Raw genomic sequence first — 56,128 nt, 5'->3', positions numbered from 1 at the left:
ACCTCGTGCCCGGGCGCGGACACATGGGCGCCGACAAGTTCCTGCACTACCTCGCATCCTCGGGGTTCGAGGGCGACATCGTCCTGGAGATCAGCACCCGCAAGGCCGGCCGGCTCGCCGACCTGCGCGAGTCGCTCGAGTTCGCGCGGGAGCACTTCCGGGCGTGACACACTCTGTCGACAGACTTGGGGAGTCATGACTGATCCAGAAGTTCGCTATCGCTCATTGGTGAGCGCGGACTCCGGGAGCATCGGCGGGATTGTCAGTGGTTCGAAGCGTGATCATCGTCCTGGGGCTGATCCTGGGCCTGGGTGGGTGTGGAGATTCCGGCTCTACGGTTGAGGCGAGTTGGCCGGCCGTGGGGGAGGCGGCTCCCATTGATGGCCTCGTCTGGGCTGACGGATCGACCGTGCATCTTCCGGACGGGTCAGACATCGCCACGGAGGATCCGATCAGTGCCTACGCCGTCGTCGGCGGTGGCGTGGTGTTCCAGACCCCTGGTGACGATGAGCTCTACTGGGCCGATGGTTCTGGCACCCGGGGTCTCGGCGTGAAGGCCCATACGACGGTGTCGTTGATCGAGGCGTCACCGGACGGCCGCTACCTGGCCTACGCCGATGTCACCGAGGATCCCGACACGATCGAAGCGGTGGTCGTCGACTTCACCACCGGCGAGGAGATCGTCCGAAGCGATGAGGGATTCACGACCTCGGGGGATCAGGCCGATGCGTACGAGGAGATCGAGCCCGGCCTGATCGCGGTCGACGACGAGACGGCGTGGTTTCGGACGCTGGACGGCGATGTCGCCTATTCGCTGGCCACGGGTGCGCGGAGCGAGGTGCCCGAGGGGGAGAAGCCGTGGCAGCCGCATGGCGGCGATGCGTACGGGGTCTGGAACCCCAGCCACACCTGGGAGGCTGTCGGGGAGAAGGGCGAGGCTGGACGGCTGGTCGGTCCGGATGGCGCCGAGCTGGTTCCGCCGGACGGTGGCAGCGTGATCATGATCGGAGACTCCGAGTGGGGCGGTCTCTGGTTCGACGACAACACCCGGCTCGGGCGGCTGAAGAGTGGCTCGGGGATCTCGTTGTTGGCCTGCAGGGTGGACCACGTGGAGTGTGTGGCGGTGCCCGGCACCGAGTCTCCTCAGGGCCGGCCGGTGACGTCGCGGGTCGCTGACGATGACCAGGATCCGATCGTGCTGCCGCAGAGCCACCACTACGACTGATCGCGGGTCACGATCGCGGACCACGTCAAGGAGATCAGGGCGAGGACGAGGACGGCGGTGACGACACCCCACCAGCCGACGACGTACGCATAGCCGAGCAGCCACCCGAACAGGCTCGAGCCGCCGTAGTAGAAGAGGTTGTAGAGGGCGCTGGCCTGGGCCTTCCCGACCTTCGCGCGGGCGCCGACCCAGCCGGAGGCGACGCCGTGGGCGCCGAAGAAGCCGGTGGTGAGGACGAAGAGGCCGGTCAGGACGATCGCGAGGTTGTCGGGCAGGGTCATCACGACCCCGACGATCGTGATGACGACGCAGGTCAGCATGACCTTTCGCCGCCCGTAGGTGGTGGCCAGGCGGCCGGCGACCGAGGACGACACGGTGCCGCCGAGGTAGGCGAAGAAGATCTGGCTGGAGATCGCGACGGGCAGCCCGAAGGGCTCGCGCTCGAGGCGGAACCCCAGATAGTTGTACGTCGCCACGAACCCGCCCATCAGCAGCGCTGCCTGCCCGTAGAGGACGAGCATGCCGGGGTCACGGAGGTTGGCGATCACCCCTTCACGTACGGAGGTGGTCGGCTTTCCGGTCGGACGGACCCAGCCCTGCGCGCGGGGGATCAGGGTGATCGCGATGACCGCCGCGATCGCGGAGAGGACGCCGCCGGCGGCGACGCCCAAGCGCCAGCCACCGAGGTCGGCGAACGGACCCGTGATGACCCGGCCCAGGAGGCCGCCGACGGTGGTGCCGGAGATGTAGATGGCGGCCGCGAGGCTGACGTGGCGGGGGTGGATCTCCTCGGCCAGGTAGGCGACCGCGAGCGCGGGGACGCCGCCGAGCGCGAGACCTTCGAGGCTGCGCAGCACGAGGAGCGTCGTGAAGCCGGGGGCGAGCGGGGTGAGCAGGCCGAGGACCAGGGAGATCGAGAGCGCGATCTTCATCGCCGGGGCCCGGCCGATCCGGTCGGCGAGCCAGGACCAGCCGAGGACGCTGGTGGCCAGGCCGAGGGTGGCGGTCGAGACGGTGAGCGCCGCGCCCGCCTCGCTGACCTCCATCGCGTGGGCGAGCGTGGGGAGGATGCCCTGGGTGGAGTACATCTGCCCGAAGGCGGCGATCCCGGCGGCGAACAGGCCGATCAGGATCCGCCGGTAGCCGCTGCTGCCGGCATCGTGGCCTACCCATGCGCGGGTCGGGGAGGCATCCAAGGACATCGTTCCCACGGTAAAGGAGGGTCGGTACGTGGGTGAAGCCACCGAGTGCGTGACATATCTCTACTCTTGGGTCGATGTCCGCGCTCACCGATCGACTCTCGACGCGCCTCGTCGGTGTCGACGTGGCGCGGTGCCTGGCGTTGCTGGGGATGATGGCGACGCATGTGCTGGAGCCGATCGACGCCTCGGGTGAGCTGACCAGGATCCAGTCCATCGCCGGTGGCCGGTCGGCGGCACTCTTCGCGGTGCTCGCCGGAGTCAGCCTGGCGCTGATGACGGGTCGTCAGGAACCGGTGCGGGGCCAGGTGCTCGTGTCACGGTCGCTCGGACTGGCTGCCCGTGCGGTGCTGATCGCCCTGCTCGGGCTGGTGCTCGGGTCGCTCGGCACCAACATCGCGATCATCCTGACCTACTACGGCGTGCTGTTCCTGGGCGCGATCCCGTTCCTCGGCCTGCGGGCACGGTGGCTGTGGCTGCTCGGCGCGGTCTGGGTCGTCCTCGGGCCGGTCGTGTCGCAGGTCGTGCGGCCGATGCTGCCGCTGCGGCAGTTCGAGAGCCCGGAGCCGTCCCAGCTCGTGGAACCCGCCCGGTTGCTCGCCGAGCTGCTCTTCACCGGCTACTACCCGGCCGTCCCGTGGCTGGCCTACGTGCTGATCGGGATGGCCATCGGCCGCATCGATCTGCGCAACCGGACCGTGGTCTCGATGCTCTGGTCCGGTGGCCTGGTCCTCTCCCTCTCGGCCACCTGGCTGTCCGGGCGGCTGACCCGGCTGCCGTCGGTGGCCGGCGAGCTGCTGCGTACTTATCCGGGGGTGGACATCGACGCGGCGCTGACCGCGATGAGCCACGGCCTCTACGGGCAGACACCCGTCGACGGGGGCTGGCAGTGGCTGCTGGTCGTCGCACCGCACGCGACCACACCGTTCGACCTGGCGCAGACGATCGGCAGCTCGATGTTCGTCATCGGGGCCTGCCAGATGATCGCGCTGTGGCTGCCGGAGCGGTGGCGCGTCGGGATGGCGGTGCTGTTCGGTGCCGGCACGATGACGCTCACGCTCTACACCCTGCACGTGGTGATGATGACCGGCGCCGTCTGGCCGCCGGAGACCCCCGAGACGTACGTCGTCCATGTGCTCGTCGTGCTGTCCATCGGCGCGCTCGTCACGGCCTGGGGGCGCCCCGGTCCGCTCGAATGGCTCGTCGGGCGGCCCGCGGCGTGGCTGCGACGGACGGAACCCGACCGTCGTCCCGCGTCGGGTTAGCGTGGTCGCGTGAGCGAGCGGCAGCGAGTGAACCGAGAGGACCTGAGCACGACGGCACCGCGGCGGGGACGCAGGCCCGGTTCGCCGAACACGCGGGCGGCGATCCTGGCGGTGGCTCGGCAGCGCTTCGCGCAGCAGGGGTACGCCGCGACCTCCGTCCGTGGGATCGCGGCCGCAGCCGGGGTGGACTCGGCCCTGGTGCACCACTACTTCGGGACCAAGGAGGACCTCTTCGTCGCCTCGCTGGAGCTCCGGGTCGACCCGCGGGTGATCGCTCCGACGATCACCGCGGAGGGGCCCGACCGGGCGGGGGAGAGCCTCGTACGGCTGCTGCTGAGCGTCTGGGACGACGAGGAGTCGCGGCTCCCGCTGATGGCGCTGGTGCGCAGCATCTTCGAGCCGGAGGGGAAGGCGCTGGTCCCGGAGGCCTTCGGCCGGCTGATCCTGGGACCGGTCAGCGAGGCGCTCGGGCTCGACGAGCCGGAGCGGCGGATGGCCCTGGTGGGCTCGCAGCTGGTCGGGATCGTCGTGCTGCGCTACGTCGCCCGGATCGAGCCGCTCGCCTCGGCGCCCGCGGAGACGCTGGTGGCGACGTACGCTCCGGTGGTCCAGGGGTATCTGGCCGGGCCTTTGCCGTAGCCCCCTTGCGCCGCCGGGTCTGTCGTGCCACATTTCATCATGTGATGAATAACGTGGTGGAGGCCTCCGGTCTCCGAGTCGTACGTGGGAAGCGCGAGGTCCTTCACGACCTCGACTTCTCCCTCCGGGCGGGCGAGGTGACGGGGCTGCTCGGGCCGTCGGGCTGCGGCAAGACGACGCTGATGCGTGCGCTGGTGGGTGTGCAGGCGAAGGTGACCGGGACGCTGACTGTGCATGGTGAGCCCGCCGGCTCGGCGTCGTTGCGCTCGCGCATCGGCTACGTCACGCAGGCCTCCAGCGTCTACGACGACCTGACCGTCACCGAGAACCTCCGCTTCTTCGCCAAGGTGCTCGGCGCACCCGCCTCGTCGGTCACGGCGGCGATCGAGACGGTCGATCTGGCATCTCACGCCGACCAGGTCGTACGCGACCTCTCCGGCGGCCAGCGTTCCCGGGTCTCGCTCGCGGCGGCGCTGCTCGGGTCGCCCTCGCTGTTGGTGCTCGACGAACCGACGGTGGGTCTCGACCCGGTGCTGCGCGAGCAGCTGTGGGGGACGTTCCGGGACCTGGCTGCTGCGGGTGCGGCGGTGATCGTGTCCAGCCACGTCATGGACGAGGCCGAGCGCTGCGACCGGCTGCTGCTGATGCGCGAAGGCGCGATCCTCGCCGACGGCAGTCCGTCCGAGATCAAGCAGAAGGCCGGCGCGGACGACGTCGAGCAGGCCTTCCTGGCGCTGGTGAGAGGGGCGGCCCGATGAGCCTTCGACGAACCCTGGCCGTGGCCGGACGGGTCCTCGCTCAGATCCGTCGCGACCACCGCACCCTGGCCATGCTGGTGGTGCTGCCGACGCTGCTGATGACGCTGCTGTGGTGGATGTACGAGGACTCCCCGACGCCGATCTTCGACCAGATCGGCCCGGCGCTGCTGGCGATCTTCCCGTTCATCGTGATGTTCCTGGTGACCTCGGTGACCACGCTGCGGGAGCGCTCCTCCGGAACCCTCGAGCGGCTGCTGGCGATGCCGCTGGGCAAGGGCGACTTCCTGCTGGGCTACGCGCTGGCGTTCGGACTGTTGGCTGCCATCCAGTCCGGTGTCGCCGTCGCGGTCAGCGTCGGTCTTCTCGGGTTGGAGATCAGCGGCCCGGTGTGGCTGCTGGTGGTCGTCGCCATCGTCGACGCCGTCCTCGGCACCGCGCTCGGGCTGCTCGTATCCGCCTTCGCCGCCACCGAGTTCCAGGCCGTGCAGTTCATGCCCGCCATCGTCGTACCGCAGATCCTGCTCTGCGGACTCCTGGTCCCGCGCGAGTCGCTCCCGGCGGTCCTCGAGGCCATCTCGTCCGTGCTCCCGCTCTCCTACGCCGTCGACGCGATGACCCTCCTCGTCACCTCCACCGACACCGGGGAGGTCTGGGCCGACCTCGCCGTCGTCGCCGGCTTCGTCGTCGCCGGCCTCGCCCTCGGCTCGGCGACCCTCCGCCGGCGTACTCCCTGATCGTCGAGCCGTCACCCCGGTCGGCCGAGGCGTCGCTCCCGCCGTTCGAGTTGGCATCCCGCTGCCCACTCGGCCGACGTACCTGACGCTTCGGCCGGCGGGGGTGACGCCTCGGCAGGCGGGGTTGTGAGGTGGTGAGAGGAAGTTGACGGAAGGGGTACGGAGAGCCGATCGGTGCGAAACGTTGACACCGGAAGGTAGAGGTCGCCAGTCCCCGACCCGAAACGGTGTGAGTACGCGTGACCGACACCCACTGTCCTTACTGCAGCTTGCAGTGCGGGATGACCCTTTCACGCAAAGGGCCCCGGCTGGAGGTCAGTGAGCGCTCGTTCCCGGTGAACGAGGGGGCACTCTGCCGCAAGGGGTGGACGGCGACCGGACTGCGCGGGAGCCGGGAGCGGCTGACGACGCCGATGGTGCGCGACCGGTCGACGGGGGAGTGGAGCGCGGCGACGTGGGACGAGGCGCTCGACCTGGTCGCCGCGAGGCTCGCCGACCTGCGGGACGAACACGGTGCCGACGCGAACGCCGTCTTCGGCGGTGGCGGGCTGACCAACGAAAAGGCCTACCAGCTCGGGAAGTTCGCTCGGGTCGCGCTCGGCACTTCTCAGATCGACTACAACGGCCGCTGGTGCATGTCATCGGCTGCCTCGGCCGGCAACCAGGCCTTCGGCGTCGACCGTGGGCTGCCGTTCCCGCTCGCCGACATCGAGCAGACCGACGTCTGTGTGCTCGTCGGCTCCAACCTGGCCGAGACCATGCCGCCGGCGGCCCGGCACCTCGACCGGCTGCGTGAGAACGGCGGCAAGGTCGTCGTCATCGATCCGCGGCTGACCCCGACCGGTGAGCGGGCCGACCTCTTCCTGCAGCCCGTCCCCGGCACCGACCTGCCGCTCGCGCTCGGCGTCCTGCACCTGCTCGACGCGGCCGGTGCGGTCGACGAGGGCTACATCGCCGAGCGGACCACGGGCTTCGAGGACGTACGCCGCTCCGTGGCCGCCTGGTGGCCGGAGCTGGTCGAGCGGGTCAGCGGCGTCGAGGCGAGCCAGGTGCGCGAGCTCGCCTCTCTGCTGGCGAACGCGGAGAAGGTGATGGTCCTGACCGCCCGCGGCGCCGAGCAGCACGCCCAGGGCACCGCCACCGTCCTGGCCTGGCTCAACGTCGCGCTCGCGCTGGGCATGCCCGGGAAGACGTACGCCGGCTACGGCTGCCTCACCGGACAGGGCAACGGGCAGGGTGGCCGCGAGCACGGCCAGAAGGCCGACCAGCTTCCCGGTTACCGGATGATCGACGACCCCGCGGCCCGCGCGCACGTCGCCGCGGTCTGGGGCGTCGACCCGGAGACGATCCCCGGCAAGGGCCGCTCCGCCTACGAGCTCCTGGACGCGCTCGGCACCCCTGAAGGCCCCAAGAGCCTGCTCGTCTTCGGCTCCAACATCGTCGTCTCTGCCCCGAACGCCACCCACATCACGTCGCGCCTGACCGACCTCGACCTGCTGGTCGTCGCCGACATGGTGATGAGCGAGACCGCGTCCCTGGCCGACGTGGTGCTTCCGGTGACCCAGTGGGCCGAGGAGACCGGCACCATGACCAACCTCGAGGGCCGGGTCGTCCTGCGCAACCAGGCGATCAGTGCCCCCGACGGGGTCAAGAACGACCTCGACGTCATCACCGGTCTCGCCACCCGCCTCGGTGCCGCCTCGACCTGGTCGACCGACCCCGAGGAGATCTTCACCGAGCTCCGAGCCGCCTCGAAGGGCGGCAAGGCCGACTACAGCGGCATCACCTACGACCGCATCCGCGACGAGGACGGCGTCTTCTGGCCCTGCGCCGAGGACACCGCAGGCACCCCGCGCCTCTTCGCCGACTCTTTCTTCCACGCCGACGGCCGGGCTCGTTTCATCGATGTCGCCCACCGCGGCCCGGCCGAGCAGCCGACCGCCGACTACCCGCTCCACCTCACCACCGGCCGCGTCCTCGCGCAGTACCAGTCCGGCGCCCAGACCCGGCGGATCAAGGACCTTCCCGACGAGGGTGTCTTCGTCGAGATCCACCCGCTGCTGGCAGACCGCGTCGGTGCCCACGACGGCGACCCGGTCGTCGTACGCACCGCTCGGGGGGAGCTGAAGGCGCCGGCGCGCATCGTGACCACGATCCGCCCCGACACGGTCTTCGTACCGTTCCACTGGGTCGGCGCCAACAAGCTCACCAACGACGCCCTCGACCCGTCCAGCCGGATGCCGGAGTTCAAGGTCTGTGCCGCGGCGGTGAGTGCATGAGCGGGGGACCGGTCACGTGTAACACGTCGTTCGTCGCACTATCCGGTCGTTCAGATAGGGCGAGTAGTGCTACGAACGACGTGTTACACGAGCCCACGCCGCAGCCGAACCGGATCGTCGTCGTCGGCGGCGGCATGGCCGCGGCGCGGCTGGTCGAGGGACTGGTCGAGCGTGGCCTCGGCCCGCAGGTCACTGTGCTCGCGGAGGAGCAGCACGCTCCGTACAACCGGATCCTGCTCTCCGCGGTGCTCGAGGGCACCCATCGTCCGGGGGCGCTCGCGCTGCGCGAGAAGCAGTGGTACGCCGACAGGGGAGTCGACCTCCGGCTGAACAGCCTCGTCGTGGACGTCCACCGCGACACCAAGACGGTCGAGCTCGCCGACCGGACGACGGTCTCCTACGACCAGCTCGTCCTCGCCACCGGGGCGATCCCGACCCTGCCGCCGATCCGCGGCGTGGTGCGGATGGACGGCTCCATGGATCCGCGGGTGCAGGCGTTCCGCAGCCTCGACGACTGCGCGCGGCTGCTGGCTCTCCTCGACCGGAAGAGCGACCACCCGCGCAGCGCGGTGATCGTCGGCGGGGGACTGCTCGGCCTCCAGGTCTCCCGCGCCCTGGCGGTCCGCGGAATCGAGACCGAGATCGTCGAGGGCCGCGACCACCTGCTCAGCAGCCAGGTCGATGCCTCGGCCGGCAAGGTGCTGAAGCGGTCGATGGCCAAGCTCGGCACCCAGGTCTACCTCGGCGCCCGCGCGACCCGGCTGACCGACGAGGGCCTCAGGCTCGACAACGGCTACATCCTCGAGACCGACCTGGTGGTGCTCACCGCCGGCGGCCGTCCCCGCGCCAACCTCGCCCGAAGAGCCGAGCTCACCGTCGACCGCGGCATCGTCGTCGACGACCAGCTCCGCAGCGTCGACGACCCCGATGTGTACGCGATCGGCGACTGCGCCGAGCACAACGCGACCACCACCGGCTTCGTCAGCCCGGCGTGGGAGCAGGCCGGGGTCCTGGCCGACGTCCTGGCCGGCAACGACGCGGCCTACGAGGGACACCGGATCGTCGCCCGCCTGCGCGCCACCGACCTCGAGGTCTGCGTCCTCGGCGAGCCCGAGAACGAGGCCGGTGAGGTCGTCGAGATCGCCAACCCGATCAAGGGCACCCACCGCAAGCTGGTCGTACGCGACGGCCGCATCGTCGCCGGTGCTCTCGTCGGCGACCTGAGCCGGGTCGGCCTGATCACCCAGGCCTTCGACCGGCAGACCGTGCTCGGCGAGCACGAGGCCGGGCAGTTGCTGCTGCCCGAGCCGTCCTCGTCCGGCTCCGGGATCGCCGACCTGCCCGACGACGCGGAGGTCTGCGCCTGCGCCGGTGTCAGGGCCGGCCGGATCCGGGCGTGCCGGTCCCTCGAGGACGTACGCGACACCACCCGCGCCACCACCGGCTGCGGCGGCTGCGCGCCGACCGTACGTCTGCTTCTCGCCTCCAGCCCCAGCAAGCGCTCCGTGGAAGGAATCCCATCATGAGCCCTCACCTCCGCAAGAAGGTCGTCGTCGTCGGCCACGGCATGGTCGGCCACCGCTTCGTGACCGCCGCGATCGAGCGTGGGCTCACCGAGACCCACGACATCGTGGTGCTCGGTGAGGAACCGCGTCCGGCCTACGACCGGGTAGCCCTCACCAGCTTCTTCGAGGTCGGTGCCGAGGCGCTCTCCTTCCTGCCGTCCGGCGTCTACGAAGACCCGCGGGTCACCCTGCGCACCAGCACGAGCGTCATCGAGATCGACCCTGCTGCTCAGACGGTGATGCTCGCGGACGGCGAGGAGATGGCGTACGACGAGCTGGTGCTCGCCACCGGAGCGGCGCCTTTCGTGCCGCCGGTGCCGGGTGCGGAGCTGGGCAACGTCTTCGTCTACCGCACCATCGAGGACCTCGAGGCGATCCGCGAGGCCGCGAAGACCGCTCGCGCTGGTGCGGTGATCGGGGGTGGTCTGCTCGGGCTGGAGGCGGCCAACGCGCTGCACCAGCTCGGCGTCGAGACCCACGTCGTCGAACTCGCGCCGCGGCTGATGGCCGTCCAGGTCGACGACGCCGGCGGCAACACGCTCAAGCGCCACATCGAGAAGCTCGGTCTCACCGTGCACACCGGCGTGATGACGGAGTCGGCGCTCCCGTCCGTCGTGGACGAGGACGAGAGCGGCGTACGCGACGGCCGGGTGAGTGCACTCAAGTTCAAGGATGTCGAGGAGCCGCTGCCGGTCGACATGATCGTCTTCTCGGCAGGCATCCGACCCCGTGATGCGCTCGCCCGCGCGGCCGGACTGGACCTGGCCGAGCGTGGCGGCGTGCTCGTCGACGAGCAGTGCCGCTCCTCCGACCCGCACGTGTGGGCGGTCGGCGAGTGTGCCGCGCCCGGCGGGAAGATGTACGGCCTGGTGGCCCCCGGCTACGACATGGCCGAGGTCGTCGCCGACGCCCTGCTGGGCGGCAAAGGCACCTTCACCGGTGCCGACATGTCGACCAAGCTCAAGCTGCTCGGCGTCGATGTCGCGAGCTTCGGCGACGCGCACGGCACCACCGACGAGTGCCTCGAGCTGACCTACTCCGACGCCGTCGCGGGCGTCTACAAGAAGCTGGTGATCAGCGAGGACGGCACCCGCCTGCTCGGCGGTGTGCTGGTCGGCGACGCCTCGGCGTACGGCCTGCTCCGGCCGATGGTCGCCTCCGGGATCCCGCTCCCGGACAACCCCGAGGAGCTCATTCTGCCTGCGTCCTCCGGCGGGGGAGCCAGTGTCCAGCTCCCGCCGGAGGCGCAGGTCTGCTCGTGCAACAACGTCACCCGCGGTGACATCGAGGCGGCCGTCGACAACGGCTGCGAGAGCGCGGCGGAGGTCACCAAGACCACCAAGGCGGGAAGCACCTGCGGCTCCTGCAAGGTGCAGGTGAAGAAGATCGTCGAGGACTACTTCACCGCCCAGGGTCGCACGGTCGACCTGTCCCTCTGCGAGCACTTCACGATGACCCGCGCCGAGCTCTTCGACGTCGTCCTGATCCACGGCTACACGACCTTCGACCAGATCATCGAGGCCCACGGCACCGGCCGCGGCTGCGACATCTGCAAGCCCGCGGTGGCGTCGATCCTGGCCAGCCAGCTCAACGGCCACGTGCTCGCCAAGGAGAACCGCAAGCTCCAGGACACCAACGACGCCTACCTGGCCAACCTCCAGAAGAACGGCTCCTACTCCGTCGTCCCGCGCATCCCCGGCGGCGAGATCACCCCGGAGGGCCTGATCGTGATCGGTGAGGTGGCACGCGAGTTCGGCCTCTACACCAAGATCACCGGTGGCCAGCGCATCGACATGTTCGGTGCCCGGATGGAGGACCTGCCGGCGATCTGGAAGCGGCTGGTCGACGCCGGGTTCGAGTCCGGCCACGCCTACGGGAAGTCGCTCAGAACCGTGAAGTCCTGCGTCGGCTCCACCTGGTGCCGCTACGGCGTCCAGGACTCGGTCGGTCTCGCGATCATGCTGGAGACCCGCTACCGGGGGCTGCGCTCGCCGCACAAGCTCAAGGGCGGTGTCTCCGGGTGTGCCCGCGAGTGCGCGGAGGCCCGCGGCAAGGACTTCGGCGTCATCGCCACGGAGAAGGGCTGGAACCTGTACGTCGGGGGCAACGGTGGCGCCGTCCCGGCCCACGCCCAGATGCTCGCCGGTGACCTGAGCACCGAGGAGCTGGTCCGCTACCTCGACCGCTTCCTGATGTACTACGTACGCACCGCCGACCGACTCCAGCGCACCTCGACCTGGATCGACTCCCTCGACGGCGGCCTGGACCGGGTCCGCGAGGTCGTCGTCGACGACGTCCTCGGTCTCGGCACCGAGCTCGAGGCCGCGATGACCGCGCACGTCGACGGCTACTTCGACGAGTGGAAGGCGACGCTCGAGGACCCCGAGAAGCTGCGCCGGTTCGTCTCCTTCGTCAACGCCCCCGAGATCCCGGACCCCAACATCTCTTTCGGGTCCACCCGTGGCCAGATCGTCCCCGAGGCCGGCGGCACGGAGCCGGTCTCGCTCGGCGCCTCGATCCCCGTCGGCAGGCACGCTTTCAACGAGCAGAGCTTGGAGGAGTCGCGATGACCGACACCCAGACCGTCACGTACATCGCCGTCTGTCGCCTCGACGACATCGACCCCGAGACCGGCATCGCGGCCCTGGTCAGGGGAGAGGCGGTGGCCGTCTTCCGCACGCTCGACGACCGGGTCTTCGCGCTGTCCAACTACGACCCGTACGGTCGCGCCTCCGTGCTCGCCCGAGGGATCGTCGGCACGCGGGGTGACGTACCGTTCGTGGCCTCTCCGCTGCTCAAGCAGCCGTTCTCGCTCGAGAGCGGCCGGTGCCTCGACGATCCCTCGGTGTCGGTCGCGACCTACGAGGTCGACGTCGTGGACGGGGAGGTACGCGTCGGGGCACGGCGCTAGCGGCGCGCCACTAGGGTGGCGTCATGAGCGATCCTGTTCTCGGGGCCACGGTCTCCGCTATGCCATGGCCGACGCGTCGCTGGGTCAGCGTGGTCGCGTCCCTGGTGCTGACCCCGCTCGGCCTCGCGCTGGTGATGACCGGCGGATACCGCCACGCCCTCGACGCCGCCAGGCTCGGCACCTCCGTCGTCGGTATCGTCCTGATGCTGCTCGGGGTGCTGCTTCTCTTCGTGGTGGCGGCCACCGGAAGGCTTGCCGGGATCGGCCCGGTCGTGGCCGGCGTGGCGTACGGGGGATTCGGGCTGATCTCGCTCTTCTCCCAGGAGATGCTGTGGAACGTGACGAACCTGATCGGCATCAAGTCCATCCAGTACGGCGTGTTCAGCTACTACAGCGTCCTGCTGCCGACCGTCGGAGCGCTTCTGATCGGTGCCGGTCTGTCCGGTCGATGGAGCCGCGACACGGCTGACGACTCGATCAGCCCGACCGGGCCCATCGTCGAGCTGTAGGGCCGTGAGGCCGTGAGGCCGTGAGGGAAAGTTAGCGTCGGCGATCCGAACTGCCTGCGTACGGCGAAATGCGATCGACGCAGGGTGGATCCATGGCGGTGGAGAAGGCGCAGGAGATCTACGATTCGGATGTGGACACCGGCGCGCTGAGCGGCTTCCGCGTCGGGGTGACCGCGGCGCGGAAGGCCGAGGAGCAGATCAACCTGCTCGAGCGGCGCGGGGCTCGCGTGGTGTGGGCGCCCGCGCTCTCCGTCGACCCCAACCGGGTCGACGCCGGTGCGCTGCGCGCGGTGACCGAACAGATCATCGGTCAGAAGATCGACATGTTCCTGGCGACGACCGGCATCGGCACCCGCACCTGGTTCGACGCCGCTGAGGAGTGGGGCCTGCTCGACCGGCTGCTGGAGACGCTCGGCGGTGCCGAGATCCTGGCGCGCGGACCGAAGTCGGTCGGGGCGCTGCGGCGGCGTGGGCTGCGCGAGCTGTGGGCCCCGGAGTCGGAGGAATTCGACGACGTCCTGGAGCACCTGCGCGGTCGAGACCTGACCGGCAAGCGGATCGTGGTGCAGGAGCACGGGCAGTCGCTGTCGATGGTCGCACACGCGCTGACCCGGCAGGGCGCCGAGGTCATCAACGTGGTCGTCTACCGGGTCGAGTCCGCCTCGGACCCGGAGCCGATGTTCCGGCTGGTCGAGACGCTGGCCGACGGCGAGCTGGACGCGGTCACGTTCACCTCCGCTCCCGCCGTGGCCGCGTTCATGCAGGCGGCCGGCTCGGTCGGGCTGCGTGACGAGGTCGTGGCCGCGTTCCAGGCAGACGTGGTCGCCGCGTGCGTCGGCCCGGTGACCGCCGCAGCCTTCGAGATGTGGGGCGTACCGACGATGTTCCCCGAACGCTCCCGCACCGCGGCCATGGTCAAGATGCTCGAGACCGAGCTGCCGCTGCGCCGCTCGGGCCTGCTGATCGAGCTCGCCGGCGGTCACCAGCTGCTGCTCCACGACGACGCGGTGATCCTCGACGGTGCCGAGGTCAAGCTCTCCCCGGCTCCTGCCGCTGTCCTGGGCGCGCTCGTCGCCAACCCGGGCAACGTCGTCTCCCGTCCGGCTCTGCTCGCCATGCTTCCCTCGGGAACCGCAGGCTCTGAGCACGCGGTCGAGATGGCGGTCGCGCGGTTGCGGTCGGCGCTCGGCACCAAGGCGATCCAGACCGTGGTGAAGCGCGGCTACCGGCTGGCGGTGGCCTCATGAGGCTCGTGGTCGCAGCGCACGGCACCCGGCAGCTGCTCGGCAACGCGGTCGCCTCGATCATCGCCAAGCGCGCCGGTCGCGCGCTCGGGATGGAGTCGAAGGCGGCGTACGTCGAGCTCTGCGAGCCGCTGCTGACCGACGTCCTGGCCGACGGTCAGGCCTCGGTCGTGGTCCCGCTGCTGCTCTCGACCGGCTACCACATCAACGTCGACCTGCCGCGGGCCGCCGAAGGACTCCCGGTGACCATGGGCCGCGCCCTCGGGCCCGACCCGCTGCTCGCGTCCGCACAGGCATCCCGGCTGGTCGCGGCGGGGGTCTCGCCGGGCCGCCCGGTGGTCCTGGTCGCCGCAGGTTCCAACGACCCCGGGGCCCGCGCCGACATCGCGGCCGCCGGCCTCATGCTGGAGGACGCGTGGGGCGGTCCGGTCCGAGTCGCCACCGTCTCCGGCTCCGGCGCTCCACCCGTCACCGAGGTCGTACGCCCCGGCGACGCCGTCTCGCCCTACCTCCTCGCCCCCGGCTTCTTCTCCGACCTGGTCCGGGCCCGCGCCGAGGCCGCCGGTGCCGAGACCGTCGCCGACGTCATCGGCCCTCATCCGGACGTGGTCGAGCTGGTCGTACGCCGCGCCTCAGCCCTTCTCGGCGATGCCGGCGGTGGGGCGGCGCGGGTCGGGTAGTCGGGGGTGGCGCGGGGGATGTTGACCGAGTTACCTCGGTGAGCATTCGCCCGTGTGCCTGCCCAGGTGCCCGCGGGTGTGTGTCCACCGAGGTACGTCGGTGAGCGTCCACCTCCTTCGCGGAGTTCCGCGCGGGGAGTGAGTGTTCGCCGAGTTACCTCGGTGAGCATCTGCGCGTGTGTCTGCGCACGGTCCCGGGGGTGCATGTCCGCCGAGGTACGTCGGTGAGCGGTCGCCTTGTTCGTGGAGTTCCGCGCGGGGAGTGAGTGTTCGCCGAGTTACCTCGGTCAACATCCACCCACCCCCGCCGAGACCCCTCAGGTCGTGTAGTCGGCGTTGATGCGGATGTAACCGTCGGTGAGGTCGCAGCCGTAGACCGTGAACCCACCCGAGGCGATACCGAGGTCGACCTCGATCGAGACCTCGTCGCCGGACAGATAAGTCGACAAATCCGCCAATAGATTTGCAGAGATCTGAGCAGGGTAGGTCTCGGTGCCGCCGAAGGCGATGCGTACGCGCTCGGGGGAGATGTCGGTCTCCTCACGGAGCTTGCCGATGGCCATCGCGACGCGACCCCAGTTGGGGTCGGCGCCGTGGACGGCGGTCTTGACCAGCGGTGAGTTGACGATGGCCTTGCCGACCCGCTTGGCCTGGGCGTCGTCGCGGGCGCCGGTGACCGAGACCGTGATCAGCTTGGAGGCACCCTCGCCGTCGGAGGCGATCTTCTTCACCAGCGCGAGCGCGGCGTCGTAGAGCGCCGCCTCGAACTCGCCGAGGTCGACCGCGCCCGCGACCCCCGAGGCGAAGATCGCGGCGGTGTCGGAGGTCGAGGTGTCGGTGTCGATCGAGACGGCGTTGTAGGTGCGGTCGACGACCCTGCGGAAGACCGCATCCAGATCCGCGGCCGGCACCGAGGCGTCGGTGAAGAAGTAGGTCAGCATCGTGGCCATGTCGGGCTCGAGCATCCCGACGCCCTTCGCGATCCCGGTGATCGTCGCACCGCCGACGGTCCGGGTCTCGATCTTGGCGATCGTGTCGGTCGTCATGATCGCGGCCGCGGCGGCGTCGAGGTCGGCCTCGCCCGCGGTGCCGACGAGCTTCTCCAGGGCGGGGGTGAGCACGTCCATCGGGTATTGCACGCCGATCACGCCAGTCGACGCGACCAGCAGCTCCTCGGGACGTACGCCGACGATCTCGGCCGCCAGGCGGCGTACCTCCAGGGCGTTGGCCTCGCCGGTCGGCCCGGTCGCGACGTTGGCGTTCTTGGAGATGGTGACCATGCCGCGGAACGCGGCGAGGTCGGAGGTGCGGGAGAGCAGCACCGAGGCGCCGGCGAATCGGGATCGGGTGAAGACCGCGGCGCTCGTGACAGCGCCCGAGGGGGCGGCGACGACCGCGAAGTCGTCAGCGCCCTCCTTGAGACCGAGGTTGGCGGTGACTCCGACGAATCCGGCTGGCTGAGGCATGCGCACAGCCTAGGCTCTGCTCGCTCACCGGGTCAGCGCGTCTTGCGTCCTAGGTCCGCAACCAGGCGAAGGCGGCGGCCTCCAGGATCATCCAAGACCGCAGTACGCGACCCACGAACGTGATCGCGACGAAGAGGATCAGGTTGGCCTTGAGCGTGCCGTAGACCACCGCGAGGATCGCCAGCGGTGGCAGCCCGCTGAGGGCGGCGATCGCGAGCAGCCCGCCGGCGTAGGCGGGTCGTCCCTGCGTACGTCGCTCCCACTTCTCCATCCGCCGCTGCCACTTCTCGCACGCCATCTTCCGGCGGACGAAGGGGAGGGAGGTGGTGCCGTGTCCGGCGTAGTACCAGACGACCTTGGAGGTGGTCTGGCCGATGCCCGCCACCAGCGCGAGCAGCAGCGCGGAGAACGTCAGGTTCGAGGCGGCCACCGCGAGGTAGGTCTCGAAGTTGATGACAGGGAAGAGGCCTCCGGCGAAGGAGGCGGCGAAGGTCCCGAGAATGAGGTCCATCAGCCGGCCTCTGGACCGCTCGTGAATTGAAACAATTCAACGTTTGTGTGTTGGGGGATCACCCGAGAAACCATAGATGTAATCCGTGTCACGACGCGACATCGGGCGTCACATCCACATTGCGGACCGCTCGGCGAAATGAGGCCTTTGTCACTTACACATAGGGGTCACAAGGGTCTCAGGACCGGCTATCGGAACATCGCCTGCAGTTGGATCGATCAATTGTCCAGGCCCGTGATCGATGACCCACTCTGGTGCACGGTACCCCGGTTGGAGGCCTCTTCAACTGGGGTAACGTGCCTGCAATCGGCGAAACTTTTGAAGGGTGTCGGAATGGTTGACGTGGACAAGGTCCTCGATGAGGCGGGGCTGACGAATCCTCATGTGCGGGAGTACGTCTCCTACTGGGCAGGGGTGACCGGGGCCGAGCGGATCGAGGTTGTCAGCGCAGCCGACGACGAGCGGCTCCTTCAGGAGTCGCTGGAGGCCGGTGAGCTCCTCCCGGTCACGGGCGGTCGCTATTACAGCCGTTCCTACAGCAAGGACACCGCGCGCTCCGAGGAGCGCACCGTGGTCGCCACCTCCAACCCGGAGGACAAGGGCGTCTACAACAACTGGAAGCCTGCCGACGAGACCGTCAAGACGCTCACCGAGCGGATGACCGGCGCGTCCAAGGGCAAGACGATGTACGTCATCCCTTACCTGATGGCTCCGGTCGGTTCGCCCCTGGAGGCGTACGCCGCGGGTGTCGAGCTAACCGACAGCCGCCCGGTCGTGCAGCAGATGATCCGGATGGCCCGCGTCGGCATCGACTACATCAACAACCTCGCGGACCCGAGCTCCTTCGTCCGTGCGGTGCACGTGACCGGCGACCTGCCCAACCTCGGGCAGGGCACCGAGAACGACCAGCGTCTGTTCGCGACGGTCGCCGACCAGCGTACGATCCTCCACTACGGCTCCTCCTACGGCGGCAACGCGCTGCTGGGCAAGATCGCCCACGGTCTGCGCCAGGCCTGCTACGACGGCCGCGCCTCCGGCAAGTTCCTGGCCGAGCAGTTCCTGCTGCTGGGCATCAAGGACAAGGAGTCCGGCGAGGAGTTCCACGTCGTCGGCGGCTTCCCGTCCGCCTCCGGCAAGACCAACCTCTCGATGACGCTCTCGCCCGACGCCCTCGGTGAGCGTTACGAGGTCACCTTCTACGGTGACGACATCGCCTGGATCTGGGTCGGCGAGGACGGCAAGCTGCGCGCCTTCAACCCGGAGAACGGTGTCTTCGGTGTCGCCAAGGACACCAACGAGAAGACCAACCCGGGCGCCATCGAGGCGATCCTGCCGGGCTCGGGTGCGATCTTCACCAACGTCGCCTACAACGAGAAGACCCAGGAGGTCTGGTGGGAGGGGCTCACCAAGCACCACCCGGACGACCTCGACGGCTGGATCGACTGGAAGGGCGAGCGCATCGCCGACCGGATCGACGACGAGCTCGGCGACCCCTGGGCCCACCCCAACTCCCGGTTCACCACGCCGATCTCGCGGGTGCCCAACGCGGCGCCCGACTTCGACGACGCCGCCGGCGTGCCGATCGACGCGATCATCTTCGGTGGCCGCACCCGTGACCGCGAGCCGCTGATCCGCGCGATCACCGACGTGGCCGAGGGCGTCTACGACGGCCTCACCCTGGGTGCCGAGGCGACCGCCGCGGCCGACGGCCTCGAGGGCGTGCTCCGCTACGACCCGATGTCGATGCGTCCGTTCCTCGCCTACGAGGAGGGCGACTACGCCCGCCACTGGCTGAAGATCATCGGCGAGGCCACCGACAAGCCGGTCTTCGCCCACGTCAACTGGTTCCAGCGTGACTCCGAGGACGGTCACTTCCTGTGGCCCGGCTACCGCGAGAACGTGCGGGCGCTGCTGTGGCTGCTCCAGTTCAAGAAGGGTGAGGTCAAGGGCCAGCAGAGCCCCGTCGGCGTCATCCCGACCGAGGACGAGCTCGACCTGCGCGGCCTCGAGCTGCCGCAGCGGGACCTCGACCGGATCCTCTCCCTCGACCTGGCTCGCTGGAAGCAGGAGATGGGCTTCCGGGAGAAGCACCTCGAGCAGTTCAAGCTTCCCGAGGAGATCTGGGAGGCGCACAAGCGCGTCGCTGCGGCCATCGACGAGGCTGCTCAGGGCTGATCGAGACCACAACCGGGGGCGGCGTACGGAACTTCTTGTCCGTACGCCGCCCCTTCTGGTTGTGTCCGCATCCGTTGTCGACGGGACGATGAACTCTGCCCGGATTCGGGACAGATGCCCGGCCAGTCATTTACGTAGCCGATCTCCCCGACCTAAGGTTCCTGCCCGTGACGATCCCCATGGACCAGCCGCTTCGTGCTGCCTCGATCACCGAGGCGTACGCGCGGTTCTGGAAGAAGTACGCGACATTCTCGGGTCGCGCCAGTCGCACTGAGCTGATCTGGCCGATGCTCGTGAACCTTCTGATGCTCATCGTCCTGGTGCTGGCGCGCAACGACGTGGTGAGCGTCGTGGTCGGTCTCTATGCGTTGGCGGCGTTCGTGCCGACCATCGCGCTCGGCACCCGCCGGCTGCACGACATCAACCGTTCCGGCTGGTGGCAGCTCGTCCTGATCGTGCCGGTGATCGGTGACATCGTTCTCGCGGTGCTGTGGCTGACCTTCCCGAGCCCCGAGGGTGTCAAGTACGACCTGGCCGCATGAGTGGCCGTAAAATTCCCCTGATTGTTCTCGGGGTTGTCCCGGAATGGCAGGCTATTGGCATGAAGTCCCTCGCAGGAGCCGCAGCGAAGCGGCTCGCCTACGAGACCCTCGGCTGGCTGCTCGTGGTCGCCGGGATCGCCGCGATGGTGCTGCCGGGCCCAGGGCTGCTGATGCTCTTCGGCGGTCTGGCCGTGCTCTCTCGCCAGTACGCCTGGGCTCGCCGCTACGTCGAGCCGGTCCGTCTCCGGGCGCTGCGCGGGGCTGCCGAGGGCGTCGAGACCTGGCCGCGGATCGTCCTGTCCACGCTCGGCGCGCTCTCCATCGGCGCCGTCGGCATCGTCTTCCTGGTCAGCCCGCCGGCGCCCCACTGGTGGCCGCTCGAGGCGACCTTCTGGCTGCTCGGTGGCGCCTGGACCGGCGTCACGCTGCTGGGGTCGTGTGCCATTGCCCTGGCCGTGCTTGCCTACTCCTACAAGCACTTCCACGGCCACCCCGACGCCCGCCACCAGCTCGACGAGGACATCGAGCACTCGGGCGAGATGAACAAGGTCGCCTGAACCGCCTCACAGAGGCTCTTCGTAGCTGTCTGCCAGCGCCTGGGCTCGCTGCCGCAGGGACGCACGTAGCTCGGGCGGGCCGAGTGCTTCGGCACCGGTGCCGAGCTGCCACATCGCCCACTCTGCGTGCCAGAGATCCTGGAAGGTCACCTCGAGCCGCGTCCAGCCGTCCTGGTCGGGCTCCTCGGCGCGTATGGCCTCGGCCATGTCGAGCAGCTGGTCACGGCGGCCGGGGTCGACCCTCACCCGAACCGGGATGTGCCCTTCGGAGAGGAACTGAGCGCAGCGCTCCGCCCAGAGGCGCTCGAGATCCACCTGGTCCGGTCGTGCCGCGGGTTCCTCCAGCTCGTACGCCGCCAGGACCCGAGACATCCGGAACGTACGGTCGGTGCCGGACTCGGTGGCCAGCAGGTAGCCCTTCTCCCGCACCGTGACCAGGCCGATCGGATCGACGTCGCACCAGCGGGGCGCTCGACCGCGCGATGCGTAGTGGAGACGCAGCCGGTGTCCGGCGAGGACCGCCCGACGTACCGCGGCGACGGTGTCGTCGGGAACCTCGTCGACCTCCAGGCGGCGGGAGAGGAGGTCGGTCTCCGGGTCGAAGAGGAACCGCTGTGCGGCGTTGCTCGCCGCCGCCTGATGGTTCTCGGGGAGCGCGTCCACGACCTTCCGCATCGCCGACGAGAGGGCCGAGCCGAGTCCGAAGATCCGCTCACCACGACCTGATCCGGCAGTGAGCAGCGCCAGGGCTTCGTCGTGGTTCAGGCCGGTGAGCTCGGTCCGGAAACCGGGCAGCAGCGAGAAGCCGCCGTGACGACCGCGTTCGGCGTAGACCGGGACGCCGGCCGCCGAGAGAGCCTCGATATCGCGCAGCACCGTACGGGTCGAGACCTCGAGCTCACGGGCCAGGACGTCTGCGGTCAGCTGCCCACGCTGCCGCAGCAGGAGCACCAGAGAGACCAGCCGGTCGGCACGCACGTCCCGAACTCTAACGAAATACCTGACAGGAGATGTCGTGATTCGTTGCCAGGCTGGACGGAGAACGGGGATGGTCCCCGTCTGAGCTGAACGGAGCCGATGTGGCAATCGAACGGACGGCCGTCAACCCGGTCACGTGGTCAGTGGAGCTGGGCTTCAACCAGGCAGAACTGGTCACCGGGGTCACCAGGACGCTCTACTGCTCTGGGCAGACGGCGATGGGTGCCGACGGCAAGCCGCGGCACGAGGGCGACATGGCCGCCCAGATCGGTCTGAGCCTCGACAACCTCGAGGCCGTGCTCGGCGCTGCCGGCATGGCGCTGGCCGACCTGGTCAGGCTCAACGTCTACACCACCGACGTCGACCTGCTCTTCCAGCACTACGGCGTCCTCGCCTCGCGACTGGGGGCTGCCCAGGTGGCTCCCGCCACGACCATGCTCGGCGTCACTCGCCTGGCCGTCCCCGGGCAGATGGTCGAGCTCGAGGGTACCGCCGTCGCGTGAGACGCTGATGAGCACGTACTGGAGCTGGCGTCGGATGTCGAGCGGCGCCAGCTCGGGTCACCGGATCCGTACGAGATACTGCGAGAAGTCGCCCGAATCCGGCGGGGCGGCGGCCCATGCTTTGGTCACGTCGGGGAGAAGTGACGTGACGGAGTCGCAGGTTTCGCCACCCATAGAAAGCTGCACATTCGGCCCCGCGGCGTGCTTCGCCGAGGTCTTGCCAAGGATCGTGTACGCGACGCAGTCTGCCGGTTCGGTCTTCAGGAACACGTCCCTCCCCGCGACTCTGGTCCGCTCACCGTCCTCCGCAGAGAAGGCGTCGAGATCGATGTCCATGTATGTGATGTTCAGCTCGATGCCCTCGACGGTCGAGTCTGACTCCGATGAGCAGCTGCTCAGCCCCCCGGGGGCCTCCGTGGGTTCGACTCCACCTTCATAAGCGCTCCCGAGTAGTCCGCAGGCCGTGTGGTTCTGGGGATCTGATCGGGGCCGCAGCGGTGGATCCTCCGACTGCAGTTGTGTCGCGACCACGGTCGCAGCATCCTCGGCCGTCGAGCAGTGGTCGTCGGACTCGATCGCGATCCCATGATGTGCGCCCACCGCGAAGGTGATGTAGCAGCTCTGCGAGTCGCTGAATGACGTCTTGTACGCCCTCAACCCCTCGACATCAAGCGCTTCCAGGCGGTTCGCAGGGTTATCGGCCTTCGCGCGATCGGCCTCATCGAAGGGGACACCGACCACCACGGCTAGGTAACCCGCACCAGCGGGAACCGTGCACCTGTTGGGATCGCCTTGAACCCTGCGGTCCGAGGAATCCGACACAAGTGGCTCAATCAGCCCGCAAGGATCAAGGCGGCTCAACGACTCGCGAACCTCCGACGCCGATCCGGTCGGAATCGATTCCGCAGAGCCCTCAGACGTGGGTGGGTCTGGTTTCGGTTCGACACTGTCGTCCGAGCAACCGGCTACGACTAGCAGAAGCAACAGCATCGACAGATGAACCACCGAGGTCCTGGGCCGACTCGTCATAGTTGAAACTCTCCGCCCGGGTTCTTGGGGTCGGGGAGCCTCTCAAGGCGCAGGTATCCGAAATAGCGGTCCACCTCGTCTGCCACCGTGGCGACGGACTCCTGGGCGGCGCTGAACTCCTTCTCTGCGTCCTCGTCAATCCTGCGAAAGTGTTTCTCGAGTGCGTCGAGATACTCCTCGGCGGTTGGCTGCGGTGTCTCCGTCTTGTTGCGCGAGTCGCCGAACTCGACCGCCGTCTTTGCGACATCCCAGTACTTGAGCGCCTTGCCGGCTTTGCCCGTCGCCTTGTCCCTAAGGAAGTCGCCGACGAGTGGGATGCTTCCGATGACCTCGTTCACCTTTCCTTCAACGTCACTCATGACCTGGGACAACGGAATCGACACCCCGGGTGGATACGGGAAATCGTCGCCGGCTGACCTCCACTGTTCCAGGGTGTCCTCCAGCGCTTCCTTGGCGTCTTCTGCCTGAGCCATCATCGCGGACTGCGATCGACCGATCACGTTGCCGCACGCTGCGGCTGCGGCATGCGCCAAGCCCGCCGCGGTGAGCAGGACGTCTTCGACAGGCGTAACCTGCTCGGCCCAGATCTCAAACTCGTCCCTCGCGCCACCCTCCCAGTTGTTGTCTACGAGAACCGTTACGTTCGCCCAATGCTCTACGTGGGAGTGTCTGATCGTCTCCAGCGCTGCTCCTTGCGCCACCGCGGAGTTCACCAGACCAGTCGCGTCCACGTCGTTGAACCTCGAGACCAGGCTCCGCAACCATGGTCCGACGGCGGCCGCGCCGCCCTTGCCCGCTTCAAAGGCCTGCGAGACCAGCGACTGCCAGTCGCCGTCCACGATCATCGGAAGGGTGGGGTAGACCGTAAACGCGGTTTTTGCTGGGATCGTCAAGGGACGGACAGTCGGTGCGACATTCTCAGCGTCCCCAGACGCTGTCCGAACGTTGAAGTCGCGGATGAACTGTGCGGCGGCCTCGATTCCCATCAGGTCGGCGAGCAGCTCTTCGATCTGATCAGTGACTGTTCTGAATCGTTCGGGGGAGAAGCCCGAAGAGCCGCCTCCGTCAATCCGAGTCATCCGTGATTCTCCTCAAGCTTGGGCGGCACGGGAGAGGGTCGGAACGGCTTGGTTCCCAAGCCATCCTCCAACCGTCGCGCATCTGCCGCTGCCCGCTCATCTGCGGCGACAAACCCGTCGGTGATCGAGACGATCGTCTGGCCTGCGTCGTTCCAGGTCATCACTGCCCGCCGAAGGAGATGGTGAACTTGGACGTTCAGATCGATCGCGTCGACCAACCCTGGGGGAGACTCCGCCATCACCGCGGCTGTCTGCCACGTACCGGTCGCGTCGGACATGGCAGCGGCAAGTTCGCCCAGTCGGCGCGCATGCGCAGGAAACTCCTGCTTTCCTGCCCGGTACATTGCGTTGAGATCTGCCTTGACAGTCATGCCCCAAACTCCTAGCCAACTTCCGCGTGGTGGCCGGGCCACCACGCTGCCCGAGATGTCATGCAGGTCTGCGGCGTTCTGCCTGGAAGACCTGTCAAGGTCGTCATACCCGAATCTCGACGTTCTAAACAGGCTTCAGATGAATTGCTGCATTTGGATCCACCGGTGGATTCGCTGACGCCTTGAGCGCTTGATCCGTCACGCCTAGGTGGCTGGTCTTCCGTCGAAGAGCTGACATCGACCTTGAAGGAAGTCCGTTGTGCACCTAGGCCTTTCGACCGTCCTTGTCGGCGTCGTCCTCTGGCACGTTCGGCGTCCAGCCGCGAGAGGCGTTGGGGTCCAAGACGTCGCTCGCGGACTCGGTCCAGTCGTCGCTGTAGTCGGCCTGCCAGTCCTGGTTCTGGCTGCCCCGCTTGTCGTCCTTCTTGCCGCCACGGCCACCGGCTCCTCCGACGCCGCCGCGTCCGGCGCGGCTGCCGGCTCCGGTCGCCCCGCCTCGGCCGCCGGCGCCGCGAGCACCTGCCGCACCACCGCGTGCGCCCGCGCCGGCTCCTCGTGCGCCGGCTCCGGCTCCGGCACCCGACCGGGCGCCGGCAGCGCCGGCTCTGGCCGCTGCAGACCTGGCTGTCGCCGACTTCGACGTCGCGCTCGCCGTCGCCGCCTTGGCCGACGCGCCGGCGGCGAACCTGTTGGCGAGCGCCTTGGCCACACCAGCCCCGAGAAGGGCCCCGCCGCCACCGATCGCGAGCGCGGTCATGCCGCTCGTCCCGCCACCGAGCGGGGCGAGCCCGTCAGCGGTCTCGACCATCGCGTACGACGTCGAAGGTGCCGCCGAGCCGTCGGCGTTCACCCACTGCGTACCGTTCCACTCCGGCTTGTTCTCAGCCTCGTACGCCGCGATGTTCGCCTTCTCTTGGGCGATCAGCTCGTGACCCCAGCCGTTCGGGTAGAGCGTGCCTGAGTTGTAGGACGCCATCCGGGCCCGGGCCGCGGCGATGTCGCTGTAGGAGCCAGGCGACGATGGGGTTGCCGGGGAGCTTCCGGGGTCAGAGTTCGGCTCGTCCGTAATCGCGCGAACAGGAGGGTCAGCGGTGTAATTGTCTTTGTCGACCACTTGGATCTGCTGAGCCGCCGCCGCTTCGGCGTTTGCGATCGCCTGCTCTCGCGCCGCGTAGGCAGCGCGGTCCGACTGAAGTGCCTTCTGATTCTGGACCGCCTGAGCAGAGTCGACGCCGGTCCCGGTCTGCGCATACTTCGGGCTCGAGGGGTCGGGCGCCGGGCCATGGTTGGTGGGAAGAGAGGCCTCGAGTTGGGCGAGCTTCTCTTTGGCGGTACGGGTCGTCCCCTGAGCTTGACCGAGTGCTTGGATCGCTGCGTCTAGCTGAGAGACCTTGTGGGTCAACTTCCGGGCGGAATCCCTGAACGCCCTCTGTGCTGCATCGGTGGTGAGCGACGTCTCCTCGAACGCTTTCGGCAAGTTGTTGGCCGCGGCTTCTAGGTCCTGAGCTACGCGTCGCATCGTTCTTGCCGCCTGCTCCCAGTCTTTCAACCGAGCCTCGACGTCGTCGGGGTTCGCTCTGGCGACGTACTCCCTGAGTACAGACATCATCGGACCCTTGACAACGGACATGGGTCAGCCTTCCTGATTCTGGCCGTACTCGGAGCGCGACGCGATCTCCTCGAGCGTCTCGCCGGACAGCGGGAAGAACGGCAAGGGGATGTCAGGCAGGTTGAGGCGGTCGTCCTTCATCAAGTTTTCGAAGAACGGCTTGCTAATCAGATCGGCTGCTGTGTCCAACTTGCGAAAAGCCGTTGCGGCATCTGCATCAGCCTTCTTTGCCTCGCGCACAGCGTCATCTAGACCGTCGACGAAGTTGACCAGCGCCTCGTTGGTCTCTGAGAGTGTTGAGTTGATCCTGTCGGTCGCGCGGTTCATGAGTTTCTCAAGTCGGCCGGCGGTGGCGCTGCTTCCGAGGGACTCGGCTGCTGGCTTGTCGACGTGGACCTTGTAGATCTCGTCTTTCGACTCCATGAGGACAGCCTTGATCCGGTTGACCACGGCCTCGTCAGCGCCAGTAGATTTTGGTCCTGCCATGTCGGCCTCCCCCGAGTATGTGCAAGCGGTGGGCAAAGTCTAAACACCTTGCACTGGATCGTCACGGTCAATGATCAAGGCGAAGCCCACTATCCTCTCCGACATGACTGGATCTCGGACGCCCTTGTCCCGACGCCTCGCTCTGTCTGCTGTGTCGATCGCGGCTGGGTTGGTGCTCTGCTCATGTGGCGGCAGCAAGGACGACCCGTCCGGGCCCGAAACGGCGTCGAGCCCATCAAGTCCGACAGCTTCGGAGTCTCAGACCGCAGCGGGGTCCGACGGTGTCGTAGCTGAAGTCGACGGGGCTCAGTTCACCGCCCCAGACGGTTGGACTGTCGTGATGGAGGACGGGAGCCCCGTGATCGGGGCGCCCAAGGATGCCGATGGCTACTCGCCCGGTTTTGGGGTCCTCGACGCAGACATGACGCTTTCAGCGAACACAGACGAGTTGGCAACGACCGCCCTAGAGATCCTCAAAGGCTCCAAGCCAGATGCCAAGCGCCTCCCCGATGTCGAGTACGGGGGAGTGACTTTTTATCACCTGCGCAGCACGAACGACGTCAACTCCTACGACGAGTACGGGGCGGTCATCGGGGACTCAGAGGCCAGCGTGGCGTGGACATTCCTCAACGAATTCGCCAGCCGAGAGCAGATGGACGAGATGATCAATCAGGTGATGCCGACGTTCAAGTTCGAGGGCTGAGGGCGGACTCGAAGCGTGTCGTCACGTCCTCGAGGCCTCGCTGCCCGCCGTTTCGTCGCACTCGTTCTATCTGGAATCGTCGCCGTCGCTGTCGGGGCGTGCGGGCGCGCCGGTGAGGAAGCGGGTGGAACTACGCCGCCGAGAGCAGCCGAGGAATCCGCAGTGAGCACCGAGTCGCCCGCGGCATCACAGGTGGCGGGGGTCAATGGCGCCCAGTTGTCGGCTCCTGCTGATTGGAAGGTCGAGCAGGCGCAGTCGTCGAGGGTGATGATCAGCGCCCCCAAAGACGATCTCGGCTATTCGCCTGGCTTCGGGCTCTTGGATGCGAGCATCACGCTTTCAGAGAACACCGAAGCACTGGCTGCCAACGTCATGAAGCGGCCAGGTGCGAAGCGTATGCCCGACGTCGAGTATGGGAGTGTCCCGTTCTTCCACGTCCGCGAGGGGAACGACACGAACACCATCGACACCTATGGGGCCGTCATCGACGGTTCTAGGGTCACTGTGACGTGGACGTTCCTCAACGATTTGGCAAACCCGAAGCAGATCGATGAGCTGGTCAACCAAGTGATGCCGTCATTCAAGTTCGAGGCCTGAACGTGCAACTGTCCTAGTTTAGTGCATCCAGATCGAACGGTCAGGTGGATGCACTCCGAGCCTTGACGACCCCTGTCGGTGGCGCCCGATAGGTTGCGGTCTGTGGTCGTACATCTGCACCGCGCGCCGCGGACCGATCTGCTCGCCGAATCGCTCGGCGAGCTGTTGTCGGTGCCGGCAGAGGACCCGTTCGCGACGGAGGTCGTGGTGGTGCCGGCGCGAGGGGTGGAGCGGTGGTTGTCGCAGCGGCTGGCCCATCGCCTCGGGGCAGCGGACGGGCGGTCGGATGGGATCTGTGCGGGGGTCGACTTCCGGTCTCCGTGGTCGTTGTTCGCGGAGGTCGCGGGCACGGGGGACGAGGATCCGTGGGCGCCGGAGTCGCTGACCTGGCCGGTGCTGTCGGCGATCGACGCGTCGCTGGACGAGCCGTGGGCGAAGCCGCTCGCGCTGCATCTGGGACACGGAGACACGACAGAAGAAGGGGTACGTCGGCGGGGACGGAGGCTGGCGCTGGCCCGGAGGCTGGCGCGGTTGTTCGCTGCGTACGCGGACCAACGGCCGGCGGTGGTCGCCGACTGGAGCGCGGGGCGGGACACGGACGGGCTCGGGGCGGAGATCGCGGACGACCTGGCGTGGCAGCCGCCGTTGTGGCGAGCCGTCGCCGAGCTGGTGGGTGGCCCGACGCCGCTGGAGCGGCAGGCGGCGACGGTCGTACGTCTGAAGGAGAAGCCGGAGGAGTTCGAGCTGCCGGAACGGGTCTCGCTGTTCGGTCACACCCGGCTCTCCGCGACCGACGTCGAGCTCGTGGCAGCGCTGGGGGAGCACCGGGAGGTGCATCTGTGGTTGCCGCACCCCTCCGAGACCCTCTGGCAGGCGCTCGCCGGGCTGGACGGGACGGTCGCCCGCACGGCCGACCGGTCGCACGACGCGGTCGGACATCCGCTGCTGGCGACGCTGGGGAGAGACACCCGGGAGCTGCAGCGCTCCTTGAACGCGTTCTCCGGCAGCTCGATCACCGACGGTGCTTTCGAGGCCGGCGGCCGGCTGCTCGGGTGGCTGCAGGAGGACATCCGCGGCAACACGGTCGGTGATGCGGCGAACCGGGTGCTCGACCCGGCGGACCGTTCGATCCAGGTGCACGCCTGCCATGGTGAGTCCCGGCAGGTGGAGGTGCTCCGCGAGGTGCTGCTCGGCCTGCTCGAGGACGACCCGACCCTGGAGCCGCGGGACGTGCTCGTGATGTGTCCCGACATCGAGACCTTCGCGCCGCTGATCGAGGCCGGCTTCGGGCTGGGGGAGATGACGGGAGAGACCGGACATCCCGCTCACCACCTGCGGGTGAAGCTGGCGGACCGGTCGCTGACGCGTACGAACCCGCTCCTGGACGTGGCGACCCGGTTGCTCGACCTGGCGGGCGGCCGGGCAGGGGTGAGCGACGTGCTCGATCTCGCTCATCTCGACCCGGTGCGGCACCGGTTCGGCTTCAACGACGACGCGCTGGAGCAGCTCGAGGACTGGGCCAAGGACGCCGGGATCAGATGGGGCTTCGACGCGGAGCACCGCGAGCCCTTCGGGCTGGAGACGTACGTCGCCAACACCTGGCGCTTCGGGATCGACCGGATCCTCACCGGGGTCGCGATGTCCGAGGACTCGGCGACCTGGCTGGACACGACCCTGCCGCTGGACGACGTGGGCAGCGGCAGCGTCGAGCTGGCCGGGAAGTTCGCCGAGCTCGTCGATCGGTTGCGGGAGATCACCGACGAGCTGGCCGGGGTCCATCCGCTGGCGCACTGGCTGAAGGTGATCGAGGAGGGCGTCTCTGCGCTGACATCGGTCTCGGCCAACGACGAGTGGCAGTCGGGCCAGGTGACGAGAGAGCTCTCGCGGGTGCGGGAGGCCGCGGCAGGGCACGAGGTCGACGAGCTGCGGCTCCCGGACGTGCGTGCGCTGCTGGGGGCCCGGCTGGCCGGGCGGGCGACGCGTGCGAACTTCCGGACCGGGACGCTGACGGTGTCCACGCTGGTGCCGATGCGGTCGGTGCCCCACCGGGTGGTGTGCCTGCTGGGGATGGACGACGGGGTGTTCCCGAGGGTCGGGATCACCGACGGTGACGACCTGCTGGCCCGCGACCCGCAGACCGGGGAGCGCGACCTGCGCAGCGAGGACCGGCAGCTGTTCCTCGACGCGCTGCTGGCGGCGACCGAGACGCTGGTGGTGACCTACACGGGTGCCAACGAGTATTCGGGCCAGCCGCGACCGCCGGCGGTGCCCCTGGGGGAGCTGCTGGACGCGCTGGACGCGACCGCGGTCTGCTCGGACGGGACGCCGGTCAAGAACGTCGTGACGACCAGGCACCCGCTGCAGCCGTTCGACCCGCGCAACCTGACGCCCGGGAAGCTGGTCACCGGAGATCACCCCTTCTCCTTCGACAAGGCTGCGGCGGCCGGAGCCCGGGCTGCGGTGTCGGCGCGCGTGGAGCCGCCGGAGCTCCTGCCCGCCCCGCTGGCGCCCCAGCCGGCCGGGGACGTGACGCTCGAGGAGCTGCTGGCCTTCTACCGCGCCCCCGTGCGGGCGTTCTTCCGCGACCGGCTGGACCTGGCGCTTCCCCGCGACGACGACCCGCTCTCCGACGGGCTGCCGGTCGAGCTCGACGGCCTGGGCCAGTGGTCGGTGGGCGACCGGCTCCTCCACGACCTGCTCGCCGGGATGTCGGAGGAGCAGGCGACGCAGCAGGAGTGGCGCCGCGGCGTACTCCCTCCGAAGTGGCTGGGCTGGCGCATCCTCACCGATGTGGTCTCCAAGGCGAAGCCGATCGCGGCCGAAGCGCTGCGGGTACGCCACACGGCCATCTCGACCGGACAGGCGCGGGCCGTCGACGTCGAGGTCGACCTCGGTGACGGACGGCGACTGACCGGCACCGTTCCCCAGGTCTACGGCGACCGGCTCGTCCCGGTGACCTACTCCCGCCTCGGTGCCAAGCAGCGGATCGAGTCGTGGCTGCAGCTGGTCGCGCTGGCGGCTTCCGACGAGGACCGCGCCTGGAGCGCCTGGACGCTGGGCCGTCCGGGCAACTCCAGATCGCGTACGCCGTTCGGGCTCTCCCAGCTCGGACCGCTCGACCACACCGCGATCGACGTGCTGCGCGACTTGGTGCGGTTGCGCGACAAGGGGCTCTCCGCGCCGCTCCCGCTGCCGCTGAAGACGTCGCTCGCCTACGCCCGCCAACGGCGCACCCAGGCCGGCGTCGACGATGCGCTCTACAAGGCCGGCTGGGAGTGGAACGACGGACGGTTCGAGGGCGAGGAGTCCGACGTGGAGCAGGTGCGAGCCTGGGGTGCGAAGTCCGCGATCCCGGGGCTGGGTGATCCGCCCGAGCCCGGCGAAGAGTTCGACGGCGAGACCTCCCGCTTCGGCGCGCTCGCGATGCGGGTCTGGTCGCCGTTGCTCACGGCCGAGCAGGGGAGCTGGTGAGCATGGATGGATTCGACCTGACCGGCCCTCTTCCGACCGGCACCACCCTGATCGAGGCCTCGGCCGGCACCGGGAAGACCTTCACCATCGGCGCCCTGGTCACCCGCTACGTCGTCGAAGGGGAGGCGACCCTCGACGAGATCCTGGCGATCACGTTCGGTCGTGCCGCCTCGCAGGAGCTGCGCGACCGGGTGCGCTCTCACCTGGTCGAGGCCGAGCGGGCGTTCGCGGCCGCGGTCGCCGGGCAGCGCCCGAGCCCGCTCGACGCTCACCTCGAGCTGCTGCTGGACGTGACGGACGACGAGGTCCGGCTACGCCATGAGCGGGTGCGCGACGCGCTCGCCTCCTTCGACGGAGCCACGATCGCGACGACCCACCAGTTCTGCCAGCTCGTGCTGCGCTCGCTCGGCGTGGCCGGTGACACCGACGCCGGAGCCGAGCTGGTCGATTCGCTCGACGAGCTCGTCGTCGAGGTCGTCGACGACCTCTACCTGAAGTGGTTCGGCGAGGCCAAGGAGCGCCCGCCGTTCGACCGCGACGATGCGCTCGGCCTGGCGCGCACCGCGGTCGAGGACCCGCAGTCGGTGCTCGCCCCGGCGCCGACCGAGGATCCGGTCGCAGGTGCCCGGGTGCGGTTCGCCGAGGCGGTGCGGGCCGAGGTCGACCGGCGCAAGCAGCTGCGCGGCGTCCTTTCCTACGACGACCTGCTCTCTCGGCTCGCGGTCGCGCTGGAGGATCCTTCCGCGCCCGCACGGGCACGGATGCGGCAGCGGTGGAAGATCGTGCTGGTCGACGAGTTCCAGGACACCGACCCGGTGCAGTGGCAGGTGCTGTCACGAGCCTTCTCGGGACATGCGACGTTGGTCCTGATCGGTGACCCGAAGCAGGCGATCTACGCCTTCCGCGGCGGTGACGTCTTCACCTACCTGACCGCGGCCCGCACGGCCGAGACGCAGGCGACGCTCGACACCAACTGGCGCAGCGACGCACCGCTGGTCGAGCGGCTCCAGGTCGTCCTGCGCGGCGCAGCGCTGGGCTCTCCCGAGATCGTCGTCCACGACGTGAAGGCCCACCACGCCGGCTCCCGGCTTGTCGGCGCCCCGCATCCGTCACCGTTCCGGATGCGACGAGTCGGTCGCACCGGCTTCAAGCTCACCCGCGGCAAGATGATCACCGCCGGCGATGCCCGCACCCACATCGCCCGGGACCTCGCCTGCGACATCGCCGAGCTGCTCGGCTCCGGAGCGACCTGGTGCGATCGGCCGATCCAGGCCGGGGACGTCGCGGTCATCGTCGCCGTCCGGTCACACGGGCTGCTGGTCCAGCGGGTCCTGCAGGAGCACGGCATCCCGGCGGTGATGGCCGGCGGCGGAGACGTGTTCCTGACTCCCGCCGGCGAGGACTGGCTGGCGTTGCTGCAGGCGCTCGACTCACCCCACCGGACGCCGCTGGTGCGGGCGGCCGGTCTGAGCGTGTTCTTCGGCTACACCGCGACCGAGCTCGACGCGGGTGGTGAGACGCTGACCTCGCGCATCGCCGACACGCTGCGTGGCTGGGCGCTGCTGCTGCGTGGTCGAGGTGTCGCCGCCCTGATCGAGGCGGCCGAGGAGCGCGGACTCACCGCGCGCGTGCTGGGTCGCACGGACGGAGAGCGGCTGCTCACCGACGTACGTCATCTCGGGCAGCTGCTCCACGACATCTCGGTGCGCGACTCGCTCGGCCTGCCGGCGCTGCTGACCTGGTTCCGCGACGAGCGGAGGCGATCCGCGGCGACCGAACGGCCGCGGCGGCTCGACTCGGACGCCGCCGCGGTGCAGATCGTCACGGTGCACGGCTCGAAGGGGCTGCAATATCCGGTCGTCTACCTGCCCTTCGCCTACGACTTCTTCGTGCGCGACCCGGAGGTCGCCCGATTCCACGACGACGCGGGCCAGCGGACGATCGACGTCACCCGGGCCGGCGCGCAGTGGGCGCAGCACCTCACCCGTCACCAGGCCGAGGAGCTGGGGGAGGAGCTTCGAGATCTGTACGTCGCGCTGACCCGGGCCCAGTCACAGGTCGTCGCCTGGTGGGCGCCGACGGCGAACACCGCCACCGGCGGCCTCCACCGGTTGCTGTTCGGGCGACAGCCCGGCGTCACCGAGGTGCCGGCGTCACAAGAGGTCTTCGACGACGCCTACGCCGAGCGGGTTCTCGGTCTCATCGAGAACATGGGTGGGCCGACCGCCGAGCCCTCCGTCGTGGCGACGGCGGTCGCATCGGTGCGCCCGCCGTCCGTCGGCGCGCTCGCCGCGCGGGCGTTCACGCGCGAGGTGGATGCCGAGTGGCGGCGCACTTCCTACTCCGGCCTCATCCGGGTCGACGAAGGTGTCGCAGCGACGTCCGAGCCGGAGGTCGAGGGCACGGACGACGAGCCCGTCGTCGACGACGTCGACCTCGGCGAGGTCCCCGCGGAGCAGGAGCACCTCTCGCCGATGGCCGAGCTGCCGAAGGGTGCCGGCTTCGGGTCGCTGGTCCATGCGGTCCTCGAGCACACCGACCCGCAGGCTCCCGACCTGGCCGAGGAGTTGCTGGTGAAGACCCGCGAACAGCTGCGCTGGTGGCCGGTCCCGGCGTCGGCCGAGGACCTGGCGACCGCGATGCTGCCGCTCAACCTGACCCCGCTCGGCCCGCTGGCCGACGGGCTGACCCTGGCCGAGATCCCGCTGCGTGACCGGCTGCGCGAGCTCGACTTCGAGATCCCGCTGGCGGGCGGCGACAGGCGCGGGCCCGGTGCACCGGACGTGCGGCTTCGCGACCTCGCCCCGCTCCTGCGCGCTCACCTTCCGGCCGACGACCCGATGGTGACCTACGCCGATCGGCTCGAGGCACCGCCTCTGGGCGAGCAGTCGCTGCGGGGCTATCTGACCGGCTCGGTGGACGTGGTGCTGCGGTTGCCGAACGGCCGGTTCGTCGTGGTGGACTACAAGACCAACTTCCTCGGCGTCGAGGCGATGGACTACACCCAGCCGAAGCTCGCCGAGGCGATGCTGCACTCCCACTACCCGCTGCAGGCGCTGCTCTACTCCGCGGTGGTTCACCGCTTCCTGCGCTGGCGCCTGCCCGGCTATGCCCCGGAGAAGCATCTCGGCGGCGTGCTCTATCTCTACGTGCGCGGGATGCTCGGCCCGGACACCCCGGTCGTCGACGGCATCCCGACCGGCGTCTTCACCTGGCAGCCGCCCGCATCCTTGGCGGTCGCGCTGTCCGACCTGCTGGACGGAGTGGCCCCATGATCGAGCGCTGGGAGTCCGACGACCCCTTCGACGCGCGCTTGGCGCGGTCCGCCACCGGGCTGTTGGAGTCGTTCAACAAGGAAGGTGTGCTGACCGCTGCCGACGTACACGTCGCGACCCGCGCCGCCGCGCTCGCCGGCGAGGAGCGCGACGAGGTGCGGCTCGCGTTGGCGCTGGCGGTCCGAGCAGTACGTCACGGGTCGGTCTGCGTCGACCTGGCCGCGCTGCGGGAGACCGAGGAGACGCTGCCGTGGCCGACGGCGGCCGGCTGGCTGGAGGCCGTTGCTGAGAGCCCGCTCGCGGCGACGTCTGTCGTGCAGGTCGAGGACGGTCTGCTCTACCTGGACCGCTACCACCGCGAGGAGGGACAGGTACGCGACGACCTGCTCGGCCGCCTGGCCTCACCGCGACCCGTGGCCGACGAGACCTTGCTCGAAGCGACCGCTGCCCGGCTCTTCCCGGGCGAGGGCTACGCCGAACAGCGGTCCGCCGCGCTCGCTGCCGCCCGCCAGTCGACGACAGTGCTCACCGGTGGCCCCGGCACCGGCAAGACCACGACGGTCGCCGGCCTGCTGGCCTTGCTCACCGAGCAGTCGTCGACGCCGTTGCGCGTTGCGTTGACCGCGCCGACCGGGAAGGCAGCCGCACGACTTCAGGAAGCGGTCGAGGGCGCCCAGCTGGCGTCACAGTTCACCGAGGCCGACCGCGCCCGGCTCTCAGGTCTCACCGCGTCGACCCTTCATCGGCTGCTCGGCTGGCGACCCGGCTCGTCGACCCGGTTCAAGCACCACCGCACCAACCGGCTGCCGCACGACGTCATCGTCGTCGACGAGACCAGCATGGTGTCGCTGACGATGATGGCCCGGCTGCTCGAGGCCGTACGCCCCGAGGCGCGGCTGATCCTCGTCGGCGACCCCGACCAGCTCGCCAGCGTCGAGGCCGGGGCTGTGCTCTCAGATCTCGTCGCCGGCCTCGCCGTGCGCTCACCCGATGCCGTCGCCGCGCTCCGCACCACTCATCGCTTCGGCGGTGCGATCGGTGCCCTCGCCGCGGCGCTGCGGGACGGCGACGCCGACGCGGCGCTCGACGTGCTTCGCTCCGACGACCCGGCGGTCGAGCTCGTCGATCCCACCGACGAGGACCGGATGGCCGAGGTCGAGCGCGACCTGGTCGCCCACGGCGTCGCCCTCCACGAGGCCGCGCTGGTGGGAGATGCGGAGCGCTGCGTGCGCATGCTCGACGAGTCGCGTCTCCTCTGCGCCCACCGCGACGGCCCCTGGGGCGTCGCCCACTGGAACCGGCTGATCGAGCGCGGCCTCGCCGAGACCACCGGCGAGGCTCTCGGTGTCGGCTGGGGCCACGAGTGGTATCCGGGCCGCCCCGTCCTCGTCACCGCCAACGACTACGGCCTCGGTCTCTTCAACGGCGACACCGGCGTCACCTACCAGGACGCCGCCGGAGACCTCCGCGTCGCGATCGCGGGCGGCGCGACGTACGCCCCTTCACGCCTCGGCGACATCGAGACCCTGCACGCGATGACCGTCCACAAGTCCCAGGGCAGCCAGGCCAGGTCCATCACCGTCCTGCTCCCACCCGACGACTCGCCCCTGCTCACCCGCGAGCTCTTCTACACCGCGGTGACCCGAGCCCAGGAGCGGGTACGTGTCGTCGGCACCCCCGACGCCGTCACGGCCGCCATCACCCGCCGCGCCCAACGCGCCTCTGGCCTCCGCCAGCGCCTCGGCCACACCTGAGTCCTCGCACCGAGGCGTCGCCCCCGACCGCCGAGAAGTCGCGTACGTCGGCCGAGACGTCACACGGGCCACCTCGACCGCCCGAGGTGACGCTTCGACCGACGGGGCTGACGCTTCGGCCCGCAGAACTGACGCTTCGGCAGGTCAGGAACGGGCGATCGAGGTGGCGAGGGAGGCGAGGTGGCCGAGACGGGCGAGCTCGGAGTCGAGGAAGTCGGGGCCGCCGCGGCGGCCGATGATGACGATCTCGTTGCCGTCGATGCGGGCGCCGGCGAACATGTTCTCGTCCTCGCCCTCGACCTCGATCCGTTCGGGGCGGTCGAGCTCGATGAAGGGGACGTTATCGGGGGCGCCGTCGGTGGACCGGCTGATCCCCTTGACGCGGTGGACGCGGATTGCCCAGTCGGCACGGAAGGTCAGGGGCAGCACGTCCACGAGGCGGTCGAGGGCCTCGTGAGCGTTCTCGGTGAGGTCCTCGACGGCCTCGAGGTCGAGGAAGAGGTTGCCGCCCGCGGCGTAGCGGGAGATCCAGACCACGTGGACGTCCTCGAGCTCGTTGCACGCTGAGACGATCGAGTCGGGCATGGAGCCTGGCGCGGTCTCGAGTAGCACGTCATCGACCGCACGGCCGTTGTGCTTGTCTTTCTCAACGATCTCGATCGCCTCGATGTCACCGCCGGCTTCACCGATGGCAGAGGCGAGGCGACCGAGTGAACCCGGGACATCGGGCAGCTCGACGCGTAGCAGGAACGGCATGGCCATAGACCCTAGCGTCGCGAACCGACAGCCGTGGGACTGTCCGGGTTACGCGCCGGTCAAATGCTCGCCGGTCAGTCGGCGGGCTCGAGCAGGAAGAGCGGGAAGACCCGCGACGTGTTGGGCTGGTATTCGCCGTACGTCGGCCAGGTCTTCACGGCGTAGTCCCACCACTCGTCGCGCTCGGCACCGGAGAGCTCGCGGGCCACGTACGCCTTCTTGGTGCCGCCGTCTTGGAGCACCATGTCGGGGTGCTTGCGGAAGTTGGCCACCCAGGCGGGGTTCTTGTCGGAGCCACCCCACGACGCGACCGCGAGGTAGCGGCCGTCGCGCTCGATGCGCATCAGCGGGGTCTTGCGGATCGCACCGGTCTTGGCGCCCCGGTTGGTGATCAGGATGATCGGCTTGCCGTCGCGCTCGAGGACGTTGGCCTCAGCGCCGTTGGAGGCCTCGAACGCGGCAACCTGCTCGCGCACCCAGTCGGCCGTGCTCGGGATGTATTCACCTTGCAGTTCGGTCATGCCCACTACAACACCACGGTGCGATGCCTATTCCAACCGGCGCGATCACGCCAGAGCCTTGTCGATCTCGCGGTCGAGATGCGACTTCGGCCGCGCGCCGACCATCTGCAGCACCGGTTTCCCGCCCCGGAAGAGGAGCATCGTCGGCACCGCCATGACCCGGTAGTCGGCGGAGGTGGCCGGGTTCTCGTCCTGGTTGAGCTTCACCACCTTCAGGCTGCCGACCCGCTCCGTGGCGATCATCTCGAGGATCGGTGCGAGCCGGCGGCAGGGCGGGCACCACTCGGCCCAGATCTCCACCAGCACCGGCGTCTCGGACATGAGTACGTCGTCGACGAACCGGGCATCGGTGATGTCCTCGATCACGGCGGTCTGACTCATCTCTTCTCTCCTTCAGGGTGATAGGACTCGGCTTCGTGCAACAGTGCGGCGAGCTCGCCGCGCAGGACGGTCAGCTCGGTGACCCGCCGGTCGATCTCGGCGATGCGCTGCCGATAGGCCTCGAGCGACGCCGGGCACACGTCGGCGCGGTCGTTACCGGCGCGCAGGCAGTCGACGAAGGGCAGCGTCTCCTCGGCGGTGAGGCCGAGCGACCGCAGAGCGCGGATCTCCCGCACCACCTGCACGTCCACGTCGGCGTAGTCGCGATATCCGTTGCCCGCCCGTCGCGGCGCGAGCAGTCCGCGCGACTCGTAGTAGCGCACCGCCTTCACCGTCACGCCGGCCCGATCCGCGAGCTCCTTGATCTGCATGCGTACGACCGTAGACCTTGCCCCTGGGGGCAAGGTCAAGCCTGCGATCATCGGGCCGGATAACCTCAGGGCCATGAGTGAGCGCCAGCGAACGACCATGAACCTCATGCGGCCGAGGCCGTACGCTTCTCGTCTTTCGACGGACTCGGCCGCATGAGCGCCATCGAGGGAGTCTCCGACACGTTCGACCCGAGCCGCTGGGACGAGGTCCCCGGCTTCGAGGATCTGACCGACCTGACCTATCACCGGGCCAAGGAGCACGGCACCGTACGCATCGCCTTCGACCGCCCCGATGTGCTCAACGCCTTCCGCCCGCACACGGTGGACGAGCTCCTCCGGGTGCTCGAGCACGCCCGCACCTCCGCCGACGTCGGCTGCGTCCTGCTCACCGGCAACGGCCCCTCGCCGAAGAACGGCAAGCACTCCTTCTGCACCGGCGGCGACCAGCGCATCCGTGGCAAGGCCGGCTACCAGTACGAGGAGACCGACGCGTACGCCGCCGGCCGGACCGGCGCGGAGGAGCCCACACCGATCGACAAGGCCAAGCTCGCCCGCCTGCACATCCTCGAGTGTCAGCGGCTGATCCGCTTCATGCCCAAGGTCGTCATCTGCGTCGTCCCCGGCTGGACCGCCGGCGGCGGCCACTCCCTCCATGTGGTGTGCGACCTGACGCTGGCCAGCGCCGAGCACGGGCGTTTCAAGCAGACCGACGCCGATGTCGGCTCCTTCGACGGCGGCTACGGCTCCGCCTACCTCGCCCGCCAGGTCGGCCAGAAGTTCGCCCGCGAGATCTTCTTCCTCGCCGAGGAGTACTCGGCCGAGGACGGCGTACGCATGGGCACGGTCAACCGCGCCGTCCCGCACGCTGAGCTCGAGGACGTCGCGCTCGAGTGGGGCCGCAAGATCAACGGCAAGTCGCCCACCGCCCAGCGGATGCTGAAGTACGCCTTCAACCTCCTCGATGACGGCCTCGTCGGCCAGCAGATGTTCGCCGGCGAGACCACCCGCCTGGCGTACATGACCGACGAGGCCCAGGAGGGCCGCGACCAGTTCCTGGAGAAGCGCGAGCCCGACTGGTCGCCTTACCCCTGGTACTACTGATCTGCGCCGGTCACCACTTCAGCTCGATCTCGATCTCGCGCTCGTCGTCGCCGATCTCGATCTCCAGCTTGAAGTCGACCTCGTCGGGTACGCGCACCTTGAAGCGCAGCCCCTCCCGCTCGAACTCGACCTCGTTGTTGCTGGCGAGCGCGTCGGCCAGGGCGCGTAGGCGGGCCGCTGCTTCCTCGCGACGCAGCCGCGCCTGTTCCGTGACTTCCATCAGGTCCATGCTGAGCTCCTTGTTAGGCGTTGAGGTTGCATGATCTCGGCCGCGCGGTCGGTGCCGGTCGGGCAGTGAGTACAGCCCGTCCACGGCAGCCGACCTGTGCTGCACGATGACCTTATCTCCGGGGGAGCATGAACATGCCTGACCCTGGGGAGGGTTGTCCGAACCCGGATCGGACAACCCTCCCCAGGGTGCGTTGCGACCAAGGGGCGTACGCCGCGGATCCCTACGTGGGGCGCCGTCAGGCCGCGTGACTTCCGCGAGCGGGTCGTGACGACTTGGCGATGAGCGCCAGGGCGGCCACGGCTCCGAGAAGGCTCGCGGCGGCGGCGACCCAGAAGGCTGCTGAGTAGGGGAGTGCCGGGTCGTGCCCGGCGACCGCGTCCGCGGTGAGCAGGGCGGCGACGACGGGGGCGGCTGAGGCTGATCCGATGGTGCGTACGACGCTGTTCAGGCCGGTGGCGGCACCGGCCTCGGAGGGAGGCGACCACGCCATCACCAGCTGGGCGCAGATCGCGTAGCCGATCCCGTTGCCGAAGCCCAGGACGGCGAAGCTCACGACGACCGCGGCCGGGGCGGTCGGCCACAGCGCCAGGCCGATCGCGCCGAGCGCCATCACCGCCGGTGCCACCAGTGCGGTGATGCCGGTGCCGTAGCGGGCGACCAGCACCGGGGTCAGTCGGCCGCCGAGGAACACCATGACGGCGCTGGGCAGCATCGCCAGCGCGGAGACGGTCACGCTCATGCCCTGGCCGTAGCCGGTGCTCGCGGGCGCCTGCATGATCAGGGGCAGGGCGACGTAGCAGACGTACGGCACGAAGCCGACGGCCAGCGTGAGCAGGCTGATCAGGGCCAGCGGACCGTGCCGGAAGGTGCGTACGTCGGCGACCGGGTCCGCGGTCCGCATCTCGACCACGACCAGCAGGGCCAGCAGGACCAGACCGGCTGCGGCCGTCCCGAGCGTGCGGATGGAGCCCCAGCCCCAGGTGCCGCCCTGGGAGACCGCGAGCAGGATGCCGACGAGGCCGCCGGCGAGCAGGACGATCCCGGGCCAGTCGGTGGGTCGGGCGACGGCCGGCGTGGTGGCGCGCGGCACCCAGGCGGCCACCATCGCGGCGGAGGCGAGGATCAGGGCGGCCCCGATGACGAAGAGCCAGCGCCACGACAGCGTGTCGACGACGACGCCGCCGACCACGAGCGCGATGCCGGCGCCGAGCCCGACCATGCCTGCGATCCACCCGAACGCGGCTGCGCGTCGGGCCCCGTCGAGCCGAGCGCTCGCGAGCGCGAGGGCCAGCGGGAAGGTCGCGGTGCTGACGCCCTGCACGACGCGTGCCACGAGGAGTACACCCAGGGTCGGTGCGGCGGCGGCCGTCAGGGTCGCGACGGCGAACACGAGGACGGTCGTCAGCAGCACCCGCCGGTGCCCGAACCGGTCTCCGAGGTTTCCGACGACCGGGGCGAGCACGGCGCCTGCCAGCAGGAACGCCGTGAGGATCCAGCCGGTTCCCTGCCCGGTGGCGTGCAGCTCTCGGCCGAGGGTCGGCAGAGCCGGCACGACGAGGGTCTGCATCAGGGAGAACGCGAACACCACGGCGCTGAGGGCGAGGGTGAAGCGGGCCGGATGCCGCATGGCCGCGCGTTCGGGCGCTGCTTCGGCGGAAGACGACAGACCGTCCGAGTCGGCCGGGACGGCCTCGTCGAGGGTCGTGCTGACGGTGGACATGGAGGTGCTCGCTCTCATCATCTAATCGGAACGGAAGTTCCGTTCCGATTCAAGGTAACACCGATGCTCGACTAGAGTGAATCCCGTGCCAGCCGCCTCCAGTCCTGATCGTCCGCTCCCGGGCCGGCAGCGCGAGGCGAGGATGAACGACGAGGCCGTGCTTGCGGCCGCTCGGGCGTTGATCGCCGCTCATGGCCCTGGCGCGTCGATGGCCGACATCGCCCGTCGTGCCGGGGTCGGGGTGGGATCGCTCTACCGGCGCTACCCGAACAAGGACGCGCTGGTCCAGGCTCTCCAGGTCCGGGCCGTCCGCGACGCGGCCAGGCTCGCCGAGGAGGTCGCGGACGCGGCCGAGAAGGCCGGTGTCGAGAGCACCGAGGATGACGGTGCCGTCGGTGCCTTCCTGCGCAAGCAGATCACAGATGCGGCCGGTCCTCTGCTGCGGCCGCCGGGGGTGATCGGCCCGATCCCGGACGACCTCGCCGCGGTCTCCGACGAGCTACGCGTCGGCATCGAGCGTCTGATCGCCCGTGATCGTGCGATGGGCCTGCTCCCGGACGGATTCACCGCTGCAGACGTGATGCAGCTCCTGCTGCACCTGCGTCCGCCGATGCCGCTTCGCCGCGAGGGGGCCGACGCCCTCCACCTCCGCTATCTGCGCCTCGTCCTGAGAGGTCTTCGCGATCAGGCCGAGACGGGCGACGCCCTTCCCGAGGGCCGTCGCTGGGACGAGTGGGTGAGCGCCTGGTACCGCCCGGACGAGGTCGACCCGGCCGCGATGTGACCGGGCGCGTGCGAGGCCCGGGTCAGCGCGGGAGCGACGCGAGCTCGCCGAGCTCCCGCTGATAGGCGGCGTACGCGTCGCGCAGTGCGGCGGCCGGCCAGTCGGCCGGGCGCAGCTCGAGGGGGAGGAGCGGGTCGGCGCTGAGGTGTCGGACCATGGCGGCAGCGGTGGAGAGCCGGCGGGCGGGCTCGCGGGTCGAGGCCAGCAGGCCGAGGAGGTGCTCGCCCTCGCGGGCCCACCCGGTCAGGTCCCACAACGAGGCCGCCAGCTCGCCGGGATCCTCGTCGGGGGTGGCGGTGAAGGTCTGCAGGACCGGGTCGGAGAAGCGCTGACGCTGGAGGTTGGCGGGTCGGGTCCAGACGCCTTCGCGCAGCTCGGCGAGGCGGTGGGACTTGAGAGCGTCGCGGAGGGTCGCGCGCTCGGGGCCGGGGCGGCCGGTGGTGACGACGACCGCCATCTCCCAGGTGCCGTCCCAGGGCTTGTCGGCGGTGTGCACGGCCTCGTCCTGGTGGGCCTGGCGCTGGATGAGCCGGTCACCCAGCCGGTAGCCGTCGTCGGTGCGCCGCAGGTCGCCGTCGCTGACGGCACGGGTGATCGCGACGCGCACGGTCGCCGGGGCGATGCCGAGGAACTGCCCGGCGCGGGCGAGGTCGGCGGGCGTCAGCGGGTTCGGGTGGGCGCCGAGCATCAGGCTCAGGACGGCTGAGCGGGCGGAGAGCGGAGCAAGGTCATCACGCGCGGTAGCCACCGGCCCATCCTCTCATGCAACATATCTAGACACGACTGTGACGCGCTATGTAACATGGTCGACATGACCAGTACTCGCCAGGCGCACTCCACCCATGAGGTCACCAACCAGGTCCCGCCGCTGGTGGGTCACAACACGGCCGGCGACCCGGTCCTGCGCGAAGGCGTCGAGCGCGAGGGCGCCGCCTGGGCGCTTCCGGAGATCGACGAGCTGGGCCGCCTCGCCGGCACCGCCGAGGCGCAGGAGTGGGGCCGGCTCGCGGAGCGGGTGCCGCCGCGTCTGCACACCCACGACCGCTACGGCCACCGGATCGACGAGGTCGAGTACGTCCCGGCGTACCACCAGCTCATGCAGACCGCGGTCGAGAACGGTCTGCACGCTGCCCCGTGGGCCGACGACCGGCCCGGCGCCCACGTCGCGCGGGCCGCTAAGTTCTTCGCCTGGAACGTCGACGCCGGCCACGGCTGCCCGATCTCGATGACCTATGCGGTGGTGCCGGCGCTGCGGGCCAATCCTGAGCTCGCCGCGAGGTTCGAGCCGCTGCTGACCAACCGGGAGTACGACTTCGGTCTCCGCGACCCCGAGACCAAGCGGGGTCTGATCGCCGGGATGTCGATGACGGAGAAGCAGGGCGGCTCCGACGTACGCGCGAACACGACGACCGCGACCCCGCAGACCGACGGGACGTACGTCCTGCGCGGTCACAAGTGGTTCACCAGCGCCCCGATGAGCGACATGTTCCTCACCCTCGCCCAGACGGAGGCGGGCGTCTCCTGCTTCCTCGTGCCACGCGTCCTGCCCGGCGGCGAGCGCAACGCGATGCGCTTCATGCGGCTCAAGGACAAGCTCGGGAACAAGTCCAACGCCTCCTCCGAGATCGAGTACGACGCCGCGACCGGATGGCTCGTCGGCGAGGAGGGTCGCGGGGTCCGCACCATCGTCGAGATGGTCAACATGACCCGCCTCGACTGCGTGATCGGCTCCTCGGCCGGCATGCGCACCGCACTGACCATGGCGGCGCACCACGCCCGGCACCGCTCCGCGTTCGGCAAGCTGCTGATCGACCAGCCGGCGATGCGCAACGTCCTGGCCGACCTGCAGATCGAGTCCGAGGCGGCGACGACCGCGATGCTGCGGCTCGCCGGCGCCAACGACCGGGCGATCCGTGGTGACGAGGGCGAGGCTGCCCTGCGCCGGATCGCGCTCGCCGTGACGAAGTACTACGTCTGCAAGCGCGCCCCGTTCATGGTCAACGAGGCCTTGGAGTGCCTGGGTGGCAACGGCTACATCGAGGACTTCGACGTCGCCCGGATCTACCGCGAGATGCCGCTGCTGTCGATCTGGGAGGGCTCGGGCAACGTGGCCGCGCTCGACGCCCTGCGAGCCCTGGCGAAGGAGCCGCACACCCTGGACGCGTTCCTGGCCGAGGCGGAGCTCGCCGCCGGTGCCGACGCCCGCTACGACGCAGCGCTGGACCGGCTGAAGAAGGAGTTCACCTCGTTCGACGACCTCGAGCTCCGCGCTCGGCGGATCGTGGAGCAGCTGGCGCTGGTCTTCCAGGGCTCGCAGCTCCTCCGCCACGCCCCCGCCCCCGTGGCCGACGCGTTCTGTGGCTCGCGTCTCGACCGGGACTGGGGCGGCGCCTTCGGCACGCTGTCGCCGCGTGGCGACCTGGACGCGATCGTCGAGCGCGCCCTCCCGGCATGACGGCGGGCGGGACGGCGGGCGGGACGGTCGGTATCGTCAAGGACGGTCCGGTCACGACGATCGCGATCAACCGTCCAGAGGTACGCAACGCCGTCGATCGGGCGACGGCGGAAGCCCTGGTCGCCGCCTTCGAGGAGTTCGACGCCGATCCGGACGCCGCCGTCGCCGTGCTGCACGGAGAGGGCGGCACCTTCTGCGCCGGCGCCGACCTGAAGGCGGTCGCGGGTGGGGACCCCAACCGGTTCGAGCCCGACGGGCACGGCCCGATGGGACCCACCCGGATGCGGCTCGGCAAGCCCGTGATCGCCGCCGTCGCCGGTCATGCCGTCGCCGGTGGCCTGGAGCTGGCCATCTGGGCCGACCTGCGGGTGATGGAGGAGGACGCGGTCTTCGGTGTCTTCTGCCGGCGCTGGGGCGTACCCCTGATCGACGGCGGCACCGTCCGGCTGCCGCGGCTGATCGGCACGAGCAACGCCATGGACATGATCCTCACCGGCCGTCCCGTCGGTGCCGAGGAGGCCCTCCGGATGGGGCTGGCCAACCGCATCGTCCCGCCCGGTCAGGCCCTCGCGGCGGCACAGGAGCTGGCGCGCCAGGTCGCCGCCTTCCCGCAGACCTGCCTGCGCCACGACCGGCTCTCCGTGCTGGAGCAGGAAGGGCTCGGCGAACAGGACGCGCTCGCCGCGGAGTACGCCCACGGCGTCGTCTCGGTCACCTCCGACACCGTTGCGGGGGCGACCCGCTTCGCCGACGGAGCCGGACGCCATGGCGCCTTCGGGGCCGACTGACCCCGCTGGCCGATCAGCCCAGCGGGAGCGGGGAGCTCTCCTTGGTGTTGCCGAAGGCGAACGTGGTCTCGATGGAGGCCAGCGCCGGCATGGTGCGGAGGTTGTCACGCAGGATCTGCTCATAGGTCTCGAAAGACGGGGTGACGATCTTGAGCAGATAGTCGTGGTCGCCGGCCAGGACATAGGCCTCGGTGATGTCGGGGATGGCGCGCAGGTTCTCCTCGACGGCGTCGACCGCGGCCGTGGTGTGGGTGGCCAGCTTGATGCGTACGAAGGCGGTGATGTTCATCCCGACGGCGTGCGGGTCGACGACGGCGCGATAGCCGCTGATCACCCCGGCCTCTTCCAGGGCGCGTACGCGGCGCAGGCACGGGGACGGGGAGAGGCCGACCCGGTCGGCGAGCTCCTGGTTGGTCAGGCGGCCGTTCTGCTGGAGCTCCCAGAGGATGTGCTTGTCGGTCTCGTCGATCGCGCGCATGTTGGCAGATTCTGCCATTGGAGACCGAAACGATGGCAGATCCGGCAATCGTGTGCGCTGTCGATTTCCCTATCGTGCGGGACATGGGGATGCGACAGGAGAACGGCACACGAGCGCCGGCCGGGTGGGTGGCGCTGGGGATGACGGTCGTTCTCTGGTCGTCGTTCGCGCTCAGCACGCGCGGCATCGGCGGGTCGAGCCTGACCGTCGCCGATGCCGCGTTCCTCCGGTTCGTGACGCCGGTGGTCCTGCTGGCTCCGCTGTTGCCGAGCACCCTCCGTGCCGTACGCCGCGAGCGACCCCAGGTGCTCGCCCTGCTGCTCGTCGGCGGGCTCCCGCACTTCCTCGTCTTCGCGTTCGGCGCTCACCTGACCAGCGCGGCGCTGACCGGGATGCTGGTCCCCGGCACGGTGCCGCTGTTCGTCACGCTGCTCGCGATGTCGCGCGGCCGGACCACGATGCCGCCGCGGCGGCTGGCCGCGCTGGGACTGATCACCGCCGGCGTGGCGGTGAGCGGGTTCCTGGTCGGTGGCGGTGCCTCGCTCGGTGGCGTCGGCCTGCTCCTCGTCGGCGGGTTCGCCTGGGCGGTGTTCACCTCGGGGCTGCAGCGTACGAGCCTGACGCTCCTGCAGATGGTCCTGACCGTCTGCACCGTCTCCAGCGTGGCCGCGCTCGTCCTGGCGGCGTCCGGCGCGATGCCGTCGCACCTGCTCGCGGGCACCGCCGAGCTCGGCGACGTGGCACTTCTGACCGTGCTCCAGGGCGTCGGGACCGGTCTGATGTCGACGCTCTGCTACGCCTTCTCCGTCAGGACGCTCGGCAGCGGCCGGGCCTCGGTGGGTGGCGCGGTGAGCCCGGTCCTGACCGCCGTCGTCGCCGTCCCGATCTTCGGTGAGCAGATCGGCCTCGGTCTCGCCGTCGCCTTGGCGCTCATCGTGGCCGGCGTGGCCACGTTCAACGGCGCCGGGTCGATGCCGGTGTCACCCGACGATGCGGCCGTTCTCGAAGCGGAGGACGTGGTCCGCGGCAGCGATGCTCTCCTCGTCGTGGGTGACGCACACGATCGTGGCGCCGCGGACGGCTTCCTCGGCGAGGATCTCGCGGGTGCGCTGCCGGCTGGCGGCGTCGAGACCCGCCGCAGGCTCGTCCAGGATCAGGATCTCCGCGTGCTGGACGATGCCCTGAGCCAGTAGCGCTCGCTGGCGCTGCCCGCCGGAGAGCTCGCCGAACGTACGCTGCTCGAGGCCGCTCAGGCCGACGCGATCGATCGCTGTGGCGACCGCTTGTCGCCGTGCGGGAGCCCGCCGGACATCTCGGCGGCCCCAGGTCCCGATCGTGACGACATCGCGGACGGTCACCGGCAGGGCGTCGGGTGTCGAGGGTCGCTGCACGACCAGGGCGAGCCGGCCGGCGCGGCTGACGCTGCCGCGCCGAGGGTTCCGTACGCCCGCGAGCAGCTCGACGAAGGTCGACTTCCCCGACCCGTTCGGGCCGGCGACGGCGGTGACCGAGCCGGGCGAGAAGCGTGCGCTGACGTCGTGGATCACGTCCTGGCTGTCGTAGGCGAAGCGGAGGCCGTCGGCGGACAGCAGGGGTGGGCTGGGCTGGTCGAGGGAGAGCACGTGCGCCACTATAGCAATTGGTAACCATTCTCATTAAGCGTTAGAGTCCCGGCTCGTGTCACTGATCATCGAGCCGTTCCGGACCGACTTCATGCTGCAGGCGCTGGCCGGCGGCGTACTGGTGGCGGCCATCTGCGGGGTCGTCGGCACCTGGGTGGTGATCCGCGGGATGGCGTTCCTCGGTGAGGCGATCGGGCACGGGATGCTGCCCGGCGTCGCCCTGGCGACGGTGCTCGGCGCACCTGTCTTGCTCGGCGGCGCGGCCAGCGCGATCGTGATGAGCGCGACGATCGGAGCGCTCCAGCGCCGCGGCCGGCTGACGTACGACACCAGCATCGGCCTGCTGTTCGTGGCCATGCTCTCGCTCGGCGTCATCATCATCTCCCACTCGCGCAGCTTCGCCACCGACGCCACGGCCATGCTGTTCGGTGACGTCCTCGCCCTCGGGCCCGACGACCTCGCCGTCCTCACGGTCGCCCTGGCCGTCACGCTCGCCATCGCCGTCGCGTTCCACCGCGCGTTCGTCGCCTCGGCCTTCGACCCCCGCATCGCCCGTACGTTGGGCCTGCATCCCCAGCTGGCGCAGGTGATGCTCGTCGGACTGGTGACCCTCGCCGTGGTCGCGTCCTACCAGGCGGTCGGCTCGCTGCTCGTGATCGCCCTGCTGCTCGCGCCGGCCGTGGCCGCCGGCCGGTGGACCACCAGGATCCCGACCACGATGGCCTGCGCCGCCGTGATCGGCGCGGTCGCGGTCCTCGTCGGCCTGATCGCGTCCTGGTATGCGGGCACCGCTGCCGGCGCCTCGATCGCCTGCGCGGCCATCCTCACCGCGGTCGTTTCGGGGCTGCTCCGCAGCGGCCTCGATCTGCTTCGACGTCTCGCCCCCACCTCCGAAAGGAACCCATGCACCGCAGGACACTCGCCGGCCTCGTCGGCACCGTCACAGGGCTGACGATGGCCGCCACCACGGGATGCGGCAGCACCGCCGCCGCCCCAGCAGATGACGGCGCCCGGTCCGAGAAGGGCCATGGCGCCGTCGAAGGCGCCGAGGAGGTCGGCGAGCCGCAGCTGCACCTGACCACCATCGATGCCGACGGCGCGGTCGCCCAGCTGGACCTCGTCGAGGGGAGCTCGGCGAAGGTCGGGACGATCGGCGCCCCGAGCGCGGTCGAGTCCGACGGTCGCTACCTGTTCGCGACCACCGCGGCCGGCGTCGAGGTCGTCGACAGCGGGGTGTGGACCTGGGACCACGGCGACCACTTCCACTACTACCGTGGCGAGCCGACGCTGCTCGGGGCCATCGACGGCGAGGGCGAGGCGAGGGTCGCGACCGGCCCGCTGTCGACCGCCGGGTCGACCGGCATCTTCTTCCGCGACAGCGGCGAGGCGGTCCTGCTCGACAACGAGGCCCTCGCCGACGGCGAGGCACGCGAGCTGTTCCGGCTCGACGCGGAACCGCACGACGGTCTGGTCGCGCCGTTCGCCGACGGCGCTCTGGTGACCGTCGCCGACGGCGGTGAGGTCACCGCGCTGAGCTATCGCGACGCCGACGGCGACGCGGTCGGTGAGCAGATCCCCTGCGTCGAGGCGAGCGGCACGATCACCACCCGGGTCGGCGTGGTCGTCGGCTGCGCCGATGGCGCGGTGCTCGCCACCGAGACCGACGGCAAGGCCGACTTCGAGCGGATCGCCTACCCGGAGGGCACCACCGCCCCCAGGGCCACGGCGTTCGAGGGTCGCAAGAGCCGCCCGACGGTCGCGGCACTCTCGGGGAAGACCGGGATCTGGCTCCTCGACACCCGCGAGCGGACCTGGACCCACCTCGACACCGGGACGCCGCTACGTCAGGTGGTCGCCGCCGACGACGAGGACGGGCACGTGCTCGCCCTCGACACCACCGGCCGGGTGCGCGTCTACTCCGCAGAGGGCGGCAAGCAGCTCGCCGCGACCGCGCCCCTCGTCGATCCGGGCGACGGGGGAGTCGACCTGGTCGTCGACCAGGAGCGGGCCTACCTCAACGCACCGGACGAGGGGGTCGTCCACGAGATCGACTACGCCGACAGGGCGCGGATCGCGCGGACGCTCGAGACGCCCACCGCCCCGGTGTTCTTCACGGAGACGGGCCGATGAGGCGCCTGCTCGGGATCGCCGCCGCGATCGCGCTCGCGACGACCCTCGCCGCCTGCAGCGGAGCAGCCGACGGCGACGACCGTCCGCACATCGTGGTGACCACCAACATCCTCGGCGACGTCGTCGCCAACACGGTCGGGGACGCGGCCCGGGTCACCACCCTGATGCGGCCCGACGCCGACCCGCACTCCTTCGAGATCTCGGCCCGCGAGGCCGCGACGATGCGCGATGCCGACCTGGTCGTCTCGAACGGCCTCGGCCTCGAGGAGGGTCTCCAGCGCCACCTCGACCAGGCTGCCGAGGCCGGTGTCGAGACGTACGTCGCAGGCGACCACATCGACGTCCTCGACTACTCCGACGGCGAGGCCGCGGGCGCCCCGGACCCGCACTTCTGGACCGATCCCGCGCGGATGCGCGACGTGGTCGACGGCCTCGAAGCGGCGGTCAAGGACATCGAGGGGATCGACGCGCCGGCCGTGGAAGATGCCGCAACGGCGTACGACACCGAGCTCGAGAAGCTCGACCAGGAGATGACCGACTCCTTCGGGCGCATCCCGGAGCAGCACCGCAGCCTGGTCACCAACCACCACGTCTTCGGCTACCTGGCCGAACGGTTCGACTTCCGCGTCGTCGGCGCCGTCATCCCGGGCGGGACGACCCTGGCCGCGCCCAGCGCCGCGGACCTGCGCGACCTGACCGAGGCGATCGAGCAGGCCGGCGTACCGACGATCTTCGCCGAGTCCTCGCAGCCGGACCGACTCATCCAGGTGCTCGCCGACGAGGCCGGCGTCGACGTCGGCGTCAGCGAGCTGTTCACGGAGTCCCTGACCGAGAAGGGCCAGGGCGCCGACACCTATCTCTCCATGATGCGCGCCAACACCGAGCGCATCACCAGCGGGCTCTCACCAGGGCCCACCGAGTGAAAGGCACCACCATGCGAACCCCACAGAACCGCACCCCGCGGAATCATGCGATCCGAGCCGTCACGGCGGTAGCCGGCGTATCGCTGGCGCTCTCGGCCTGCGGCGCCACCGCCGAAGGAGACGAGACCCAGGCGTCCGGGAAGGGGGAGGCGAGCGGCCGGCTCGCGGTGTCCTACGCCAACGGCGTCGCTGTCCTCGACGGCAAGACCCTCGAGGTCGTCGACGAGTTCGACACCGAGGAGTTCGTACGTCTCAACTCGTTCGGCGACGGCCGCAACCTCGCGGTCACCACCAGCAAGGGCTTCCAGGTGCTCGACACCCAGACCCCCGAGCTGACCGACCTGGTCTTCGAGGCCGACGCCGCCGGGCACGTGGTCCACCACGGCGACAAGACGGTCCTCTTCGCCGACGGCACCGGCGAGACCACGATCTTCGACACCGCCGCGCTGGCTGGGGCCGACGAGCTCCCGGAGACCACGACCTGGACGGCGCCCGAGGCCCACCACGGCGTCTCGATCGTGCTCGAGGACGGCACCCTGCTGACCACGGTCGGCACCGAGGAGACCCGCTCCGGCGCGATCGCGCTGACCCCCGAGGGCGACGGGTTCGAGCAGGCTGCCGCCAACGACGCCTGCCCCGGCATCCACGGCGAGGGCACGGCCGCCGACGAGGCCGTCGTCTTCGGCTGCGAGGACGGCGCGCTGCTCTACCGCGACGGCGCGTTCGAGAAGCTCCAGGCGCCCGACGAGTTCGGCCGGATGGGCAACGCGTACGTCTCCGAGACCAGCCCCCTCGTCGTGGGCGACTACAAGACCGACCCCGATGACGAGGGCTACCTGCTCGACAGTGTGACGCTCATCGACACCGAGAAGAGCACCTTCAAGCCGGTCGCGCTCCCCGAGGGCGTCGAGTACACCTTCCGCGACGTCGCGCGCGGCCCCGAGGACCTGGCCTACATCCTCGCCACCGACGGTTCGATCCACGTCCTGGATCCGGCCACCGGCAAGATCACCGACGAGTACCCGGTCGTGAAGCCCTGGGAGGGCCCGGCCGAGTGGCAGGACCCGCACCCGGCGATCAAGGTGGACGGCGACATCGCGTACGTCACCGAGCCCGCCACCAACCAGGTCCACGCCGTCGACCTGACCTCGGGTGAGGTCACCGCCTCCGTCGAGCTCGACGAGCAGCCGAACGAGATCGCCGTCAGCTGACGTCCACACCTGTCGAGTCGGCGTATCTGTTCTCAGACGCGTCGACTCGACGGGATTTTCGGAACGGACGCGCTGAAGCAATTCTTCTGACCATAATCTGAGGAGAAGCACCTCAGAGCCACGTAAGCATGATGATCGGGGCGGTCTGCGCCCGGAGAGGCGACCCGCATGACGGCGATCCGCGTCAATGCCATCAACTTCGCTCGGGCAGAGTCCAACCTGATGTTCTCGCGACTGCTCGCCGACACGGGCGGGCTGGGTGTGTGGCATCACTACCGCGAGCCGGCTCCGCTGGACCACCAACCCATCGTCAGGCAGAACCGCGACACGCTCTACAGCGCGGCGATCGTGGACGTGACGCGATCCGCCACGCTCACTCTTCCCGACCCGGGGGCGAGGTACTTGTCGGTCATGGTCGTCAACCAGGACCACTATCTCCCGAAGATCTTCCACGAGCCCGGCGTGTACGAGCTGAAGCGCGAGGAACTCGGCACCGACTACGTGCTCCTCGCCGCCCGGATCCTGGTCGACCCTGGCGACGCCGCGGACGTGGCAGAGGTCAACCGCCTGCAGGACGCCCTCGGGCTGTCCTCGGCGCAGGCGACGCCCTTTGAGCTCCCCGCCTACGACGAGGACTCCATGACACGCACCCGGCAGGCCCTGCTCCAGCTCTCGGAGGGCCTGCCCGACTTCCGCAGCGCGTTCGGAAGATCGGACGAGGTGGATCCCGTTCGGCACCTCATTGCGAGCGCCTCCGGCTGGGGCGGACTCCCGGAGACGGAGGCGCACTACGTCAACGTCAATCCCGGACTTCCCGTCGGCGAGTACTCACTGCGGATGGTGGACCCTCCTGTCGACGGGTTCTGGTCGATCTCGCTCTACAACGCGGAGGGCTACTTCGTCCCCAACGAGCTCGGTGTGAACAACGTGAACAGCGTCACCGCGGCACCGGATCCAGATGGGGCTGTGACGGTGCACTTCGGTGTCGATCCGGCGGACAAGGCCAACTTCCTCCCTGTGATGGAGGGTTGGAACTTCTTGATCCGGCTCTATCGGCCTCGGCCCGAGGTGCTGGACGGGACCTGGCAGGTCCCGCCCGTCGTGCCCGCCAGGTGACCGGCTAGGACAGGGCGCGGCGCGCGCTGTCGAGGAACGTACGGAACGACTCTCGGTCCTCGGGGCCGAGGTCGGCCAGCATCTGCTCCTCGAGCTCCTCGACGCGCGGGTCGTAGGTGTCGAGGAAGGTGCGGCCCTCGGGGGTGAGGCTGATCAGCATGCGTCGCCGGTTGTCGGGGTCGGTGCGGCGCTCGATGAGGCCGCGGCGCTCGAGGGCGCCGATGAGGTCGGCGGCCGACTGGGCGCGGACGAACGAGGCGCGAGCCAGGTCGGCGGCGCTCATCGTGGGGCGGCGCTCGAGCACCGAGAGGGCGGTGTATTGCAGGGCGGTGACCCCGGACTCCTTCAGGACGGCGTCGAGGCGGGCTCGGGTGGCGAGCTCGAGCTGCTTGACGACGTAGAGCAGCAGGGGTGCATCGGTCATGCGGTCATTCAAGCATCGCTCTGCTTGCGGGAGGCGCCTACTTCTGCGATTATCAGGATTCCTGTCAATCAAGAGGAGTTCATGATGCTCGGAACCTCCCCATGGTCGGCGTTGCCCGATGCCCTGCGGGCGGAGCGCATCGACGACATCGCGGTGCTGACCCTCGCCCGACCCGCGAAGCGCAACGCGCTCAGCGACGAGGCGGTGCTCGGGATCGAGCGGTTCTTCGACGGCCTCGAGCCGGATGTACGTGCCGTCGTCATCGACGCGGACGGCGACCACTTCTGTGCTGGGCTCGACCTGGGAGAGATGACCGAGCGCGACACCCTCGCCGGGGTCGCCCACTCGCGGATGTGGCACCGGGTCTTCGAGAAGATCGAGTTCGGGCCGGTGCCGGTCGTGGCGGCGCTGAAGGGCGCCGTGGTCGGGGGAGGGCTGGAGCTCGCCGCCGCCGCGCACGTCCGGGTCGCGGAGGAGTCGACCTTCTACGCCTTGCCCGAGGGACAGCGCGGGCTCTTTGTCGGCGGCGGTGCCTCGGTGCGCGTCCCGCGGCTCATCGGGGTCTCCCGGATGGCCGACATGATGCTGACCGGCCGTCGCTACGACGCACAGGAGGGCCTGGCGCTGGGCCTGAGCCAGTACGCCGTCGCCGACGGCACCGGCCGCAAGACCGCCCTCGAGCTGGCCGGCCGGATCGCGCAGAACGCGCCGCAGACCAACTTCGCCGTCGTACAGGCGCTGCCGCGGATCGCCGAGGCAAACCCACGCGACGGCTTCCTGATGGAGTCGCTGATGGCCGCGATCGCGCAGGGGACCGACGACGCCAAGGGCCGGATGCAGGACTTCCTCGCCGGACGGGCCAGGAAGGTGACGGACCAGTGAGCACCACTCAGCAGACACAGCCGATCCGCCAGGGCGACATCGTCTGGACGCCTCCCGCCGACGTGCTCGCCACCTCCAGGGTCGGGCAGTTCCTGGCCTGGCTCGCCCGCGAGCGCGACCTGGAGATGACCACCCACGAGGAGCTGTGGCAGTGGTCGGTGACCGATCTCGACGGCTTCTGGTCGGCGGTGTGGGAGTTCTTCGGCGTCCGGGCGCACGCCCCGTACGACACCGTCCTCGCCTCTCGTGAGATGCCCGGAGCCCGTTGGTTCCCGGGCGCGACCCTGAACTACACCGAGCACGCGCTCGGCACCGATGACGATCTCGATCGGGTCGCGGTGCTCGGCCGGTCGCAGACCCGCGACGACGTCGAGCTGACCTTCGGCGACCTGCGCGACCAGGTGGCCCGGGCGAGGGCTGCGCTGGAGAAGCTCGGCGTACGCCGCGGCGACCGTGTCGCCGGCTACCTCCCCAACATCCCCGAGGCCCTGGTCGCCTACCTCGCCACCGCCAGCCTGGGGGCGACCTGGGCGTCGTGTGCCAGCGAGTTCGGGCCGCGCAGCGTGATCGACCGCTTCGCCCAGATCGAGCCGGTCGTGCTGCTGGTCGCCGGTGGATATCGCTACGGGGCGAAAGACGTCGACCGGCGCGAGCAGGTGGCCGAGATTCGCGCCGAGCTGCCGTCGGTGCGGCACGTGGTCGACGTGGAGTACGGGGAGCACCGGGTCGATGACGCCCTCTCCTGGACCTCGCTGCTCGGCGCGGAGGACGAGGCCGAGCTCGCCTTCGAGCCGGTGCCGTTCGACCACCCGCTGGTGGTGCTCTTCTCCTCCGGCACCACCGGCCGACCGAAGGCGATCGCCCACGGCCACGGCGGCGTCCTGCTCGAGCACCTCAAGAACCACGCGCTGTCGTGGGACATGGGGCCCGGCGACCGGATGCTCTGGTTCTCCACGACCGCCTGGATGATGTGGAACGCCCTGGTCTCCTCGCTCTTGGTGCGCTCCTCGATCGTCATGGTCGACGGCAACCCGATGCACCCCGACCTGACCTGGCAGTGGCGGCTCGCGGCCGAGACCCGGGCGACGGTCATGGGTGCGAGCCCGGGCTTCGTGATGGCCTGCCGCAAGGAGGGCGTCGAGCTCGGGGACCTCGGTGACCTGCGGATTCGTGTCCTCGGCTCGGCCGGCGCGCCGCTCCCGCCCGAGGGCTACGCCTGGTTGTCCGACCAGCTCCCCGACGCCCAGATCAACGTCGGCAGCGGCGGCACCGACGTCTGCTCCGGCATCGTGCAGAACAACCCGCTGCTCCCGGTCTATGCCGGCGAGATCTCCGGGCGCTGCCTCGGTGTCGACGCCCACGCCTACGACGAGTCCGGTCGCCCGGTGACCGGCGAGCTCGGCGAGCTGGTGATCACCTCACCGATGCCCTCGATGCCGGTCGGCTTCTGGGGTGATTCCGACGGTTCCCGCTACCGCGCGGCCTACTTCGACCACTATCCCGGCGTCTGGCGCCACGGTGACTGGATCCTCTTCCACGACAACGGCAGCTGCCACGTCGCCGGCCGCTCCGACGCCACCCTCAACCGCGGCGGCGTACGTCTCGGCACCGCCGAGTTCTACCGCGTCGCCGAGGAGGTGGACGGCGTCGCCGACTCGCTGGTCGTCCACCTCGAGGACCCCGCCGGCGGCAACGGCGAGCTGCTGCTCTTCGTCGTCACCGACGAGGGCGTACGTCTCGACGAGCTGCTCCGCGCCCGCCTGGTCGGGTCGCTGCGCTCCGCGCTCTCCCCGCGGCACATCCCGGACCAGGTGATCGAGGTGCCGGCGGTGCCGCGCAACCTCACCGGCAAGAAGCTGGAGCTGCCGGCCAAGCGCATCCTGCAGGGGGCGCGCATGGAGGACGTGGCCAGCCGGGACGCGCTCGCCAACCCGGCCTCGCTCGACCCGTTCGTCGCGCTGGCCAGGTCCGGCGCCCTGCGGAAGGTGGACGCATGAGGAGCGGCACGGACGTGCGTACGCTCGGGGTCGTCGGCACCGGCGCGATCGGGGTCAGCTGGGTGGTGCTCGGGCTCGAGCACGGCTTGGGGGTCGTGGCGTGGGACCCGGCCGGCGGAGCC

Annotated in this window: 53 protein-coding genes and 1 pseudogene (2 of these 54 running past the window's edge); 35 read left to right on the top strand and 19 right to left on the bottom strand. The window is 69.7% G+C overall.

Translation table 11 applies throughout. The features are described from left to right. Both WBG06_RS04715 and WBG06_RS04710 read left to right on the top strand, forming a co-directional pair. Positions 1 to 167, top strand: partial view of a sugar phosphate isomerase/epimerase family protein gene (locus tag WBG06_RS04715; protein WP_336735360.1) — the 3' end only. 592 nt of this gene lie to the left of the window's left edge; the window shows 167 of its 759 coding nt (coding positions 593–759); its start codon lies beyond the left edge, outside the window; it ends in the stop codon at positions 165 to 167. Between the two features lie 242 nt (positions 168 to 409). Continuing rightward, complete coding sequence (locus tag WBG06_RS04710) at positions 410 to 1,225, top strand: hypothetical protein (protein ID WP_336735359.1); 816 nt, start codon at positions 410 to 412, stop codon at positions 1,223 to 1,225. Here WBG06_RS04710 and WBG06_RS04705 read toward each other — a convergent pair. Next, a complete protein-coding gene (locus WBG06_RS04705; protein ID WP_336735358.1) occupies positions 1,216 to 2,427 on the bottom strand; it encodes an MFS transporter in 1,212 nt (403 codons plus the stop codon). The genes WBG06_RS04710 and WBG06_RS04705 overlap by 10 nt on opposite strands. Positions 2,428 to 2,501: 74 nt before the next feature. Between WBG06_RS04705 and WBG06_RS04700 the strand changes: the two genes are divergently transcribed. The 11 genes from WBG06_RS04700 (at position 2,502) to WBG06_RS04650 (ending at position 15,008) form a co-directional block, all read left to right on the top strand. Next, on the top strand, positions 2,502 to 3,689 hold the full coding sequence (locus WBG06_RS04700; RefSeq protein ID WP_336735357.1) for a heparan-alpha-glucosaminide N-acetyltransferase domain-containing protein: 1,188 nt from the start codon (positions 2,502 to 2,504) through the stop codon (positions 3,687 to 3,689). 9 nt (positions 3,690 to 3,698) lie between these two features. Next, positions 3,699 to 4,328: a TetR/AcrR family transcriptional regulator gene (locus WBG06_RS04695; RefSeq protein ID WP_336735356.1), complete on the top strand. Its 630-nt coding sequence runs from the start codon at positions 3,699 to 3,701 to the stop codon at positions 4,326 to 4,328. A gap of 44 nt (positions 4,329 to 4,372) precedes the next feature. Continuing rightward, positions 4,373 to 5,086, top strand: a complete 714-nt coding sequence (gene ccmA / locus WBG06_RS04690; RefSeq protein ID WP_336735355.1) for a heme ABC exporter ATP-binding protein CcmA — start codon at positions 4,373 to 4,375, stop codon at positions 5,084 to 5,086. Beyond that, positions 5,083 to 5,820, top strand: a complete 738-nt coding sequence (locus tag WBG06_RS04685) for an ABC transporter permease (protein ID WP_336735354.1) — start codon at positions 5,083 to 5,085, stop codon at positions 5,818 to 5,820. Before ccmA ends, WBG06_RS04685 begins: the two co-directional genes overlap by 4 nt. A gap of 239 nt (positions 5,821 to 6,059) precedes the next feature. Then, a complete protein-coding gene (locus tag WBG06_RS04680) occupies positions 6,060 to 8,099 on the top strand; it encodes a molybdopterin oxidoreductase family protein (protein WP_336735352.1) in 2,040 nt (679 codons plus the stop codon). Positions 8,100 to 8,179: 80 nt separating this feature from the next. Beyond that, a complete protein-coding gene (locus WBG06_RS04675; RefSeq protein ID WP_336735351.1) occupies positions 8,180 to 9,625 on the top strand; it encodes an FAD-dependent oxidoreductase in 1,446 nt (481 codons plus the stop codon). After that, positions 9,622 to 12,234: a nitrite reductase large subunit NirB gene (gene nirB / locus WBG06_RS04670; protein ID WP_336735350.1), complete on the top strand. Its 2,613-nt coding sequence runs from the start codon at positions 9,622 to 9,624 to the stop codon at positions 12,232 to 12,234. Before WBG06_RS04675 ends, nirB begins: the two co-directional genes overlap by 4 nt. Continuing rightward, a complete protein-coding gene (gene nirD / locus WBG06_RS04665) occupies positions 12,231 to 12,575 on the top strand; it encodes a nitrite reductase small subunit NirD (RefSeq protein ID WP_336735349.1) in 345 nt (114 codons plus the stop codon). Before nirB ends, nirD begins: the two co-directional genes overlap by 4 nt. Positions 12,576 to 12,598: 23 nt before the next feature. Further along, positions 12,599 to 13,084 carry a hypothetical protein gene (locus tag WBG06_RS04660; protein WP_336735348.1) on the top strand — a complete coding sequence of 162 codons (486 nt, stop codon included), beginning with the start codon at positions 12,599 to 12,601 and terminating at the stop codon, positions 13,082 to 13,084. A gap of 92 nt (positions 13,085 to 13,176) precedes the next feature. Then, on the top strand, positions 13,177 to 14,331 hold the full coding sequence (locus WBG06_RS04655; RefSeq protein ID WP_336735347.1) for a uroporphyrinogen-III synthase: 1,155 nt from the start codon (positions 13,177 to 13,179) through the stop codon (positions 14,329 to 14,331). Then, on the top strand, positions 14,328 to 15,008 hold the full coding sequence (locus tag WBG06_RS04650; protein WP_336735346.1) for a sirohydrochlorin chelatase: 681 nt from the start codon (positions 14,328 to 14,330) through the stop codon (positions 15,006 to 15,008). Before WBG06_RS04655 ends, WBG06_RS04650 begins: the two co-directional genes overlap by 4 nt. Positions 15,009 to 15,325: 317 nt before the next feature. Here WBG06_RS04650 and argJ read toward each other — a convergent pair whose 3' ends face one another. Then, complete coding sequence (gene argJ, locus WBG06_RS04645; RefSeq protein WP_336735345.1) at positions 15,326 to 16,474, bottom strand: bifunctional glutamate N-acetyltransferase/amino-acid acetyltransferase ArgJ; 1,149 nt, start codon at positions 16,472 to 16,474, stop codon at positions 15,326 to 15,328. 49 nt (positions 16,475 to 16,523) lie between these two features. Further along, the gene (locus tag WBG06_RS04640; RefSeq protein ID WP_336735344.1) at positions 16,524 to 16,985 is read right to left on the bottom strand and encodes a hypothetical protein; all 462 of its coding nucleotides are present in this window, start codon (positions 16,983 to 16,985) and stop codon (positions 16,524 to 16,526) included. Between the two features lie 333 nt (positions 16,986 to 17,318). Here WBG06_RS04640 and WBG06_RS04635 point away from each other — a divergent pair, with 333 nt between their 5' ends. From WBG06_RS04635 to WBG06_RS04625, 3 genes are all read left to right on the top strand, one after another. Continuing rightward, on the top strand, positions 17,319 to 19,160 hold the full coding sequence (locus WBG06_RS04635; RefSeq protein ID WP_336735343.1) for a phosphoenolpyruvate carboxykinase (GTP): 1,842 nt from the start codon (positions 17,319 to 17,321) through the stop codon (positions 19,158 to 19,160). 167 nt (positions 19,161 to 19,327) lie between these two features. After that, positions 19,328 to 19,702: a DUF805 domain-containing protein gene (locus tag WBG06_RS04630; RefSeq protein WP_336735342.1), complete on the top strand. Its 375-nt coding sequence runs from the start codon at positions 19,328 to 19,330 to the stop codon at positions 19,700 to 19,702. 59 nt (positions 19,703 to 19,761) lie between these two features. Beyond that, a complete protein-coding gene (locus tag WBG06_RS04625) occupies positions 19,762 to 20,259 on the top strand; it encodes a PGPGW domain-containing protein (RefSeq protein WP_336735341.1) in 498 nt (165 codons plus the stop codon). A gap of 6 nt (positions 20,260 to 20,265) precedes the next feature. Here WBG06_RS04625 and WBG06_RS04620 read toward each other — a convergent pair whose 3' ends face one another. Continuing rightward, positions 20,266 to 21,237 carry a helix-turn-helix transcriptional regulator gene (locus WBG06_RS04620; RefSeq protein ID WP_336735340.1) on the bottom strand — a complete coding sequence of 324 codons (972 nt, stop codon included), beginning with the start codon at positions 21,235 to 21,237 and terminating at the stop codon, positions 20,266 to 20,268. Positions 21,238 to 21,344: 107 nt separating this feature from the next. Here WBG06_RS04620 and WBG06_RS04615 point away from each other — a divergent pair, with 107 nt between their 5' ends. Continuing rightward, positions 21,345 to 21,740 carry a RidA family protein gene (locus WBG06_RS04615; RefSeq protein ID WP_336735647.1) on the top strand — a complete coding sequence of 132 codons (396 nt, stop codon included), beginning with the start codon at positions 21,345 to 21,347 and terminating at the stop codon, positions 21,738 to 21,740. Between the two features lie 57 nt (positions 21,741 to 21,797). Here the strand turns inward: WBG06_RS04615 and WBG06_RS04610 are convergent, their stop codons facing one another. The 5 genes from WBG06_RS04610 to WBG06_RS04590 all read right to left on the bottom strand — a co-directional run bounded on the left by WBG06_RS04610 (position 21,798) and on the right by WBG06_RS04590 (position 26,314). After that, positions 21,798 to 22,730, bottom strand: a complete 933-nt coding sequence (locus WBG06_RS04610; protein WP_336735339.1) for a hypothetical protein — start codon at positions 22,728 to 22,730, stop codon at positions 21,798 to 21,800. Between the two features lie 35 nt (positions 22,731 to 22,765). Further along, positions 22,766 to 23,848, bottom strand: a complete 1,083-nt coding sequence (locus WBG06_RS04605) for a hypothetical protein (protein WP_336735338.1) — start codon at positions 23,846 to 23,848, stop codon at positions 22,766 to 22,768. After that, positions 23,845 to 24,219, bottom strand: a complete 375-nt coding sequence (locus WBG06_RS04600) for a hypothetical protein (protein WP_336735337.1) — start codon at positions 24,217 to 24,219, stop codon at positions 23,845 to 23,847. Before WBG06_RS04600 ends, WBG06_RS04605 begins: the two co-directional genes overlap by 4 nt. A 265-nt stretch (positions 24,220 to 24,484) precedes the next feature. Next, positions 24,485 to 25,195: a hypothetical protein gene (locus tag WBG06_RS04595; protein ID WP_336735336.1), complete on the bottom strand. Its 711-nt coding sequence runs from the start codon at positions 25,193 to 25,195 to the stop codon at positions 24,485 to 24,487. 657 nt (positions 25,196 to 25,852) lie between these two features. After that, positions 25,853 to 26,314, bottom strand: coding sequence for a hypothetical protein (locus WBG06_RS04590; RefSeq protein WP_336735335.1), 462 nt, complete (start codon positions 26,312 to 26,314; stop codon positions 25,853 to 25,855). A gap of 340 nt (positions 26,315 to 26,654) precedes the next feature. Here WBG06_RS04590 and WBG06_RS04585 point away from each other — a divergent pair, with 340 nt between their 5' ends. The 5 genes from WBG06_RS04585 (at position 26,655) to recD (ending at position 36,114) form a co-directional block, all read left to right on the top strand. Beyond that, positions 26,655 to 27,017 (top strand): hypothetical protein, encoded by a 363-nt coding sequence (locus WBG06_RS04585; RefSeq protein ID WP_336735334.1) that lies wholly within the window; start codon positions 26,655 to 26,657, stop codon positions 27,015 to 27,017. Positions 27,018 to 27,179: 162 nt separating this feature from the next. Then, on the top strand, positions 27,180 to 27,614 hold the full coding sequence (locus WBG06_RS04580) for a hypothetical protein (RefSeq protein ID WP_336735333.1): 435 nt from the start codon (positions 27,180 to 27,182) through the stop codon (positions 27,612 to 27,614). A gap of 102 nt (positions 27,615 to 27,716) precedes the next feature. After that, complete coding sequence (recC, locus tag WBG06_RS04575) at positions 27,717 to 31,085, top strand: exodeoxyribonuclease V subunit gamma (protein WP_336735332.1); 3,369 nt, start codon at positions 27,717 to 27,719, stop codon at positions 31,083 to 31,085. Positions 31,086 to 31,087: 2 nt separating this feature from the next. Next, the gene (locus WBG06_RS04570) at positions 31,088 to 34,360 is read left to right on the top strand and encodes a UvrD-helicase domain-containing protein (protein WP_336735646.1); all 3,273 of its coding nucleotides are present in this window, start codon (positions 31,088 to 31,090) and stop codon (positions 34,358 to 34,360) included. Next, on the top strand, positions 34,357 to 36,114 hold the full coding sequence (gene recD / locus WBG06_RS04565; protein WP_336735331.1) for an exodeoxyribonuclease V subunit alpha: 1,758 nt from the start codon (positions 34,357 to 34,359) through the stop codon (positions 36,112 to 36,114). Before WBG06_RS04570 ends, recD begins: the two co-directional genes overlap by 4 nt. 144 nt (positions 36,115 to 36,258) lie before the next feature. Here the strand turns inward: recD and WBG06_RS04560 are convergent, their stop codons facing one another. From WBG06_RS04560 to WBG06_RS04545, 4 genes are all read right to left on the bottom strand, one after another. Beyond that, a complete protein-coding gene (locus WBG06_RS04560) occupies positions 36,259 to 36,876 on the bottom strand; it encodes an ACT domain-containing protein (RefSeq protein ID WP_336735330.1) in 618 nt (205 codons plus the stop codon). A gap of 68 nt (positions 36,877 to 36,944) precedes the next feature. Further along, entirely contained in the window at positions 36,945 to 37,391 is a 447-nt protein-coding gene (locus WBG06_RS04555; RefSeq protein WP_336735329.1) for a nitroreductase family deazaflavin-dependent oxidoreductase, read from the bottom strand. A gap of 45 nt (positions 37,392 to 37,436) precedes the next feature. Continuing rightward, positions 37,437 to 37,772, bottom strand: coding sequence for a thioredoxin (trxA, locus tag WBG06_RS04550; RefSeq protein ID WP_336735328.1), 336 nt, complete (start codon positions 37,770 to 37,772; stop codon positions 37,437 to 37,439). Beyond that, a complete protein-coding gene (locus WBG06_RS04545; RefSeq protein ID WP_336735327.1) occupies positions 37,769 to 38,143 on the bottom strand; it encodes a MerR family transcriptional regulator in 375 nt (124 codons plus the stop codon). Before WBG06_RS04545 ends, trxA begins: the two co-directional genes overlap by 4 nt. A 153-nt stretch (positions 38,144 to 38,296) precedes the next feature. On the opposite strand from WBG06_RS04545, the gene WBG06_RS04540 reads away from it, so the two are divergent. Continuing rightward, on the top strand, positions 38,297 to 39,244 hold the full coding sequence (locus tag WBG06_RS04540) for a 1,4-dihydroxy-2-naphthoyl-CoA synthase (protein ID WP_336735326.1): 948 nt from the start codon (positions 38,297 to 38,299) through the stop codon (positions 39,242 to 39,244). 10 nt (positions 39,245 to 39,254) lie between these two features. Here WBG06_RS04540 and WBG06_RS04535 read toward each other — a convergent pair whose 3' ends face one another. Continuing rightward, complete coding sequence (locus WBG06_RS04535) at positions 39,255 to 39,473, bottom strand: amphi-Trp domain-containing protein (RefSeq protein WP_336735325.1); 219 nt, start codon at positions 39,471 to 39,473, stop codon at positions 39,255 to 39,257. 238 nt (positions 39,474 to 39,711) lie between these two features. Next, positions 39,712 to 41,196 (bottom strand): MFS transporter, encoded by a 1,485-nt coding sequence (locus WBG06_RS04530; RefSeq protein WP_336735324.1) that lies wholly within the window; start codon positions 41,194 to 41,196, stop codon positions 39,712 to 39,714. Positions 41,197 to 41,281: 85 nt separating this feature from the next. On the opposite strand from WBG06_RS04530, the gene WBG06_RS04525 reads away from it, so the two are divergent. After that, entirely contained in the window at positions 41,282 to 41,980 is a 699-nt protein-coding gene (locus WBG06_RS04525; protein ID WP_336735323.1) for a TetR/AcrR family transcriptional regulator, read from the top strand. Between the two features lie 22 nt (positions 41,981 to 42,002). Here the strand turns inward: WBG06_RS04525 and WBG06_RS04520 are convergent, their stop codons facing one another. Next, complete coding sequence (locus WBG06_RS04520) at positions 42,003 to 42,728, bottom strand: PaaX domain-containing protein, C- domain protein (protein WP_336735322.1); 726 nt, start codon at positions 42,726 to 42,728, stop codon at positions 42,003 to 42,005. A 63-nt stretch (positions 42,729 to 42,791) separates the two neighbouring features. Between WBG06_RS04520 and WBG06_RS04515 the strand changes: the two genes are divergently transcribed. Together WBG06_RS04515 and WBG06_RS04510 are read left to right on the top strand one after the other, a co-directional pair. Continuing rightward, positions 42,792 to 44,435 carry an acyl-CoA dehydrogenase family protein gene (locus WBG06_RS04515; protein WP_336735321.1) on the top strand — a complete coding sequence of 548 codons (1,644 nt, stop codon included), beginning with the start codon at positions 42,792 to 42,794 and terminating at the stop codon, positions 44,433 to 44,435. Next, positions 44,432 to 45,223, top strand: a complete 792-nt coding sequence (locus tag WBG06_RS04510; protein WP_336735320.1) for a crotonase/enoyl-CoA hydratase family protein — start codon at positions 44,432 to 44,434, stop codon at positions 45,221 to 45,223. The genes WBG06_RS04515 and WBG06_RS04510 overlap by 4 nt, the downstream gene beginning before the upstream one ends. A 13-nt stretch (positions 45,224 to 45,236) precedes the next feature. Here the strand turns inward: WBG06_RS04510 and WBG06_RS04505 are convergent, their stop codons facing one another. Further along, positions 45,237 to 45,701 (bottom strand): Lrp/AsnC family transcriptional regulator, encoded by a 465-nt coding sequence (locus WBG06_RS04505; RefSeq protein WP_336735319.1) that lies wholly within the window; start codon positions 45,699 to 45,701, stop codon positions 45,237 to 45,239. A gap of 32 nt (positions 45,702 to 45,733) precedes the next feature. Here WBG06_RS04505 and WBG06_RS04500 point away from each other — a divergent pair. Then, positions 45,734 to 46,642: pseudogene (locus tag WBG06_RS04500) on the top strand (EamA family transporter); the annotation flags it as partial. A gap of 39 nt (positions 46,643 to 46,681) precedes the next feature. Here WBG06_RS04500 and aztA read toward each other — a convergent pair. Further along, positions 46,682 to 47,323 carry a zinc ABC transporter ATP-binding protein AztA gene (gene aztA, locus WBG06_RS04495; protein ID WP_336735318.1) on the bottom strand — a complete coding sequence of 214 codons (642 nt, stop codon included), beginning with the start codon at positions 47,321 to 47,323 and terminating at the stop codon, positions 46,682 to 46,684. Positions 47,324 to 47,378: 55 nt separating this feature from the next. Between aztA and aztB the strand changes: the two genes are divergently transcribed. The 5 genes from aztB (at position 47,379) to WBG06_RS04470 (ending at position 52,703) form a co-directional block, all read left to right on the top strand. Then, positions 47,379 to 48,275, top strand: a complete 897-nt coding sequence (aztB, locus tag WBG06_RS04490; RefSeq protein WP_336735317.1) for a zinc ABC transporter permease AztB — start codon at positions 47,379 to 47,381, stop codon at positions 48,273 to 48,275. Next, a complete protein-coding gene (locus tag WBG06_RS04485) occupies positions 48,227 to 49,453 on the top strand; it encodes an ABC transporter (RefSeq protein WP_336735316.1) in 1,227 nt (408 codons plus the stop codon). The genes aztB and WBG06_RS04485 overlap by 49 nt, the downstream gene beginning before the upstream one ends. Then, positions 49,450 to 50,376: a zinc ABC transporter substrate-binding protein AztC gene (gene aztC / locus WBG06_RS04480; protein WP_336735315.1), complete on the top strand. Its 927-nt coding sequence runs from the start codon at positions 49,450 to 49,452 to the stop codon at positions 50,374 to 50,376. The genes WBG06_RS04485 and aztC overlap by 4 nt, the downstream gene beginning before the upstream one ends. Before the next feature lie 11 nt (positions 50,377 to 50,387). Beyond that, positions 50,388 to 51,587 (top strand): zinc metallochaperone AztD, encoded by a 1,200-nt coding sequence (gene aztD / locus WBG06_RS04475; protein WP_336735314.1) that lies wholly within the window; start codon positions 50,388 to 50,390, stop codon positions 51,585 to 51,587. 168 nt (positions 51,588 to 51,755) lie between these two features. Beyond that, positions 51,756 to 52,703, top strand: coding sequence for a DUF1214 domain-containing protein (locus WBG06_RS04470; protein ID WP_336735313.1), 948 nt, complete (start codon positions 51,756 to 51,758; stop codon positions 52,701 to 52,703). A gap of 4 nt (positions 52,704 to 52,707) precedes the next feature. On the opposite strand, the gene WBG06_RS04465 is transcribed toward WBG06_RS04470, so the two are convergent. Further along, positions 52,708 to 53,127 (bottom strand): MarR family winged helix-turn-helix transcriptional regulator, encoded by a 420-nt coding sequence (locus WBG06_RS04465; RefSeq protein ID WP_336735312.1) that lies wholly within the window; start codon positions 53,125 to 53,127, stop codon positions 52,708 to 52,710. Between the two features lie 84 nt (positions 53,128 to 53,211). Here WBG06_RS04465 and WBG06_RS04460 point away from each other — a divergent pair, with 84 nt between their 5' ends. The 3 genes in view from WBG06_RS04460 to WBG06_RS04450 are tightly spaced (each overlapping or abutting the next) and all read left to right on the top strand, a layout consistent with a single transcriptional unit that may run on beyond the window. Beyond that, the gene (locus WBG06_RS04460) at positions 53,212 to 54,009 is read left to right on the top strand and encodes a crotonase/enoyl-CoA hydratase family protein (protein WP_336735311.1); all 798 of its coding nucleotides are present in this window, start codon (positions 53,212 to 53,214) and stop codon (positions 54,007 to 54,009) included. Beyond that, positions 54,006 to 56,006, top strand: coding sequence for an acetoacetate--CoA ligase (locus tag WBG06_RS04455; protein ID WP_336735310.1), 2,001 nt, complete (start codon positions 54,006 to 54,008; stop codon positions 56,004 to 56,006). Before WBG06_RS04460 ends, WBG06_RS04455 begins: the two co-directional genes overlap by 4 nt. Next, a protein-coding gene (locus tag WBG06_RS04450; protein WP_336735309.1) for a 3-hydroxyacyl-CoA dehydrogenase NAD-binding domain-containing protein crosses the window boundary here: on the top strand, positions 56,003 to 56,128 show its 5' end (the start). Its footprint extends 795 nt past the window's final position; 126 of the gene's 921 nt are visible here — the first part of the coding sequence; the start codon lies at positions 56,003 to 56,005; the stop codon falls past the right edge of the window. The genes WBG06_RS04455 and WBG06_RS04450 overlap by 4 nt, the downstream gene beginning before the upstream one ends.

It is taken from the genome of Nocardioides sp. CCNWLW239 (genome assembly GCF_037137035.1).
GTDB lineage: Bacteria > Actinomycetota > Actinomycetes > Propionibacteriales > Nocardioidaceae > Nocardioides.
This window is presented reverse-complemented; position numbering and strand designations above follow the sequence as displayed.

What these genes read in the sequence shown, in the direction of transcription:
- WBG06_RS04595 (WP_336735336.1), bottom strand. Translation starts at nt 25,195, where the DNA reads ATGGCGTCCTACAACTCAGGCACGCTCTACCCGAACGGCTGGGGTCAC.
- WBG06_RS04685 (WP_336735354.1), top strand. Translation starts at nt 5,083, where the DNA reads ATGAGCCTTCGACGAACCCTGGCCGTGGCCGGACGGGTCCTCGCTCAG.
- WBG06_RS04640 (WP_336735344.1), bottom strand. Translation starts at nt 16,985, where the DNA reads ATGGACCTCATTCTCGGGACCTTCGCCGCCTCCTTCGCCGGAGGCCTC.
- WBG06_RS04470 (WP_336735313.1), top strand. Translation starts at nt 51,756, where the DNA reads ATGACGGCGATCCGCGTCAATGCCATCAACTTCGCTCGGGCAGAGTCC.
- WBG06_RS04625 (WP_336735341.1), top strand. Translation starts at nt 19,762, where the DNA reads ATGAAGTCCCTCGCAGGAGCCGCAGCGAAGCGGCTCGCCTACGAGACC.
- WBG06_RS04590 (WP_336735335.1), bottom strand. Translation starts at nt 26,314, where the DNA reads ATGGCAGGACCAAAATCTACTGGCGCTGACGAGGCCGTGGTCAACCGG.
- WBG06_RS04530 (WP_336735324.1), bottom strand. Translation starts at nt 41,196, where the DNA reads ATGTCCACCGTCAGCACGACCCTCGACGAGGCCGTCCCGGCCGACTCG.
- argJ (WP_336735345.1), bottom strand. Translation starts at nt 16,474, where the DNA reads ATGCCTCAGCCAGCCGGATTCGTCGGAGTCACCGCCAACCTCGGTCTC.
- nirB (WP_336735350.1), top strand. Translation starts at nt 9,622, where the DNA reads ATGAGCCCTCACCTCCGCAAGAAGGTCGTCGTCGTCGGCCACGGCATG.
- WBG06_RS04600 (WP_336735337.1), bottom strand. Translation starts at nt 24,219, where the DNA reads ATGACTGTCAAGGCAGATCTCAACGCAATGTACCGGGCAGGAAAGCAG.
- nirD (WP_336735349.1), top strand. Translation starts at nt 12,231, where the DNA reads ATGACCGACACCCAGACCGTCACGTACATCGCCGTCTGTCGCCTCGAC.
- recD (WP_336735331.1), top strand. Translation starts at nt 34,357, where the DNA reads ATGATCGAGCGCTGGGAGTCCGACGACCCCTTCGACGCGCGCTTGGCG.
- aztC (WP_336735315.1), top strand. Translation starts at nt 49,450, where the DNA reads ATGAGGCGCCTGCTCGGGATCGCCGCCGCGATCGCGCTCGCGACGACC.
- WBG06_RS04540 (WP_336735326.1), top strand. Translation starts at nt 38,297, where the DNA reads ATGAGCGCCATCGAGGGAGTCTCCGACACGTTCGACCCGAGCCGCTGG.
- WBG06_RS04485 (WP_336735316.1), top strand. Translation starts at nt 48,227, where the DNA reads ATGCACCGCAGGACACTCGCCGGCCTCGTCGGCACCGTCACAGGGCTG.
- WBG06_RS04700 (WP_336735357.1), top strand. Translation starts at nt 2,502, where the DNA reads ATGTCCGCGCTCACCGATCGACTCTCGACGCGCCTCGTCGGTGTCGAC.
- WBG06_RS04545 (WP_336735327.1), bottom strand. Translation starts at nt 38,143, where the DNA reads ATGCAGATCAAGGAGCTCGCGGATCGGGCCGGCGTGACGGTGAAGGCG.
- WBG06_RS04515 (WP_336735321.1), top strand. Translation starts at nt 42,792, where the DNA reads ATGACCAGTACTCGCCAGGCGCACTCCACCCATGAGGTCACCAACCAG.
- WBG06_RS04605 (WP_336735338.1), bottom strand. Translation starts at nt 23,848, where the DNA reads ATGACTCGGATTGACGGAGGCGGCTCTTCGGGCTTCTCCCCCGAACGA.
- WBG06_RS04585 (WP_336735334.1), top strand. Translation starts at nt 26,655, where the DNA reads ATGGAGGACGGGAGCCCCGTGATCGGGGCGCCCAAGGATGCCGATGGC.
- WBG06_RS04660 (WP_336735348.1), top strand. Translation starts at nt 12,599, where the DNA reads ATGAGCGATCCTGTTCTCGGGGCCACGGTCTCCGCTATGCCATGGCCG.
- WBG06_RS04510 (WP_336735320.1), top strand. Translation starts at nt 44,432, where the DNA reads ATGACGGCGGGCGGGACGGCGGGCGGGACGGTCGGTATCGTCAAGGAC.
- trxA (WP_336735328.1), bottom strand. Translation starts at nt 37,772, where the DNA reads ATGAGTCAGACCGCCGTGATCGAGGACATCACCGATGCCCGGTTCGTC.
- WBG06_RS04505 (WP_336735319.1), bottom strand. Translation starts at nt 45,701, where the DNA reads ATGCGCGCGATCGACGAGACCGACAAGCACATCCTCTGGGAGCTCCAG.
- aztD (WP_336735314.1), top strand. Translation starts at nt 50,388, where the DNA reads ATGCGAACCCCACAGAACCGCACCCCGCGGAATCATGCGATCCGAGCC.
- WBG06_RS04560 (WP_336735330.1), bottom strand. Translation starts at nt 36,876, where the DNA reads ATGGCCATGCCGTTCCTGCTACGCGTCGAGCTGCCCGATGTCCCGGGT.
- WBG06_RS04460 (WP_336735311.1), top strand. Translation starts at nt 53,212, where the DNA reads ATGCTCGGAACCTCCCCATGGTCGGCGTTGCCCGATGCCCTGCGGGCG.
- WBG06_RS04570 (WP_336735646.1), top strand. Translation starts at nt 31,088, where the DNA reads ATGGATGGATTCGACCTGACCGGCCCTCTTCCGACCGGCACCACCCTG.
- ccmA (WP_336735355.1), top strand. Translation starts at nt 4,373, where the DNA reads ATGAATAACGTGGTGGAGGCCTCCGGTCTCCGAGTCGTACGTGGGAAG.
- WBG06_RS04655 (WP_336735347.1), top strand. Translation starts at nt 13,177, where the DNA reads ATGGCGGTGGAGAAGGCGCAGGAGATCTACGATTCGGATGTGGACACC.
- WBG06_RS04555 (WP_336735329.1), bottom strand. Translation starts at nt 37,391, where the DNA reads ATGACCGAACTGCAAGGTGAATACATCCCGAGCACGGCCGACTGGGTG.
- WBG06_RS04610 (WP_336735339.1), bottom strand. Translation starts at nt 22,730, where the DNA reads ATGCTGTTGCTTCTGCTAGTCGTAGCCGGTTGCTCGGACGACAGTGTC.
- WBG06_RS04465 (WP_336735312.1), bottom strand. Translation starts at nt 53,127, where the DNA reads ATGACCGATGCACCCCTGCTGCTCTACGTCGTCAAGCAGCTCGAGCTC.
- WBG06_RS04635 (WP_336735343.1), top strand. Translation starts at nt 17,319, where the DNA reads ATGGTTGACGTGGACAAGGTCCTCGATGAGGCGGGGCTGACGAATCCT.
- WBG06_RS04535 (WP_336735325.1), bottom strand. Translation starts at nt 39,473, where the DNA reads ATGGACCTGATGGAAGTCACGGAACAGGCGCGGCTGCGTCGCGAGGAA.
- WBG06_RS04705 (WP_336735358.1), bottom strand. Translation starts at nt 2,427, where the DNA reads ATGTCCTTGGATGCCTCCCCGACCCGCGCATGGGTAGGCCACGATGCC.
- WBG06_RS04650 (WP_336735346.1), top strand. Translation starts at nt 14,328, where the DNA reads ATGAGGCTCGTGGTCGCAGCGCACGGCACCCGGCAGCTGCTCGGCAAC.